The sequence below is a fragment of the Rathayibacter rubneri genome, assembly GCF_023743255.1.
In the GTDB taxonomy this organism is placed as follows: Bacteria; Actinomycetota; Actinomycetes; order Actinomycetales; family Microbacteriaceae; genus Rathayibacter; species Rathayibacter rubneri.
This window is the reverse complement of sequence record NZ_JAMRYM010000010.1, coordinates 1-56032: the sequence shown is the minus strand read 5'-3', so window position 1 is coordinate 56032 and position 56032 is coordinate 1. Positions and strand designations below refer to the sequence as shown.

Genomic DNA, 56032 nt, shown 5'->3' with positions numbered 1-56032 from the left:
GGTGTCACCCTCGGGCACGGGGGCTCCCTCCGGGGCTCACGCGCGCATCCGGAGACCGCGGGGGTTGGCGACGAAGCCGGCGGCGACGAGCGCATCGCCCAGCGGCGTGCCGAGCGAGAAGTCGCCGTCGATCTTCTCGACCGTCAGCTTCTCGACGCCGCGGGAGCGGACCAGCTGCGCGAACGCCCCGGCCGCGTCCGCGAGAGCGGTCTCATCCGACGTGAAGGTGAGCGCGGTCTTGCCGCCGCGCTCGAGGTAGACGGCCAGCTCCCCGTCGACGATCGCCACGAGCGCGCCCGCCTTGCGGCCCGGCCGGTGGCCCTCACCCTGCGGCCACGGCAGGGCCGCGCCGAACGGGTTGGCGGGGTCGGTGGCGGCCAGGGCGAGCACGGGGCGCGGACGATCGAGAGCGTCGTCCTGCGGGGCGAAGGTGCGCAGGCGGTCGACGCTGCCGGCGGTGCCGAACTGCGCGGCTCCGAGCTTCTCGATGAAGTAGCCGCGGCGGGCGCGGCCCTGCTGCTCGAAGCCGCTGAGGACCTTGTAGGCCAGCGCGAAGCCGCCGAGCACCCCCTCGGCCTGCACGGAGCCGCGGGTGACGATGCCGTAGCGCTCGAGGAGCACCTCGCCGAGGGCGTGCCCGCGGATGGTGGGGTCGGACTCGGCGAGCGGCACGATCGACCAGCGGCCGCCGGCGGTGGGAGGACCGACGCGCGTCTGCATCGTCGGTCGCGTCATCATGCGGCCGCGGGGTGCGCGGGCGCGGGCGGGCGCGCGCGGCTGCCGGTGGGCGCCTCCGCTCGTGCCGACGAGGGTGCGCAGCGGCGCGAGGGTGTCGTTGGTGAGCAGCCCCGCCCACACGAGCTCCCACAGGGCGTCGACGAGGGCGGAGTCGTCGGTGGAGCCGACGGCGTCGGAGAGCTGGCGGAAGAAGTAGCCGCCGCCCGAGCCGAGCACGCCCACGATCTCCTGCTGCAGCTCGCCCAGCGGCAGCGTCTCTCCCGGCACCGGCAGGGTGAGACCGGCCGTCTCGGCCAGGTGCAGGCTCACCCAGCCGTCGTTGCCGGGCAGCGTCCCCGCTCCGGCCCAGAGCACCTCGCCGGTGGCCGTGAGCTCGTCGAGCATCGCGGGGGAGTAGTCGCGGACCCGGGACGGGAGGATCAGCGTCTCCCACGCGGAGGCCGGGATGGGCGCTCCGGCGAGCTGGTCGATGACGGAGGCGACCCCGTCGATGCCACGCAGCGAGCCGCCGACGTGCTGCCAGGTGGGCAGGAAGCGGCCGTAGGCGGCCCCGTCGACCGGCTCGACCTCCTTGCGGAGCGCGGCGAGGGAGCGGCTCCGGAGCCGGCGCAGGACCTCGGCGTCACACCACTCGCTGCCCGTGCCGTTCGGGCGGAACTCGCCCTCGGTGACCCGCCGCTCGCCGGAGAGGCGGCGGAGCGTGTCGGTGACGACCGCGACGCCGAGCCCGAGCCGCGTGGCGACCGCCGCAGCCGTGAAGGGACCGTGGGTGCGGGCGTAGCGGGCGACGAGGTCGCCGAGCGGATCGCGCACCGGATCGATGAACGCCACGGGCACGCCGATGGGCAGCGGTGTGCCCAGGGCGTCGCGCAGTCGCGCCGCGTCCTCCATCGCCGCGTAGCGCTGCTCGCCGCCGAAGCCGACGGGCAAAACGCGCTTCGCCTTCACGAGCTGAGCCACGACCGCCTCGAGCGTCGCGCGCGCGATCGGGGGAGCGGCCGCGACGTCGGCCGAGGCGACCGACTCGTCGACGAGGCGCTCGCCCAGCTCGTCCATGGTCAGCGGGCCGAGCAGGCGGAGGAGGTCGGCTGCTCCCTCGAGTCCGCGCAGGCGGCGCTCGGGCTCGACGCGCTGCAGCTCGCGCTCGATCTGCGCGAGCACGACGGGGTCGAGCAGCTCGCGCAGCTCGGCGCGGCCGAGCAGCTCGCCCAGCAGGGCCGCGTCGACCGAGAGCGCCGCGGCCCTGCGCTCGGCGAGCGGGCTGTCGCCCTCGTACATGAACGCGGCGACGTAGCCGAACAGCATCGATCGCGCGAAGGGGCTCGCGGTCGGCGTCTCGACCTCGAGGATCCGCAGCTCGCGGCCGTCGAGCCTAGCGGCGAGCCGCAGGAGTGCGGGCAGGTCGTAGACGTCCTGCAGGCACTCGCGCACCGTCTCGAGGATGATCGGGAAGGTCGGGTATGTCCGCGCGACGTCGAGCAGCTGTGCCGCGCGCTGGCGCTGCTGCCAGAGCGGTGAGCGCTTGCCGGGGTTGTAGCGGGGCAGGAGCAGCGCCCGGGCCGCGCACTCGCGGAACCGGGCCGCGAAGAGCGCCGAGCCGCCCACCTCGCTGGTGACGAGCGACTCGAGCTCCTCGCGCTCGAAGAGGAAGAGCTCGGCGCCCGGGGGCTCGGACTCGGTGTCGGGGATGCGCACGACGATGCCGTCGTCGCCGGCCATCGCCGCGCCGTCGACGCCGTGCCGCTCGCGCACCCGGGCTCCGATGGCGAGCGCCCACGGCGAATGCACCTGCATGCCGTACGGCGAGTGCAGGACGAGCCGCCAGTCGCCCAGCTCGTCGCGGAAGCGCTCGAGCACGAGGGTGCGGTCGTCGGGGATCTGGCCGGTGGCGATGCGCTGCTCGTCGAGGAACGAGAGCAGGTTGTTCGTCGCGTACTCGTCGAGACCGGCCTCGGCGCAGCGCGCCCGGGCCGGATCGACGGCCGCTCCGCCGAGTTCTCGGGTGAACGCGCCGATCGCCTCGCCGAGCTCGGCGGGCCTGCCCTGCGAGTCGCCCTTCCAGAAGGGCAGGCGACCGGGTTCGCCGAACGCGGGCGTGACGATCACGCGGTCGTAGGTGATCTCCTGGATGCGCCAGCTCGTCGCGCCCAGCGCGAAGACGTCGCCGACCCGAGACTCGTAGACCATCTCCTCGTCGAGCTCGCCGACGCGGTTGCCGGTGGAGCCGGGCTCGCCGACCATGAAGACGCCGAAGAGACCGCGGTCGGGGATCGTGCCGCCGCTCGTGACGGCGAGGCGCTGCGCTCCGGGGCGGCCCGTGAGGGTGTTGGCGTCGCGGTCCCAGACGAGGCGGGGACGCAGCTCCGCGAACTGGTCGGAGGGATAGCGCCCGGACAGCAGATCGAGGGTCGCCTCGTAGGCCGACCGCGGGAGCGAGACGAACGGGGCGCTGCGCCGGACGGTGTCGAACCAGTCGTCGACGTCGAGGGACTCGAGCGCCGTGGCGGCGACGGTCTGCTGGGCGAGGATGTCGAGCGGATTCGCCGGGACCTGGATCGCCTCGATCAGTCCGGAGCGCATCCGCTCGGTCGTGACGGCCGAGTGCAGCAGGTCGGCCCGGTGCTTGGGGTAGAACGCGCCGCGCGAGACCTCGCCGACCTGGTGGCCCGCGCGGCCGACCCGCTGCAGGGCGCTGGCGACCGACGGCGGGGTCTCGACCTGCACGACGAGGTCGACGGCGCCCATGTCGATGCCGAGCTCGAGGCTCGAGGTGGCGACCACGCAGCGCAGCCTGCCGGACTTGAGGTCGTCCTCGATGATCGCGCGCTGCTCCTTGCTGACGGAGCCGTGGTGCGCCCGGGCCAGCAGGGGCTCGTCGTCGGGCGCCGACTGCCCGGTGCCGCTCGTGCCGCCGGCGCCGCCCATCAGCTCGGCCGGAGCGCGCCGGGAGGCGCCCGTGGCCATCGATCCGATCGCGTCGTCGACGAGCGCGCCGACCGCGACCGGCTCGGCGGTCGACCGGGCGCGCTCGAGGTCGGCCTCGCGGCGCTCCGAGTAGATCTCGTTGAGCCGGGCGGTCAGCCGCTCGGCGAGCCGGCGCGAGTTGGCGAAGACGATGGAGGAGGTGTGCGCGAGCACGCGGTCGACGATCGACTCCTCGACGTGGGGCCAGATCGATCCGCTCTGCGGACCGGTCGCGCCCATCGTCGAGCCCTCCTGGGGCGCGGCGGCGCCGAGCTCGGACATGTCCTCGACCGGGACGACGACGGTGAGGTCCCACTGCTTCTCGGAGACGGGAGCGACGATCGAGACGGGCGAGCGGCCGGCCAGGAACCGGGCCACCTCCTCGCGGGGCCGCACCGTCGCCGACAGGCCGATGCGCTGCACCGGTTCCGTCAGCAGGGCGTCGAGGCGCTCGAGCGAGACCGCGAGGTGCGCCCCGCGCTTGGTCGACGCGACCGCGTGGACCTCGTCGACGATGACGGTCTCGACTCCACGGAGCGACTCCCGCGCGGCCGAGGTGAGCATCAGGTAGAGCGACTCGGGCGTCGTGATGAGGATGTCGGGCGGGGTCTTCTGCAGCACGCGGCGCTCGGCCGCGGGAGTGTCTCCGGAGCGGACGCCGACGGTGACGGTCGACGGAGCCACTCCGACGCCCTCGGCGCTCAGGCGGAGCGCCGTCTGGGTCACGCCGACGAGCGGCGAGCGGAGGTTCCGCTCGACATCGACGCCCAGCGCCTTCAGCGGCGAGACGTAGAGCACGCGGGTGCGGTGCTGCGGATCCTCCGGCGGCGGACCCTGCACGAGGCGGTCGATGGCCCAGAGGAAGGCCGACAGCGTCTTGCCCGAGCCGGTGGGAGCCACCACGAGCGCGTGGGATCCGGAGGAGATCGCCGACCACGCGCCCTCCTGCGCCGCCGTGGGCGCCGGGAAGGCGCCCTGGAACCAGGCTCGGGTGGCGGGGGAGAAGCGCTCGAGAGCGCTGCCGCCGGGTTCGGTGGGCATGATTCCATCCTCCCTGCCACCACCGACACTGACGGTCGCGTCCGCCGCGGGCAAACCCTTGACGCGGCGGCGGCGGCGGTCGGCGGCCTCAGGCGAAGGCGCGGCGGATGAAGGAGCTCACGTCCGCGATCTCGGCCTGGCTCACTCCGTGGGCCACCCCCTCGTAGACGCGGGAGTCGAGGTCGGCGTGCGCCGGGAACCAGGCGTCGCCCTCCGCCACGGCGCTCGGCGGGATGACCGAGTCGAGCGTCCCGCGCCCGCGGAAGACGAGTGGACGCTCCCGCGCGAGCCGCTCGTCCGCCTCATCGCCCTCGGCCAGGGGCACGACGAAGCCCGAGAGGGCCACCGCGAACGCGAAGCGACCGGGAGCACGCCGCAGAAGCTGCACGGCCAGCGCCGCCCCCTGCGAGAAGCCGAGAAGCCCGACGGGACCGGGGTGCTGCAGGGCGTCGAGCCAGTCGAGCACGTCCTCCACGGCGCGCTCGACCGCTGCGGGATCGGTCGTCAGGCGCTCCGGATCCAGCGGCACGCGCAGCGGCCACCACGCGTTCGCCCGCGCGTCCAGGGCGATCGGGGCCCGGAGGGAGGCGAGCACCGGCTCCAGCGGCAGGTACACGCCGAGCGAGAACAGGTCCCCCTCGTGCGAGCCGTAGCCGTGCAGGAGCACCAGCAGCGGGCGGTCCGCCCGGTCCTTCTCGGAGGAGGACCACAGCACCGCGTTCGCGTCGATTCCCATGGCTCCATCATCGCCGCTGCCGCCGCCGCACCCCGGACGAAACCGGACCGACATGAAGGAGGGGTAAGAATGGCTCCATGAGCGTGCGTACCCCTGACCCCAACTCCGGGTGGCTGTCCGACGACGAACTCGCCGAGATCCGCCGTCGACTCCCGCTGCTGTACGTCGAGGCGGTGCCGGTGCGCGTCGACGGACTCGGCCAGGTCACGGAGGTGGGCGTGCTGCTGCGCGCCACGGCGTCGGGCCAGATCACCCGCACGATCGTCTCGGGCCGCGTGATGTACGGCGAGACGCTCCGGGACGCTCTCTTCCGCCACCTCGAGAAGGACCTCGGGCCGATGGCGTTCCCGCTGCTGCCCGCGAGCCCGCTGCCCTTCCACGTCGCCGAGTACTTCCCGATGCCGGGCATGGGACCCTTCACGGACGAGCGCCAGCACGCGGTGTCCCTCGCCTACGTCGTCCCCGTCACAGGAACGTGCGAGCCCCGCCAGGACGCTCTCGAGCTCACCTGGATGACCCCCGACGAGGCCTGCTCCGAGGCCGTCTCGGCCGAGATGGAGGGCGGCCGCGGCGCCCTCGTGCGCGCCGCGCTGGCCTCCGTGGGGCGGCTGAGCTGATGTGTGCGCCGCGGAGCGGCGCACCGCGGTCGGCTCTCCGGGGTGGCCGCGTACCGCAGAGCGTCCCGGGTTCCGCCTAGCGCGATCCGCTGGCACGCGGATCGCGCGTTCGGCTCCGCCGTCGTGTGCGCCGCGGGGCGGCGCACCGCGGTCGGCTTTCCGGGGTGGTCGCGTTATCCAGAGCGTCTTACGTTCCGCCTAGCGCGATCCGCTGGCACGCGGATCACGCGTTCGGCTGTGTCGTGTGCGCCGTGGGGCGGCGCACCGCGGTCGGCTCCCACGGGTGGGGGCGTTCCGCAGAGCGTGGTGCGTTCCGCCTAGCGCGATCCGCTGGCACGCGGATCACGCGTTCGGCTGCGCCGCGCGCTTCGGTGGTTCGCTCGGGAGACGGGCGTCGTCGTCATCCGCGGGAAGCAGAACCTCAGCGGAGAGCGCCCGTCAGCCGCGATGGTGGCTGAGCGGAGGTCCTGGCCGACGTTCTGCTCGTCGTGCCACATGCGGCACGGGCCGTCTCCGTCGGAGCCGCAGGTGACGGATCGGGCGCGAGCCGCGCCGTCTGCTGCGACCGGCTCTGCTCCCGCTGCGCGAGTCCGTTCGGAATCGAGGTCGACGACGTACTCGCGCACCGTCCGAGGCTCGAATCACGCTCCCGACCTCGGTTGCGAACACCGACTCGCCGCGGAGAGCCCGGCGTTCCGACCGCGGCGCGCCTGCCCTGGGCCACGAGCGGCTCTCCGTCATCCGCGGGGCTCCACCGGTCCGTACCGACTCCGTAGGCACCGTCGACGCGGCCGCGTCAGCGGCCCGCAGGAACGACGAAGGCCGGGGTGCCTCCCGCGTGGATCACTCCACGGGAGGCACTCCCGGCCTTCATCACTCGCCAGCTCGGACGCTCTCGACGTTCACCGCAAGCAGCACCCCACGAGGCGGACCGCCGATCCGCGTGCGAGCGGATCGGCGTAGCCGGTCGCACCCCGCTCTGCGGGACGCGACCAGTTACGCAAGCCAACCGCGGTGCGCCGCCTCGCGGCGCACGATCGAGCTCAGCCCTGCGCGCGACGACCGCCGCGGCGCTCGCCGCCGGCCGGAGCGGCCGAGGAGGCCCCGCCGGTCGCGGTGCTGTAGAACGAGCGCGAGCCGCCACCGGTCGAGGCGGCACCGGCGGTGCGGCCGCGGCCGCCGCGGGCTCCGCCGCGAGCGGCGCCCTCGGAGGAGGCGGTTCGGACCGTCCGCGTCCACCGCGGGGAGCGGAGCCGGTGCCGTCGGTGCGGGCCGCGCGCTTGCGCTGCGCGTTGGCGCCCTGCGAGCGTCCGCCCTGCGACTGTCCGCGGGCGGGCTCGACGACGGCCGAGGGGGTCACGTAGGCGGCGACGTTCCCGACGAGCTTCGCGACGGCGGCCGAGTCGGCCGTGACCTGCTGGGGCTGGACCTGGATGGCGGCCTTGCGCAGGAGGGTCTTCACGTCGCCGCGCTGCGTGGGCAGCACGACGGTGACGACGTCGCCCTCCGAGCCGGCGCGGGCGGTGCGGCCCGAGCGGTGCAGGTACGCCTTGTGCTCCATGGGCGGGTCGACGTGGATGACGAGCTCGACGTCGTCGACGTGGACGCCGCGGGCGGCGACGTCGGTCGCGACGAGCACCTTCACGTCGCCGGCGCCGAACGCGGCGAGGTTGCGGTCGCGGGCGACCTGCGAGAGGTTGCCGTGCAGGTCGACGGCGGGGATGCCCTGGCCGGTGAGCTGCTTGGCGAGCTTCTTCGCGTGGTGCTTGGTGCGCATGAAGAGGATGCGGCGGCCGGTGCCGGACGCGAGGGTCTTCACGAGCGCGTTCTTCGCGTCGAGGCCGTCGACCTCGAACACGTGGTGCGTCATCAGCGCGACGGGCGAGTTGGCCTCGTCGACCGAGTGGAGCACCTCGTTCTGCAGGTACTTCTTGACGAGCTTGTCCACGCCGTTGTCGAGCGTCGCCGAGAACAGCAGGCGCTGGCCTCCGCGGGGGGTCTTGTCGAGGATGCGCGTGACGACGGGCAGGAAGCCCAGGTCGGCCATGTGGTCGGCCTCGTCCAGCACGGTGATCTCGACGGCGTCGAGGTTGACGAAGCCCTGCTTCATCAGGTCCTCGAGGCGGCCGGGGCAGGCCACGACGATGTCGACGCCCTGCTTGAGGGCCGCGACCTGGCGCTGCTGCGAGACGCCGCCGAAGATCGTCGTGGTGACGATGCCGTAGGCGTCGGCGAGGGGCTGCATCGCCGCCGTGATCTGCGTGGCGAGCTCGCGGGTCGGCGCGAGGACCAGTCCGAGCGGACGGCCCGGGCGGCGGCGGCCGCCGGCGAGCGATCCGCCGAGGCGCGCGATCATCGGGATCGAGAAGGCGAGGGTCTTGCCCGAGCCGGTCTTGCCGCGTCCGAGGACGTCGCGGCCGTTCAAGGTGTCGGGGAGCGTGTCGACCTGGATCGGGAACGGCTCGGTGATGCCGTTCGCGGTCAGGGCCGAGACGAGGGGAGCGGGGACGCCGAGAGCGGCGAAGGTGGGGATGGACGACATGGATGGTGCCTTTCGGGGCATCATGCCGATCCGACAGCGCAGGCGTGTGGCCGGGCGCGGGTGATCGGCTTTCGGGCGAAGGTGACGGTGGTCACATCCGTTCGCCGTACGAAGCTGTGCGCGCGGCTGGAGGCCTCATGCACGGTGCGCCAGATGGTCGGGACGGTGTCCTCGACGTTCAGAGTCCTCAGGGGACAAGGGGCGTTCTACGACGCGGGGGAGCGCAGACTTCGCGCTCGCACCCTCCCACCCTAGCGGACGACCGGGCTCCGGCGCAGAACGGGCCCGCGTCAGCCCTTGTAGCGCTCACCCACCGGCACCTCGACTCCGAGCGTGTTCCCCGCCTGCGCGAGCGGGCACGCCCACGCCGGGTCGTACGCGCAGGACGGGTTGTAGGCGAAGTTGAAGTCGAGGACGAGGGTCGACGGCGTGGACCCCGGGCCGAGGTCGGCGCCCTTCACGGTGTCCAGGAGGTAGCGTCCGCCGCCGTAGGTCCCGCCGGGCCGACCGGCCAGTGCGTCCTTGACCGGCACGAAGAGCCCGCCCCCGTAGGAGGCCAGCCGCCAGACGTCGAGCGTCCCCGCCTGCGGCACCGCGACCGTGCCGACCAGCTCGAACGGCACGGTGCCGTCCGTCCCGGTCTCCACGTCCATCCTCCGGGGCTCCTCGGCGGGCCGCACCTCGAGCTCGAACCGCCACGACGCGTCGTAGGGCGCGATCGGGAGCGAGCGGAAGTGCGCCCGGTCGACCGGCAGCAGCGGAGTGGACGGGTGGTGCGCGAAGAGGGCGTTGCGTCCCCGGATCCACGAGGCGTGCGCGGCGAGCAGGTCGACGTTCGAGAGTCGGCGGACCTCGGCGTAGAGCGCTTGAACGTGGCGGCGCCAGTCGGCCACCTCGATCGACGAGGCGAGTCGACGGCGGGGCGAGATCTCGTCGGTCTCCTCGGCCTCCTCGCTCGCGGGCCACTGGAAGCGCAGGAGCTCGGCGCGCGAGAGCTCGACCGCCTCCTCGGCGGTGCCGTCGGGGCTCATTCCGCCGCCTCCCCGCGGGGGCGCGCATCGGCGCCCACGTCGTGACGCCAGGTCGGGGCGAGCGAGCGGATGCGGATGCCGCGCCACTGCCAGAACGCCCACATCGACGGCCACAGCGCGGGCGAGGCGAGCCCGGCGCTGAACTCGAGCCTGTCCCGGAAGAGGGTCCGCCCGTCCGGGAGCGGGGCGACCGCCATCCGGTGGTCCCACGCGGTGATCAGCCGGAGCGCACCCGTCAGCGGAGCGCCGTTGTCGCGGAGGATCCGGACGTCCGGCATCGACGGCACGCGTCGGTAGGAGAGGTCGATCTCCTGCGCCCCCATCGGCACGATGCCCAGGGCGTCCATCGCCACGTCGTGCGGGCCCAGGCCCCACGTCGGCCGGAACCCGCCCTCGTCCAGCGACGCGGCGGTCAGGAGGGGGGACATCACCTCGCGGAACACGGCCGGGCTCTGCAGAGCGCGCCAGGCGGAGTCCACGTCGGTGTCGAGCACGTGCTTCAGCATCACCTTCACGTCGCCCATCCTCCTCCGCGCGACCCGTCGGCGTCACCGGGTGCGCAGGAGCGCCCGGCCGTGTATGCGCCCGGTACCGTGTCAGGGTGAACGCCTCGTCCTCCGCCCACGACCAGTCGACCTACCAGATCCGCTTCGACTGGGGCCCGCGGGCCCTGCGGGTGCTCGCTCCGGCGCACATCACCGTCGTCGTCGACGCGCTGCCGGGCGGCGCGGTCCTCGACACCGGATCCGTCGGCGGCCACGTCGTGCGGGCGGGCCTGGCCGACCGCAGCGCCGTCGCCCGGTGGATCCTCGAGCGCCAGCACGAGAACGGCGGCCGCACCAGCGTCAACGTCGTCGCGGCGGGGGACGTCGACGAGAGCGGAGCGACGCGCTTCGCGCTCGAGGACCAGCTCGCGGCCGGCGCGCTGATCGACGCCCTGATCTCCCTCGGGATCGACCACACCTCGCCCGACGCGGCGGTCGCGTCGGCCTCCTTCGACGGACTGCGGCGGGCCTGCACCCACCTGCTCTCCGCCTCCCCGTCGGGCCGCGCGCTGAAGGAGGCGGGGCGCTCGGACGAGGTCGCCGCCGCCGCGCGCGTCGACACCGTCGACGTCGTGACGGTGCTGGGCGCTCCGAGCCCGGCGGCCCCCTCGACCACCGGGCCCGCGGCGGCGTAGCGTTCCGAGGGAGCGCCTCCGCTCCCACCGCGCACGCGACCCTCCCGAAAGCTGGCCCGCATGAAAGCCGTCCTCAACGACGTCGTCCTCGCCGACGCCCCCGACTCCGACCTCATCTCGATCGAGGGCAACTGGTACTTCCCGCCCTCGAGCGTCGCCACCGAGCTGCTCGAGCCGAGCGACACGCCCTACACCTGCCCGTGGAAGGGCGAGTGCCAGTACTTCTCGGTGAAGTCCGACGACGGCCTCCTGAAGGACCGCGCCTGGTCGTACCCGACGCCGTACCCCACGGCGTTCGATCGCGTCGGGAAGGACTTCTCCGGCTACGTGGCTTTCTGGAAAGAGGTCCGCGTCATCGACTAGCGGCCGTCCGCGCGCGCCGCGCTGCGGCTGCGGTGCGCGCGGACCTTCGCCCTGTTGCCGCAGCGCTGCATCGAGCACCAGCGGCGGGACCCCGCCCTCGAGGTGTCGAGGTAGAGCATCCCGCAGTCCTCTGCGGCGCAGCGCCGCAGCCGCCCCGCCCCGGATCCGCCGAGCAGCTCCACGCCCTCGCGCGCGATCGTCGACAGCGCCTGCCGTGCCGCGGCGTTCGTCCGCCCCGCCTGCCGCGTCCCTCCGGAGAGTGCAGGGGGGATGTCCGGCATCGCCGCGAAGAGATTGACCACGTCGACGTCGCCCGCCTCGCCCGCGCCGGGGCCGCCTCGCTCGGCCGCCTCCGCGAGGCGCGCGATCGCGTCCCGCAGCACGAGCGCGTCGGCCAGTCGCGCGTCGCGCGCCTCCTCGCCGACGGCGTCGAAGCGGGCGGCGAGCCAGGACGCCAGTGCGCCGTCGGAGTCGAGGCGCTCACCGGGAGCGCCGCGCATCGGACCCGTGTAGGCGAAGTCGAGCGCCGTGCTGCCGGAGTCGAACCACCAGCGGCGCCCGTCGGCCTCCTCGAGCCACTGCCCCGTGCTCGGGGCGCGGCCCCGGATCGCGCGGGGTCCGCCGGTCGTGCTCACGCCGACGGAACCGTGCGGCGGCGCCACTCGATGGCGTTCGCCGGCTCGAAGCGCCGTGCGCAGCGGCCGCAGGCGAGTGGTCGGCCCGGCCGGCGGTGGCGGTAGAAGACGTGGCCGCTCGGGCAGGCGCCGACCCAGGGCGCGAGCTCGTCGGCGGTCGGGTTGCTGTGCGTGCGCGCCCCCGTGTACCCCAGGTCCGCGGCGATCCTCCGCCACGCGGCTCCGTGACCGGCACGGGGTCCGGCGAGGGCGTGCGCGATCTCGTGCAGCAGCGTCTGCCGCACCTCCTCGTCGCTCCACCGGGGCGCGAGATGGCGCGAGAGCGTGATCCGACGATCGTTCCAGTGGCAGGCGCCGCCGCGGGTGCGCGCGTGGTCGAAGCCGAAGCTCCACGAGTCGTCGAGGTGCTCGGCGAAGAGCTCCTCGGCCCACCGCGAGACCTGCTCGAGCTCAGCCACGCGTCCGTGCTCCCCTTCGACGTGCCGTCAGGACCGGTCGGAGCCGTCGGTCGTGCCGGAGCCGGCGGTCGCGCCGGTGTCGTCGATCGTCGCGGCGTCGTGGGCCCCGTCGGCCCGGCGGCGTCCACGGACGGAGCCGTCGGTGCGGTCGCGCGCCGCGCCGCCCTGGAACTCGGTCGCGGCCGAGACGCCCAGGCGGGCGATCTCGAGCTCCTCCTCCGGCACGCCGACGCGCTCGCCGAGGGCGGTGGCGGCGTCGAAGTCGCGGGCCGCTCGACCGTACTCGCCGAGCTCGAAGAAGGTCAGGCCGCGGTGCTTGAGGGCGAACGAGTGCTCGAGGTGCCACTCGTGGGTCTTCGCCTCCTCGACGCAGAGCGCGAGCTCCGACAGCGCCTCGTCGGTGCGCCCGCGCAGCTGCATGAGCCGGGCCCGGCGCACGCGGGCGGTGAGGAGTTCGGCGCGGTCTCCCGAGAAGCGGGTGCGGCGGACGGCCTCGTTGGCCACGTCCCAGGCCTCGTCGATCCGCCCGAGCAGGCGCAGCAGCTCGGCCTTCTCGGTGAGGGCGGCGAGGGAGCGCAGCGCGCCGATCTCCTCGAGGCGCTCCTGGGCGGCGTCGACGTCGATCTCCTCGCGGAGCGTCGCGGGGTCATGGCGGATGATGATGCTCAGAGCAGTGCTTCCTCGTGGGTTGCGGATCCGGTGCGTCGCAGGTCGTGCGCGACGGGCGGGAGGCCGCTGCGGCCGGTCCAGTTTACGGGCACGCGCGCCGGCTCCCCGGGTGACGCGCGCAGGCCGCCGGGTCGTGGGAGCGGATCAGCCCCGGCGCACCTGGAAGATGCTCCGCGCGGGCAGCGGGGAGGGGGTGGCCGTGTCGTCGGTGACCACCGAGGCGCCCGCCACGAAGTTCTCGAGCTCCCGTCCCTGCACGAGCTTCGAGGGCGCGGGGTCGGAGGCGAGGCGCCGGGGCAGCCCGTCCAGGGGGAGCGGCGAGGAGGAGGCGAGCATCACCACGTTGCCGAACCGCTTCGCCTTCAGCATCTGCGTGTCGGTCACGATCCCGGTGTGCGCGAAGACGGAGGCGAGGGTCGCGGCCTGCGCGCGGGCGAACGCGAGCGCCCCTCCGTCGGCCACGTTCACCGCCACGACTCCCCGCGGTGCGAGCAGCGGAGCGATCGCCGCGTAGAACTCGGCGCTCGTCACGTGGGCGGGAGTGCGCGCGCCCGAGAAGATGTCGACCACGACGACGTCGATGCTGCCCAGCAGTCCGGGCGGCAGCTTGCCGAGCACCTCGCGGGCGTCGCCCTGCCGGATGCGGATCTGCGCGCCCCGGGGGAGCGGGAGCGCCTCCCGCACCAGCTCGACCAGCGCGCCCTCGATCTCGACGACCTGCTGCCGGGAGCCGGGCCGGGTCGCGGCGACGTAGCGGGGGAGCGTCAGAGCGCCCGCGCCCAGGTGCAGAGCCGTGACGGCCTCGCCCTCCGGGGCGAGGAGGTCGATCGCGTGCCCGATGCGGCGCACGTACTCGAACGAGAGGTGGGTCGGGTCGGCGAGGTCGACGTGCGACTGCGGAGTGCCGTCGACGACGAGGGTGGCGGCGTCCGTCGCGTGGCGGTCGGCCTCGATCGTCGCGAGGAAGCCGCTGGCCAGCACGGCTCGGGGGTGCTCGGCGTCGTCGCCGCGTCGGCGGCCGGTTCTCTCCTGCATGCCCTCAGTCTGAGGGACGGCGCCGGAGGAGGGGCGCGGCGCGGGCTCCGCGGCGGGCGTATACCGGACCCCGGGACACGGCGCAAGGATCAGCACTTGCGCGGCGTGGCGCGATGCATCTATATTTGTACTTTGCGCTCCCGAGTACCCACGCCCTCATATTGCGGTAGGCAGGTCACCGGAACCCGGCATCAGATGGTGGATGCCGATGCCACACTCTAGCCCCCACCCCGAAGACCGCGTCGAACCGGTCCCTGCGGCGTGTGGACAGGGGAGTGTCGGCCCGCCCGGCGGGAGCCCACTCCACACATCCCACAGATTGAGACCCGCGAGGGTCTACGGAGGTTCCTTCCTTGGCTGCTGCGCCCAACGCAACCACCACCTCACCCAAGAACGGACGCGGCGCCTCGCGTCTCTCGTTCGCCAAGATCAGCGACACCCTGACGGTTCCGGATCTGCTCGCACTGCAGACCGAGAGCTTCGACTGGCTCGTCGGCTCGGAGGCGTGGAAGACCCGCGTCGCCGAGGCGAAGGCCGCCGGCCGGGAGGACCTCCCCGCCAACTCCGGTCTGGACGAGATCTTCGAGGAGATCTCCCCGATCGAGGACCTCAGCGAGACGATGCAGCTGAGCTTCACGAACCCGTACCTCGAGCCCGAGAAGTACACGATCGAGGAGTGCAAGGAGCGCGGCAAGACCTACGCCGCGCCGCTGTACGTCGAGGCCGAGTTCATGAACCACCTCACGGGTGAGATCAAGACCCAGACGGTCTTCATGGGCGACTTCCCGCTCATGACCGAGAAGGGCACGTTCATCATCAACGGCACCGAGCGTGTCGTGGTGTCCCAGCTCGTCCGCTCGCCGGGCGTGTACTTCGAGCGCCAGCAGGAGAAGACGTCCGACAAGGACATCTACTCCGCCCGCGTGATCCCCAGCCGCGGTGCGTGGCTCGAGTTCGAGATCGACAAGCGCGACCAGGTCGGCGTCCGCATCGACCGCAAGCGCAAGCAGTCGGTCACCGTCTTCCTGAAGGCCCTCGGCCTCACCAGCGAGGAGATCCTCGAGCAGTTCGCCGGCTACGAGTCGATCGAGCTCACGCTCGAGAAGGACAACATCCTCACCAAGGAGGACGCTCTCCGCGACATCTACCGCAAGCTCCGCCCGGGCGAGCAGGTCGCCGCCGAGGCCGCGCGCGCGCTGCTCGACAACTTCTACTTCAACTCCAAGCGCTACGACCTCGCGAAGGTCGGCCGCTACAAGATCAACCGCAAGCTCGGCATCGACAAGGCGCTGTCCGACTCGGTCCTGACGGTCGAGGACATCATCGCGACCATCAAGTACCTGGTCGCGCTGCACGACGGCCGCACCACCCTGCCGGGTGTCCGCGAGGGCGCGCCGGTCGACCTGCGCCTGGACGTCGACGACATCGACCACTTCGGCAACCGCCGCATCCGCGCGGTCGGCGAGCTGATCCAGAACCAGGTCCGCACCGGCCTGTCCCGCATGGAGCGCGTCGTCCGCGAGCGCATGACCACGCAGGACATCGAGGCGATCACGCCGCAGACCCTGATCAACGTCCGCCCCGTGGTGGCCGCGATCAAGGAGTTCTTCGGAACGTCGCAGCTGTCGCAGTTCATGGACCAGAACAACCCGCTCGCGGGTCTGACCCACAAGCGCCGCCTGTCGGCGCTGGGCCCCGGCGGTCTCTCCCGTGAGCGCGCCGGCGTCGAGGTCCGCGACGTCCACCCGTCGCACTACGGCCGCATGTGCCCGATCGAGACCCCGGAAGGCCCGAACATCGGCCTGATCGGCTCGCTCGCGTCCTTCGCGCGCATCAACTCGTTCGGCTTCATCGAGACCCCGTACCGCAAGGTCGTCGCGGGTCGCGTCACCGAGCAGATCGACTACCTCACCGCGTCCGAGGAGGACGAGTACCTGGTCGCCCAGGCGAACGCCCCCCTCACCAAGGACTTCCACTTCGCCGAGGGCAAGGTCCTCGTCCGCCCCAAGGGCGGAGAGGTCGAGCTCGTCGACGCCGACCGCGTCGACTACATGGACGTCTCCCCGCGCCAGATGGTGTCGGTCGCGACCTCCCTCATCCCGTTCCTCGAGCACGACGACGCGAACCGCGCGCTCATGGGCGCCAACATGCAGCGTCAGGCCGTCCCGCTGCTGCGCAGCGAGTCGCCCGTGGTCGGCACCGGCATGGAGGGCTTCGCGGCCATCGACGCCGGCGACGTGATCACCGCCGACAAGCCCGGCGTGGTCCAGGAGGTCTCCGCCGACTCCGTCACCGTCCAGCTGGACGAGGGCGGCACGCAGACCTACTTCCTGCGCAAGTTCGACCGCTCCAACCAGGGCACGTCGTACAACAACCGCGTGGTCGTCTCGGCCGGCGAGCGCATCGAGGTCGGCGAGGTCGTCGCCGACGGTCCCGCCACCGAGAACGGCGAGCTCGCGCTGGGCAAGAACCTGCTCGTCGCGTTCATGCCGTGGGAGGGTCACAACTTCGAGGACGCGATCATCCTCAGCCAGAACCTGGTGAAGGACGACGTCCTCTCCTCGATCCACATCGAGGAGTACGAGGTCGACGCCCGCGACACCAAGCTCGGCAAGGAGGAGATCACCCGCGACCTCCCCAACGTCAGCCCGGAGCTCCTGGCCGACCTGGACGAGCGCGGCATCATCCGCATCGGCGCCGAGGTCCGCCCCGGCGACATCCTCGTGGGCAAGGTGACGCCGAAGGGCGAGACCGAGCTCTCGGCCGAGGAGCGCCTGCTCCGCGCGATCTTCAACGAGAAGAGCCGCGAGGTCCGCGACACCTCGCTGAAGGTGCCCCACGGCGAGCAGGGCACGATCATCGGCGTCAAGGTGTTCGACGCGCAGGACGGCGACGACGAGCTCGGCTCGGGCGTCAACCAGCGCGTGGTCGTCTACATCGCCCAGAAGCGCAAGATCACCGAGGGCGACAAGCTCGCCGGCCGCCACGGCAACAAGGGCGTCATCTCGAAGATCCTGCCGGTCGAGGACATGCCGTTCCTCGCCGACGGCACCCCGGTCGACATCGTCCTCAACCCGCTCGGCGTCCCCGGCCGCATGAACTTCGGCCAGGTCCTCGAGATCCACCTCGGGTGGATCGCGAAGCAGGGCTGGAAGGTCGACGGCGAGCCGGAGTGGGCCGCGCGCCTGCCCGAGCACGCCCGCGAGGCGGCGCCCGGCACCAAGGTCGCGACCCCCGTGTTCGACGGCGCGGCGGAGGAGGAGCTCGCAGGGCTCCTCGACTCCACCACCCCGACGCGCGACGGCGAGCGCCTGATCGGCTCGTCCGGCAAGACGCAGCTGTTCGACGGCCGCTCCGGGGAGCCCTTCCCGGACCCGGTCTCGGTCGGGTACATGTACATCCTGAAGCTGCACCACCTCGTCGACGACAAGATCCACGCGCGCTCGACGGGCCCGTACTCGATGATCACCCAGCAGCCGCTCGGTGGTAAGGCGCAGTTCGGTGGACAGCGCTTCGGCGAGATGGAGGTGTGGGCCCTCGAGGCCTACGGCGCCGCCTACGCGCTCCAGGAGCTCCTCACCATCAAGTCGGACGACATCCTCGGCCGCGTGAAGGTGTACGAGGCGATCGTCAAGGGCGAGAACATCCAGGAGCCGGGCATCCCCGAGTCCTTCAAGGTCCTCATCAAGGAGATGCAGTCCCTGTGCCTGAACGTCGAGGTCCTCTCGGCCGACGGCACCGCGGTCAGCCTGCGCGACACCGATGACGAGGTCTACCGCGCTGCGGAAGAGCTCGGCATCAACATCTCCTCCCGGTTCGAGTCGTCCTCCGTCGACGACATCTGATCCGGCGACCCGCTCCGACCTCCCGTCTCTGACGAGACACCCTGTTTTCCGACAAGGAGAAAACATTGCTCGACGTAACAACTTTTGACGAGCTGCGCATCGGCCTCGCGACGGCCGATGACATCCGTCGCTGGTCGCACGGTGAAGTGAAGAAACCCGAGACCATCAACTACCGCACCCTCAAGCCCGAGAAGGACGGCCTGTTCGGAGAGCAGATCTTCGGACCGTCCCGCGACTGGGAGTGCTCCTGCGGCAAGTACAAGCGGGTCCGCTTCAAGGGCATCGTCTGCGAGCGCTGCGGCGTCGAGGTCACCAAGTCCTCGGTCCGCCGCGAGCGGATGGGCCACATCGAGCTCGCCGCCCCCGTCACCCACATCTGGTACTTCAAGGGCGTCCCCTCGCGCCTCGGATACCTGCTGGACATGGCGCCGAAGGACCTCGAGAAGGTCATCTACTTCGCGGCGTACATGATCATCGACGTGGACGACGACGGCCGTCACGCCGATATGCCCGGCCTCGAGAACGAGCTCCGGCTCGAGATCAAGACCCTCTCCGACCAGCGCGACTCCCGCATCGCTGACCGCCTGGCCCGTCTCGAGACCGACCTCGCCGCCCTCGAGGCGGAAGGCGCGAAGAGCGACCAGAAGCGCCGCACCAAGGACGGCGCCGAGAAGGAGATGTCGCAGATCCGCAAGTCCTTCGACGAGGACATCGCGCGGCTCGAGAGCGTGTGGGAGCAGTTCCGCACCCTGAAGGTCGGCGACCTCAAGCCCGAGGACGCGGTCTTCAACGAGCTCGTCGACCGCTACGGCGTCTACTTCGAGGCCTACATGGGCGCCGAGGCGATCAAGAAGCGCCTCGAGCAGTTCGACCTCCAGGCCGAGGCCGAGACGCTGCACCTGCAGATCGCCGAGGGCAAGGGTCAGAAGAAGATCCGCGCCATCAAGCGCCTGCGCGTCGTCAACTCGTTCCTCGCCACCGGCAACTCGCCGGCCGCGATGGTCCTCGACGTCGTCCCGGTCATCCCGCCGGAGCTGCGCCCGATGGTGCAGCTCGACGGTGGCCGCTTCGCGACGAGCGACCTGAACGACCTGTACCGCCGCGTGATCAACCGCAACAACCGACTCCGCCGCCTGCTCGACCTCGGTGCCCCCGAGATCATCGTGAACAACGAGAAGCGCATGCTGCAGGAGGCCGTCGACGCCCTGTTCGACAACGGCCGCCGCGGTCGCCCCGTCACCGGCACCGGCAACCGCGCCCTGAAGTCCCTGAGCGACATGCTCAAGGGAAAGCAGGGTCGCTTCCGCCAGAACCTGCTCGGCAAGCGCGTCGACTACTCGGGCCGCTCGGTGATCATCGTCGGACCGCAGCTCAAGCTGCACCAGTGCGGTCTGCCCAAGCAGATGGCGCTGGAGCTCTTCAAGCCGTTCGTCATCAAGCGCCTGATCGACCTGTCGCACGCGCAGAACATCAAGGCCGCCAAGCGCATGGTGGAGCGCTCGCGCCCCCAGGTGTGGGACGTGCTCGAGGAGATCATCCGCGAGCGCCCCGTCCTGCTCAACCGCGCGCCCACGCTGCACCGACTCGGCATCCAGGCCTTCGAGCCCCAGCTGGTCGAGGGCAAGGCGATCCAGCTGCACCCGCTCGTCTGCGCCGCGTTCAACGCGGACTTCGACGGCGACCAGATGGCCGTCCACCTGCCGCTGTCCGTCGAGGCCCAGGCCGAGGCGCGCATCCTGATGCTCGCGTCGAACAACATCCTCAAGCCCTCGGACGGCCGTCCGGTCACCCTGCCCACGCAGGACATGATCATCGGCCTCCACCACCTGACGACCATCCGCGAGGGTGCCGCCGGTGAGGGACGTGCGTTCTCCTCGGTCTCCGAGGCGATCCTCGCCAAGGACCAGGGCTCGCTGCACCTGAACTCGAAGGTCCGCATCCGCATGTCGGACGTCTACTTCGCGCAGGGCACCGCACCCGAGGGCGTCGAGCTCGACGAGACCGGCAAGGTCACCGCGCCGGTCCTGCTCGACACGACGCTCGGCCGCGCGCTCTTCAACGAGGCGCTGCCGGTCGACTACCCCTACTTCGAGCAGGTCGCCGACAAGACGACGATCTCCGGGATCGTCAACGACCTCGCGGAGCGCTACCCGAAGGTGGAGGTCGCCGCCTCGCTCGACCGCATCAAGGACGCCGGCTTCTACTGGGCCACCCGGTCCGGTGTGACCGTCGCCCTGTCGGACATCCTCACGCCCCCCTCCAAGCCCGAGATCATCGCGGGCTACGAGAAGAAGGCCGCGAAGGTCGAGACCGAGTACGACAAGGGTCTGACCACCCAGGCGGAGCGTCGCCAGGAGCTCGTGAAGATCTGGACCGAGGCGACCGACGAGGTCGCCAAGGCCATGCGCGCGAACTTCCCGACCGACAACACCATCAACCGGATGGTCACCTCCGGTGCGCGTGGAAACTGGCTGCAGGTCCGCAACATCGCGGGCATGCGCGGCCTGGTGAACAACCCGAAGGGCGAGATCATCGCCCGACCGATCATCTCCTCGTACCGCGAGGGCCTGTCGGTCGCCGAGTACTTCATCGCCACGCACGGTGCCCGCAAGGGTCTGGCCGACACCGCGCTCCGCACCGCGGACTCCGGATACCTGACGCGTCGACTCGTCGACGTCTCGCAGGACGTCATCATCCGCGAGGACGACTGCGGCACGACCAAGGGCCTCGAGCTGCCGATCATGCTCCAGGACGCCACCGGCGCCTGGATCCAGGACTCCAACGTCGAGAACTCCGTCTACGCCCGCTCGCTCGCCACCCCGGCGACGAACGAGGCCGGCGAGGTCATCGCGGAGGCCGGGGAGGACGTCGGAGACGTCCTCATCGAGAAGCTCGTCGGTGCCGAGGTGCGTCACATCAAGGTCCGCTCGGTCCTGACCTGCGAGTCGGCCGTCGGCGTCTGCGCGGCCTGCTACGGCCGCTCGCTCGCCACCGGCAAGCTCGTCGACATCGGAGAGGCCGTCGGCATCATCGCGGCCCAGTCGATCGGCGAGCCCGGCACGCAGCTCACCATGCGCACCTTCCACACCGGTGGATCGGCCTCGGCCGATGACATCACGCAGGGTCTTCCCCGCGTGCAGGAGCTCTTCGAGGCCCGCACCCCCAAGGGCGCGTCGCCGATCGCGGAGGCCGCCGGCCGCATCACGATCGAGGACACCGACCGGGCCCGACGACTCATCCTCCAGCCGGACAACGGCGACGAGGCGGTCATCTACCCGGTGCTCAAGCGCTCGCAGCTCCTCGTCGAGGACGGCCAGTCGGTCGTGCTCGGTCAGCAGCTGCACGTGGGAACGGTCGACCCCAAGGAGGTCCTGCGCGTGCTGGGCGTCCGCGAGGTGCAGAAGCACCTCGTCGGGGGCGTCCAGGGCGTCTACCGCTCGCAGGGCGTGCCGATCCACGACAAGCACATCGAGGTCATCGTCCGACAGATGCTCCGCAAGGTCACCGTGGTCGACCACGGCGACACGGATCTGCTGCCGGGCGAGCTCGTCGACCGCTCGCGCTACAGCGAGGTCAACCGTGCGGCTCTGACCGAGGGCAAGCGGACCGCGTCCGCCCGCCAGGAGGTCATGGGAATCACCAAGGCCTCGCTCGCGACCGAGTCGTGGCTGTCGGCCGCGTCCTTCCAGGAGACCACCCGCGTCCTGACGCAGGCGGCCATGGAGGGCAAGCGCGACCCGCTGCTGGGCCTGAAGGAGAACGTGATCATCGGAAAGCTGATCCCGGCCGGTACCGGTCTCCCGAAGTACCGCAACGTGTCCGTCGAGGCGACCGAGGAGGCGAAGGCCGAGCGGTACCCCAACCGCATCTTCGCCGACGACGCCGCGTTCAGCGACGCCGACCTCTCGTTCGTCGACTTCGACTCGTTCTCGAGCGACGGCTACGAGCCCGGCAACTACAGCTGAGCACGGAGTGAGTGAGCGAAGGCCCCGCCGGGACACCGGCGGGGCCTTCGTCGTTCCACGGTCACCCGCACGGGGGGTCGACCGATCCGGGCAAGTCCCTCCGCTCCCCGCGCACGGATGGTTGACTCGACACACGTTCGAGGGGTGCCCGCCCCGTGCCCGTCCAGTCGGGATCGCAGCGGTGAGGAAACGCGCGGATGAGACTCGTGGTCGTCGTGCTGGCCGCCCTTCTCGCGGTGGCCGGTGCTGTCGTGCTGCCCGCGGACCGGGCCGCTGCGGCCGAGGCGGCTCCGTCCTCCTGCGGGGCGGCCCAGCTCGCGCCCGTCCTCCCCGAGGACGAGGTGCGCGCGGCCGACGCCCCCGTGCGCGTGCCGATCGTCGTCCTGCACGGCTGGCTCGGCACCGCGACGCACGACGAGACGCGCACCGGCGCCTTCTCGCACCTGGTGGACCTCGTGGCCGTGAACGGCGTCGACGAGCCCGAGACGGTCTCGGAGCGCTCCGTCATCGGGCGGCTGCAGAACATCGAGGGATCCGCGGTCTACACCTTCGACTACCGGGACCTGTCCGCCCGCTGGGTGACCGATCCCGGCATCAGCGATGCGCTCGCCTCCTCCCTCTCGTGCCTGGTGCAGGCGACGGGGAACCGCGCGATCGTGGTGGCGCACTCGATGGGCGGGCTTGCCGCGCGGCAGGCGCTGAGCCAGGAGGTGGACGGCGTCCCGGTCGAGTCGCTGGTCTCGGACGTGATCACCTTCGGCACTCCGAACACCGGCTCGGACGTCGCCAAGCGGCTGGGCGAGATCATCGACTCGACAGGAGGGGTGAGCCCCGCGATGGTGGCCGGCCTCGAGCCGCAGAGCCGCCTGGGCATCGCGGCGCTGATGGCCTCCTGCGGCGAGGCGGCCTCGGAGGACGCGACGAACGCGGGCGAGTGCACGGGCATGCCGATGATCGACGCGCTCTCGAGCCGGGCGGGGATCGCCATGCGGACGGGGTCGTCCGAGCTGGGGGAGCTCCCGCCCTGGCCGCCGAGCGTGCACGTGGTCGCGCTCGCGGGCGACATCCGGGTGACGGTCGCTTCGTTGCTGGGCACCGGTGTCGGCGACGTCGACCTGGGCGACATCATGGTCGGGGCGAGCTCCGCCGAGGCGGGCGTCGACGAGTACGCCGTGTCGACCTGCCGCTACACCCTGATGACGCTCCCCGACGTGCCGTCGGTCGTCGCCGAGCTCAACCCGCTGGCCCGGCTGGGCGACGCCGTGCGCCTGGCGGCGCTGGTCGTGCGGGTCGACGCGAGTCCGTGCCATCACGCGAAGCTGATGCGCAACGCGGCGCTGGCGGAGCGGGCGGGCGAGGAGGCGGCCGAGGCCGTCGCGGGCGTCCTCGCCGAGCCGCGCAGCGGCGAGGACCGCTCGCCGGCGGTGCTGCGCGAGCTCCCGCCCTCGGAGGAGCTGCGCCGCCGCCCTGTGCGCTGAGGGCACGGTCGGCTCGCCGACCACGGGATTCCACTCACCGCTTCGCGACACGATGTCCCACTCTTTTGACGACCCCGGAGGGCTGCGCCTACCGTGAAGGAGGCCGAAGGGGCGGCCACCTGGGGGACAGGCAGCGCGGTCCGCCCGGCTTCCGAGCAGGAGGCGGGCCGCGCCCGTCTCCGACGAGCGCCGGCCACGCGCTACGCTCCCTGCATCGGGGGACGACGAGGGAGCCTCCGCATCCCGCCGGAGTGCGCATGACCCAGAATCCCGACCCGTCGGAGTCCCCGCGGGCTCCGCGCCTCAGCCGGGAGCAGGTGCGGACCAGGCTCCTCGACGCCGGTCTCGAGGCCGTCCGCACCGGCGGCCTCCGGGTCGGCGTGTCCCATCTCCCGCTCGAGGACCTCATCCGGTCGGCCGGCGTCCCGCGGAGCACGGCGTACCGCATCTGGCCGAGCAGGCAGGACTACTTCGACGAGCTCCTGACCCGGATCCCCGACCGCCTGCTCTCGAACCGGCTCGACGAACCGGCGCTGCAGGTCGGCGCCTCCTTCCTGCACCAGAACACCGACGAGCAGGCGGGGCCCGAGCAGCGGAGAGCGACCCTCGTCGCCTCGGTCGCCGTCGCGATCGAGGCCAACTACGAGAACACCTTCGCCTCACGGCACTGGCGGAACTTCATCGCTCTCGCCGGCACGGTGGAGTCGCACGAGGACCCCGCGCGCACCGTCCTCCACGACGCGCTGCGCAAGCGGCAGCAGCACTTCGTCGAGAACATGGCCAAGTACTACCGGCACACGCTCACGCAGGCGGGGCTGAGGGTCCGGCCTGCCTACGGCGACGCCTACACGGCGCTCGCCTCGGCGATCTCCGCGTACATCGAGGGGCTCTGCGTCGCGAGGATCGCCGACCCGGCGCTGGTGACCGGGCCCCTCGACCCCGCCCGCCCGCAGACTCCCAGCCTGGTGGTGGCCGGCGTGATGATGCTCATCGACGGCTTCTGCGAGCCGGTCCCGGCGGACTAGACGAGCGGGGCACGCGAGATCGCGTTCGGCGCGGCCTCGTCGTCGGCCGGGGGCTCGAGCATCCCCTCGACGATGGAGCGGATGGTCCACGAGGCCAGGTGCCACTCGACCGGTTCGCCGGTGAGCCCGGGCGCCGTGATCACCTCGTCCAGGTCCCCGTCGATCAGACGGCTGCGGTGGGCGAGGCCGTCGATGACGATCGCGGTGAGGTGAGCGAGCTGCAGGGTCGTGAATCCGGGACGCAGGCTCCCCTGGAAGACGTCGAGCATCTCCTGGTAGAAGACCTGCATGCGGTGCGTGAGCATCGTCTCGATCCGCTTCGCGGTGGCGCGCACGGCCTCGCGGGCCGGTCCCTCCTCCATCGAGAACGTGCAGGCGAGCAGCGCGTTGTACGAGGACCAGTCCACCGAGCGGCGCAGGTTCGCCAGGTTGGCGTTCGCGCCGATCCGGATCATCTCCCAGGCCACCGCCCGCCGGCCGGTCGCGGTGCCCAGCCGGTCGGAGTGGCGGTCGTAGACCTCCCGCATGAGCTCCTGCGCCTCGGGATCGTCCCCGCCGGCGTAGCGGTCGTGCACGAACACCTCGCCGATCAGATCCGCGACGAACTCCTCGCGAGTGCTCCAGAGGCGGTAGACGGAGCTGCGGGGCACGTCGGCGAGCCGGATGTACTCCTCCATCGGCAGGTGCGCGAAGCCGACGGTGAGCCCGTTCTGCGAGATCACGCCGCGCGCGGCGGAGAGCATGCGCTCCCGCACCACGTCGGCGGGGAGCCGCCGGGCGCGCGCGGGGCGGGGGTCGACGTCGTCCATCGAGAGCAGAGACTAGCCCGAGAGCCGCGACGGCGCGCGGAGCCTTTCCCGACCGGCATCCCGCAACAGTTCGAGACGGCATGTCCCGATGGGTGGATCAGCGCGGCCCCTGGCGCTACGGTGCCCCCGGGGGCGGCTCCCGACCGCGCCCACGAGGAGTCCCCGTGCCCGAGACCGAGCGCCTCGCCCTGACCGTCGTCGACGGTCTCGCGATCGAGCGCGCAGCCCTGCTCGCCCTCCTGCGCGGCGCCCTGCCGCAGTTCGACGTGCAGGACGGCGCCGGCAGCACCCCCGCCGAGACCGTCGTCGTCGTCGATCTCGACAGCGTCGCCCCCGGCGAGCTCGTCCGCACTCTGGCGCTGATGGGCGGGCGCTACCGCGGTCTCGTCGCCCTGTCGACCTCGGTCGCGCTCGAGACCGTGCGCGCCGTCCTGCGCTTCGAGCGATCGGCCTTCGTCTGGAAGGGCGACGAGCCGGGCGACCTCGCGGCGGCCGTGGTGTCGGTCGCCTCGGGCCGCACCTGGATCTCGGAGGCGGCTCGCGTGCGCTTCCTCCGCACGAGCGAGGAGCGGCGGCCGGTGCTCAGTCCGCAGGAGAGCCGGGTGATGCGCTCCTACGGCGGGGGCACGGCGGTCAAGGCCGTCGCCCTCGAGATGCGGATCGCCGAGCACACCGTGCGCACCTACATCAAGCGCATCAAGATCAAGTACCTCGACGCCGGCGTCGCCCTGGAGTCACGGGTCGACTTCTACCGGCACCTCGACGGGCACGACGTCGCGCTGCGCAGCGGCGGCGACCGGATGCGGTCCCGCACGCAGCAGGGCGATCGCGACGTCGGCGGCGACGGATCCGCGTGACGCCAGCAGGATCGCGTTGCCGCCCGAGCGGTGCTCGACGAACGACGCCGCTCCGACCGCCGAGGTGACGGGCAGCAGCCGTCCCAGCTCGCCGCGCAGCCGGTCCAGGCGCCGGTGGTCGGCGTCGTCCGCGACGTTGACGGCGAGCAGCCCGTCGCCGACGCGCTCGGCGATGCCCGCCAGCACGTCGGCGCGGTAGAACGCGGCCGGGATCTCGTCGCCGTCGTAGGCGTCGAGGACGACGAGGTCGACGGACCCGGCGGGGAGCGCCGCCGACGCGTCCCCGGTGATCACGCGCAGGCGCGCCCCGGTCGGCAACGGGGCGTGGGCGAGGACGAACTCGACGAGTCCCTCCTCGAGCTCGACGACGGTCTGCTCGGACCCCGGTCGCGTCCAGGCCGTGTAGCGGGCGAGCGACAGCGCTCCGGCGCCCAGGTGCAGCACGCGCACCGGCTGCGCGGCCGGCGCGAGGGCGTCCACGACCGCCCCGAGCCGGGCGGTGTACTCCAGATCCAGCGCCCCCGGATCCGCGGGATCGATCAGCGACTGCTCCGACCCGTCGATCCTCAGCACCAGCGAGCCCGGGCGGAGGGCGTCCGGCTCGAGCGAGACGGTCCGACCGCCGGGCAGACGAGCGGAGGGAGGCATCCCGCCACGCTAGCGCGCGTCTCGCGCGCCCGGGTCGGCGCGGCTACGGTGGCAGCCATGGCCGCCCTCATCCTCCTGGACGTCGACGGCGTCCTGAATCCGTCCGTCGTCAGCGATCGAGCGGCGGGCGGGCACCGGCTCGTCCTCGACGAGGATCGCGCCGTCCTCGTCGCCCGTCTCGCCGCGATCGGCACGATCGTCTGGGCGACGACCTGGCCGCCCGAGCTCACCTCGGTCCTCGCCCGCGATCTGCGACTGCCCGAGGGCACCGAGGCGCTCGTCTTCCGCGGCGGGCTGCCGCGCGATGCGCGCTTCCCCGGGCAGACGGGCAAGCTCCAGCCCGTCGCCGCGTGGCTCGAGCAGGCCCGCGATCGGCGGGTGATCGACGCGGTCGTCTGGATCGACGACAACCTGCGGGAGGACGCCTACGCCTGGGCGAGGGAGCAGGACACCCCGTTCCACCTCGTCCGCCCCGAGGCGGCTGAGGGCCTCACCTCCGACGAGGTCGCCGGCGCCGAGGAGTTCCTCGCCGCCCTCGCGCCGTCATCCGGGGTCATCGGGGAATAGGCCGCCCCCTCCCGGTGGTTATGGTCACTCCGGGCGGCAGTGGACCCGGTCCGCGCCGTCCGCTCCGCGGAGCCCCCGCTCCGCCCGGCACCCGCGCCGAGAACCGGCGCGACGACAACGTGAAGCATCGAAGGACACCCACCGTGACGCACCTCCCCGCCCGCACCTCCCTGCGCGTCCTGCTCGGCACCGCCGCAGCCGCCACCGCCCTCGTCCTCGCCGGATGCGCTCCGGCCTCCACGGACGACGCGGTCTCCGGATCGACCGACGAGGGCACGACGGCCGCGAACTCGGGCCTGACCCTCGCCGAGGTGCAGGACGCCGGTGTGCTGACGATCGGCACCGAGGGCACCTACCAGCCCTTCTCCTTCCACGCCGACGGCGGGACCGGGGAGCTCACCGGCTACGACGTCGAGATCATCACCGCCGTCGCCGAGAAGCTGGGCGTCGAGCCCGAGTTCGAGGAGACCCAGTGGGACGCCATGTTCGCGGGTCTGGACGGCGGGCGCTTCGACGTCATCGCGAACCAGGTCTCGATCAATGACGAGCGCAGCGCCCGCTACGACTTCTCCGAGCCCTACGCCGTGAGCCCCGGAGTGGTGGTCGTCCCGACCTCCGACACCGAGATCACCTCGCTCGACTCCCTCGAGGGGAAGACCACCGCCCAGTCGCTCTCGAGCAACTGGTACGAGCTGGCCCAGGACGCGGGCGCGCAGGTCGAGGGCGTCGAGGGCTGGGCTCAGGCCGTGGCCCTCGTCGAGCAGGGCCGCGTCGACGCGACCATCAACGACCGCCTCACGTGGCTCGACTGGTCGACGAACTTCCCCGACCAGGCCGCCGGCCTCAAGGTCGCGGTGACCACGGACGACAGCTCCGAGAGCGCCTTCACCTTCCCGAAGGGCTCCGACGACCTCGTGGCCGCGGTCGACGACGCGCTGGGCGAGCTCCGCGCCGACGGCACCCTCGCCGAGATCTCCGAGCGCTACTTCGGGGCCGACGTCTCCGAGTAGCCGGAGCGGAGGGAGTCGGCGCGGCCGGCTCCCTCCTCCCGTTCCCGGGCCTCCCACGCCCGGGCCCGCCGTGGCAACCTCGCGCGCCGACGCCTCGGGCGTGACAGCATTCCGGGGGAGCGGCGCCGCGCTCCGCCACCCCGTCGAGAGGAGACGACATGGACATCGACCTGGTGCTCCGGTCGTTCTGGCCGATCCTGTCGGGCGGTCTCGTCGGCACCATCCCGCTGGCGCTCGCGAGCTTCGTGCTGGGTCTCGTCCTGGCCCTCGGCGTCGCGCTCATGCGGCTCTCCAAGGTCCGCATCCTCGCCTGGATCGCCCGCGTCTACATCTCCGTCATCCGGGGCACGCCGCTCCTGGTCCAGCTCTTCGTGATCTTCTACGGGCTGCCGAGCCTGGGGATCAGGATCGATCCGTGGCCCAGCGCCATCATCGCCTTCGCCCTCAACGTCGGCGGCTACGCGGCCGAGGTCATCCGCGCCGCGATCCTGAGTGTGCCGAAGGGGCAGTGGGAGGCGGCGCACACGATCGGGATGGGTCGCGGGCTCGCTCTGCGGCGCATCATCCTGCCGCAGGCCGCCCGGGTCTCCGTCCCGCCGCTGTCGAACACCTTCATCTCGCTGGTGAAGGACACGTCGCTCGCGTCGCTGATCCTCGTCACCGAGCTCTTCCGCCAGGCGCAGAAGATCGCCACCGCCTCGAGCGAGTTCATGCTCCTCTACCTCGAGGCCGCGCTGATCTACTGGCTCATCTGCCTCGTCCTGTCGAGCGGGCAGAGCCTCCTCGAGAAGCGATTGGACCGCTATGTCGCCCGCTGACGCCGCCCAGGACGCCCGGACCGTGCTCTCCGTCCGGGGCCTGCGCAAGTCGTTCGGGTCCGTCGAGGTGCTCCGCGGGATCGATCTCGAGATCCGCCGGGGCGAGGTGATCGCGCTGATCGGCCCCTCCGGCTCCGGCAAGACCACCGTGCTGCGCTCGCTCAACAGCCTCGAGGTCCCGGGTGCGGGGGTCGTCGTCCTCTCCGACGGCACCTCGCTCGATTTCGCCGCGGGCGTGGGCAAGCGCCCGCTGACGGCGCTGCGCGACCGCTCCGCGATGGTGTTCCAGCACTTCAACCTCTTCCCCCACCTGACGGTGCTCGAGAACGTGACGGAGGGGCCGCTGCGCGTGCAGCGCCGCCCCGCGTCCGAGGTGGTGCCGGAGGCGGAGGCGCTGCTCGAGCGCGTCGGCCTGGGCGGCCGGGGCGGCGCCTATCCCTTCGAGCTCTCCGGCGGCCAGCAGCAGCGGGTGGGCATCGTGCGCGCGCTCGCGCTGCGCCCCGAGCTGCTGCTGTTCGACGAGCCGACCTCCGCGCTGGATCCGGAGCTGGTGGGCGACGTGCTCTCGCTGATGCGCGAGCTGGCGGCCGAGGGCTGGACCATGCTGGTCGTGACCCACGAGCTCGAGTTCGCCCGCCGCGTCGCGTCCGAGGTCGTCTTCATGGCCGACGGCGTCGTCGTCGAGCGGGGCGTGCCGGCCGAGCTGCTGCGCGATCCGCGCGAGCCGCGCACGCGGCAGTTCCTGCACCGCCTCCTGAACCCGCTGGAGTGACGCGACCGTGGTCGTGCACCGCGGGAGACCACTCCGAGTGACACCCTTCTGCGGGTGACCGCGCGCCTGCCCGACGGCGGAGTCGTCCGTGCCTATCCTGACCGGGTGACTGGGAGAAGCGACGCCGAGACCGAGCGGATGCCGTCCGCGACCGAGGGGTCCGGCGCTGCGACCGGCCCCCAGCCGACGCGCGAGTACGTGTGGCCCGAGCCGCCGACGGGAGCGAGCGCCGCTGTCCCCGCCGCGGCCGCGGAGCCGTCGCCGCTGGGCTCGGTCGAGCCCGACCCCGCGCCGGCCGTCCGCAAGGGGAACCGCCTCGCCGGGCTCGCGATCGCGCTGCTGACGACGGCCGTCTACGCCGCCCTGCTGCTCGCGGCGACGACAGCGATCCGGATCGTCGTCGACTCCGTGCCCGGTGATCCGCTCGCCGTCGCGCTCGCGCAGGGGCCCACCCCGGCCTTCCTCGCCCCCGTCGCGGTCTTCTTCGCGGGCCTCGCCCTGATCGTCCTCGCTGTGAACCGCGCGGGGTGGTGGGCGTACGTCCTCGGCGGCTTCTTCGTCGCCGTCCTCGCCGGAGCGGCCGCCCTCGCCGGCGCCTGGTACAGCGTGGGGGGCGCGGCCCTCCCCTCCGACCGCGTCGTGCTCGTCGAGTTCCTCCGCGATCCGGTGGTCCTCGCGGGCGTCCTGGCCGCCGCGGTGCTCGCCCGCGAGGTGAGCGTCTGGGGCGGTGCGCTGATCGCCGGGCGCGCCCGAGGAGTGAAGCGCCGCAACGCGGAGCGGGAAGCCGCCGCGCGCCCGTGAGCGCGCCGGGGGAGGAGGGCCGGGGAGCGGGCCCGGGCTACGGGATCGCACTCGCCGCGTTCGCCGCCTTCCTCTACCTCGCCCTCGTGGTCTGCGCGTTCGGCGTGCTGAGCCTCCTGCTCGATCAGGACGTCGTGCCCGAGCGCGACGCCGGACCGCTGCTCGGACCGGTGTCGGTGGCCGCCTGCGTGCTGGCGGTCCTGCTCTCGATGATCACCCTGGCGGCGCGCCCGTCCGTCACCCGGATCGTCGGGCCGTCGCTGCTCGCCGGGGTCGTCGCGTACCTCCTCTTCCTGCTCGTGGGCGGCGCTCTGTACGGTCTCGGCCGGCAGGAGCCGGGGGAGATCCTCGGCTACGCCCTCGAGCACGCGGGCACCGCGTTCGCGATCGCGGCCGGAGCCCTCGCCGCGGCGGTGCACGTGGTGTTCCTGCTCCTGCTGCTGCGCCGCGACGCGGGAGGGCAGCGGCCGCACTGGGGCTGGGAGGGCGACGAGCGGGAGTGAGGCTCGCGCGGTCCCTCCGACCGGCTCCGCTCACCTGGTGCGCTCGCTGGGAGCGGACGCCGTCCGGTTGACCGGCCTCGTCACTCCCCGTAATATTCTTCGGGTGTGCGCTGTGGCGTGCGCTCCTGTCGTGCCTCCGGGCCCGCCGGGCGCCGCGCTTCGCTCCACCGGGTCCGCAAGGGTCCGCGGGTTCGTCCGATCGGGCGGCCCCCACGGCATACCCGTCCTCCTCCCCGCTGCCCCGCTCGCCGGTGCGCCGGGGTGCGTCGGGTCCAGATGAACTCGGCCGCGTCCGGCGACGGACAGGCCGAATGTCGACCATCGATCCGCTGTCACCGTGCAGCATTCAAGGAGCAGATCAGTGCCAACGATTCAGCAGTTGGTCCGGAAGGGACGCACGCCGAAGGTCACCAAGACCAAGGCGCCCGCCCTGAAGGCCAACCCCCAGCAGCGCGGCGTGTGCACCCGCGTGTACACGACCACGCCCAAGAAGCCGAACTCGGCCCTCCGCAAGGTGGCCCGCGTGAAGCTCTCCAACGGCACCGAGGTCACCGCCTACATCCCCGGTGAGGGCCACAACCTGCAGGAGCACTCGATGGTGCTCGTGCGCGGCGGTCGTGTGAAGGACCTCCCCGGTGTCCGCTACAAGATCGTTCGCGGCGCCCTGGACACCCAGGCCGTCAAGAACCGCAAGCAGGCTCGCAGCCGGTACGGCGCGAAGATGGAGAAGAAGTAATGCCTCGTAAGGGCCCCGCTCCCAAGCGCCCCGTCGTCGCAGACCCCGTCTACGGCGCACCGGTCGTCAGCCAGCTCGTGAACAAGATCCTCCTGGACGGCAAGAAGGGTCTCGCCGAGCGCATCGTCTACGGCGCGCTCGAGGGCGTGTCCACCAAGAACGGCCAGGACGCCGTCGTCACGCTCAAGAAGGCGCTCGACAACGTCCGACCGACCCTCGAGGTCCGCAGCCGCCGCGTCGGCGGCTCGACCTACCAGGTCCCGGTCGAGGTCAAGCCGCACCGCGCCAACACCCTCGCCCTCCGCTGGCTCACCAGCTACGCGAAGGCCCGTCGCGAGAAGACGATGACCGAGCGTCTCATGAACGAGATCCTCGACGCGTCGAACGGACTCGGCGCCGCTGTGAAGCGTCGCGAGGACACCCACAAGATGGCCGAGTCGAACAAGGCCTTCGCGCACTACCGCTGGTAGCGCGTCCCGCGGCCGCTCCCGAGCGACCGCGACCCCCGGGCCCGCAGCGTCAGTGCTGCGGGCCCGGCCCGGCGGCCGATCCCCGATCCCCGCGGTCGGGCGACAGTCCCACCAGAACCCCAGCCGATCGGCCATGAGCCCGTTGCGCTGGCTCCATCACCAATCGGAGGAACTCCGTGGCACAAGATGTGCTCACCGACCTGAACAAGGTCCGCAACATCGGCATCATGGCCCACATCGATGCCGGCAAGACCACCACGACCGAGCGCATCCTGTTCTACACGGGTATCACGCACAAGATCGGTGAGGTGCACGACGGCGCCGCCACGATGGACTGGATGGCGCAGGAGCAGGAGCGCGGCATCACGATCACGTCGGCCGCGACGACGTGCTTCTGGAACAAGAACCAGATCAACATCATCGACACCCCCGGTCACGTCGACTTCACCGTCGAGGTGGAGCGTTCGCTCCGCGTCCTCGACGGCGCCGTCGCGGTGTTCGACGGCAAGGAGGGCGTCGAGCCCCAGTCCGAGACCGTCTGGCGCCAGGCCGACAAGTACGACGTCCCGCGCATCTGCTTCGTCAACAAGATGGACAAGCTGGGCGCCGACTTCTACTACACGGTCGACACGATCATCAACCGCCTCGGCGCGAAGCCGCTGGTCATCCAGCTGCCGATCGGCGCGGAGTCCTCGTTCGAGGGCGTCATCGACCTGGTCGAGATGCGCGCGCTCACGTGGCGCGGCGACTCCAAGGGAGACGTCCAGCTCGGTGCGAAGTACGAGATCGAGGAGATCCCTGCGGACCTCGCCGACAAGGCCGCCGAGTACCGCCAGAAGCTGCTCGAGACCGTCGCCGAGACCTCGGACGAGCTGCTCGAGAAGTACTTCGGCGGCGAGGAGCTGACCGTGGCCGAGATCAAGGCCGCGATCCGCAAGCTGACCGTCAACTCCGAGATCTACCCCGTGCTCTGCGGCTCCGCGTTCAAGAACCGCGGCGTCCAGCCGATGCTCGACGCGGTCGTCGACTACCTCCCCTCCCCGCTCGACGTCCCGGCCATCGAGGCCCACGACGTCCGCGACGAGGAGAAGGTCATCATGCGCCACGCCGACTCGACCGAGCCCTTCTCGGCGCTCGCGTTCAAGGTCGCGGTGCACCCGTTCTTCGGTCGCCTGACCTACGTCCGCGTGTACTCGGGCAAGCTCGACTCCGGCGCCCAGGTCATCAACTCGACCAAGGGCAAGAAGGAGCGCATCGGCAAGATCTTCCAGATGCACTCCAACAAGGAGAACCCGGTCGACTCGGTCACCGCCGGCCACATCTACGCGGTCATCGGCCTCAAGGACACCACCACCGGTGACACCCTGAGCGACCCGCAGGCCCAGGTCGTCCTCGAGTCGATGACCTTCCCGGAGCCCGTCATCGAGGTCGCCATCGAGCCCAAGACGAAGGCCGACCAGGAGAAGCTCGGCACCGCGATCCAGAAGCTCGCGGAGGAGGACCCCACCTTCCGCACCGAGCAGAACCAGGAGACCGGTCAGACGGTCATCAAGGGAATGGGCGAGCTGCACCTCGACATCCTGGTGGACCGCATGAAGCGCGAGTTCAACGTCGAGGCCAACGTCGGCAAGCCGCAGGTGGCCTACCGCGAGACGATCCGCCGCACCGTCGAGAAGTACGACTACACCCACAAGAAGCAGACGGGTGGATCGGGTCAGTTCGCGAAGGTCCAGATCACCATCGAGCCGATGGAGGTCGAGGCCGACAAGACCTACGAGTTCGTCAACGGCGTCTCCGGTGGACGCGTCCCCCGCGAGTACATCCCCTCGGTCGACGCGGGCATCCGCGACGCCATGCAGGTCGGCGTCCTCGCCGGCTACCCGATGGTCGGCGTGAAGGCGACCCTGGTCGACGGAGCGGCGCACGACGTCGACTCCTCCGAGATGGCGTTCAAGATCGCCGGCTCGATCGCGTTCAAGGAGGCCTCGCGCAAGGCGCAGCCCGTCCTCCTCGAGCCGCTGATGGCCGTCGAGGTCCGCACTCCCGAGGAGTACATGGGCGACGTCATCGGCGACCTGAACTCCCGTCGCGGCATGATCCAGTCGATGGAGGACGCCACCGGCATCAAGGTCATCCGCGCGAACGTGCCGCTGTCCGAGATGTTCGGCTACATCGGCGACCTGCGCTCGAAGACCTCGGGCCGTGCCGTCTACTCGATGACGTTCGAGACCTACAGCGAGGTCCCCAAGGCCGTCGCCGAGGAGATCGTCCAGAAGAACAAGGGCGAGTAGCACCGCCCCGGTCCCCCGCCGCTCGACCGGACGGCGGGGGACTGGTAGTGTCGTGCGGGTTTGCTGCCGCTTACGCGCGTGGAAACCCGCACGACCTCTGCCGGTAACATAAGTACACAAAACCCCCGCAAGCCCTCATGTCCTCGTGCCGCCCCGTGCGGCGTCGGATGCGGATGCTTGCACCTAAGTCCTGAGGAGGACCCACAGTGGCTAAGGCCAAGTTCGAGCGGACCAAGCCGCACGTCAACATCGGAACCATCGGTCACGTCGACCACGGAAAGACCACGCTGACCGCGGCGATCTCCAAGGTTCTCGCTGACAAGTTCCCGTCCGCGACCAACGTTCAGCGCGACTTCGCGTCGATCGACTCCGCTCCCGAGGAGCGCCAGCGCGGCATCACGATCAACATCTCGCACGTCGAGTACGAGACGCCGAAGCGCCACTACGCGCACGTCGACGCCCCGGGTCACGCCGACTACATCAAGAACATGATCACCGGCGCGGCGCAGATGGACGGCGCGATCCTCGTGGTCGCCGCCACCGACGGCCCCATGGCTCAGACCCGCGAGCACGTCCTCCTCGCCAAGCAGGTCGGCGTCCCCTACCTCCTGGTCGCCCTGAACAAGGCCGACATGGTGGACGACGAGGAGATCCTGGAGCTCGTCGAGCTCGAGGTCCGCGAGCTGCTCTCGTCGCAGGGCTTCCCCGGCGACGACGCTCCGGTCGTCCGCGTCTCCGGTCTCAAGGCCCTCGAGGGCGACGAGGCCTGGACCCAGTCGATCATCGACCTGATGGACGCCGTCGACGAGTCCATCCCGGACCCGATCCGCGACAAGGACAAGCCGTTCCTCATGCCGATCGAGGACGTCTTCACGATCACCGGTCGTGGAACCGTCGTCACCGGCCGTGCGGAGCGTGGAACCCTCGCTCTGAACTCCGAGGTCGAGATCGTCGGCATCCGCCCGACGCAGAAGACCACGGTCACCGGAATCGAGATGTTCCACAAGCAGCTCGACGAGGCCTGGGCCGGCGAGAACTGCGGTCTGCTCCTCCGCGGCACCAAGCGCGAGGACGTCGAGCGCGGCCAGGTCGTCGTCAAGCCGGGTTCGGTCACGCCGCACACCGACTTCGAGGGCACCGCGTACATCCTGTCCAAGGATGAGGGTGGGCGTCACAACCCGTTCTACGCGAACTACCGCCCGCAGTTCTACTTCCGCACCACCGACGTCACCGGCGTCATCACGCTGCCCGAGGGCACCGAGATGGTCATGCCCGGCGACACCACCGACATGACGGTCGCGCTGATCCAGCCGATCGCCATGGAGGAGGGCCTCGGCTTCGCCATCCGCGAGGGTGGACGCACCGTGGGTGCCGGAACGGTCACCAAGATCGTCAAGTAGGTTCTTCCTGCTGATCTCTCGAGAGGGGTCGTCCGCGTCGTGCGGACGGCCCCTCTCGCGTTCCCCGCGGTCGATCCTCCGCAGCGCGGGTCGGCTCGCCCGTTAGCGTGGAGCGCATGGCCTTCGTCAAGAGCGATCCGTCCGCAGCGCCGCGGTTCTTCGAGTGGGAGGCCGCCGGACTGCGGTGGCTGAGCGAGGCGGAGGCGCGCGGCGGCGCACGATGCGTCGAGGTCCTCTCGGTGTCGTCCGGTCGGATCGAGCTCGCGACCGTCGACCCGGTGCGTCCGGACGCCGCCGCTGCCGCCGAGTTCGGCCGTGCGCTCGCAGCGACGCACGCTCTCGGAGCCGCCGCCTTCGGCGCCGCACCCGAGGGCTGGGACGGCCCCGCCTGGATCGGCCGCCGGCCGATGCCCTGCGCCTCCGAGGAGTCCTGGGGCCTCTTCTACGCGGAGCAGAGGGTCCGCCCGTTCCTCGCGACCGCGGTGGAGGCCGGGAACCTCCGCGGAGCGGACGCGGCGACGGTGGAGCGCGCACTCGAGCGCATCGCCGCGGGGGAGTTCGACGACGACGAGCCGCCGGCACGACTGCACGGCGACCTGTGGACGGGCAACGTCCTGTGGTCCGCCTCGGGGGCCGTCCTGATCGATCCCGCCGCCCACGGAGGGCACCGCGAGACCGACCTCGCCATGCTCGCGCTCTTCGGTGCGCCCCACCTCGACGCGATCCTCGCCGGCTACGACGACGCGCATCCGCTCGCCGACGGCTGGGAGGCGAGGGTCCCGCTGCACCAGCTGCACCCGCTGGCCGTGCACGCCGCGGGCCACGGACCCTCGTACGGGCGCGCGCTCGCCGACGCGGCGGCCCGGGTCCTCGCGCTGCAGCGCCCCACCGTTCGTCCAGGACGGGACGCCACACTGGGCGCGCGCGGAACACCGCGCGTCGATCAAGGAGAAGTCATGGTGGATCTCGGGAAGCTCGGACGTCAGGCAGCGGAGCTGCTGCAGAGCCAGAAGGCCCAGGAGGCGCTCCGCAGCGAGAAGGCCGAGCGCGTCTCGGACCAGGTGCTCGAGAAGACGAGCGACATCGCGAGCCGCCTCACCAAGGGCAAGTACGACGACCGCATCGAGGACCTCAAGCGCCAGGCCGACAAGCGCCTCGGCAACGAGTAGGCCGTCCCTGGCCCGCTCGGCATCCTCCCGTCAAGCGGGTGCCGAGCGAGGTGCCCCCGTCCTAGGGTCGTGCCGATGGCTGAGACGCGCGCGCAGAGACTCCGCAGGACCGACTCGAGCAGTCGCGGATACACCCGGGTCCGTGCCGGCTCCGGCTTCAGCTACCGCGACCCCAAGGGCGTCACGGTCACCGACCCCGAACTGCGGGCGCGGTTCGACGCCCTCGGCATCCCGCCGGCCTGGAAGGACGTCTGGATCGCCCCGTATCCCAACGGGCACATCCAGGCGATGGGCGTGGACGCGGCCGGACGCCGGCAGTACATCTACCACCCGACCTGGCGCGAGCAGAAGGACCGGATCAAGTTCGACCGGGCCCTCCGCCTCGCGGAGTCCCTCCCGAGTGCGCGCCGGGCCGTGACGCTGGACCTGCGCCGCGAGGGGTACAGCCGGGAGCGCGCCCTCGCGACGGCGTTCCGGATGCTCGACACCGGCTCTCTCCGCGTCGGCAGCGAGCGCTACGCGAAGGAGCACGGGAGCATCGGCCTCTCGACGCTCCTCTGCTCCCACGCCACCACGCACGGCGACCGCGTCGCTCTCGCGTTCCCGGGCAAGAGCCACCAGGCCTGGACGAGCGAGATCCTGGACAGGGACCTCTCGAGCGTCGTCCGCTCCCTCAAGCGCCGCGGTCCGAACGCCCGGCTGCTCGCCTGGAAGGACGGCCGCGAGTGGCGTCCGCTCTCGGCGCCGGAGATCAACGACTACGTGCGCGAGAAGGCGGGCGACGACTTCACGGCGAAGGACTTCCGCACTCTGCACGGGACGGTGGCGGCCGCGCTGAGCCTGGCGCGGACCGGACCGCAGCCGACGCAGCGGGCGCGCACCGCGGCGATCGCGCAGGCCATGCGCGACGCCTCCGAGGTCCTCGGCAACACCCCCACGGTGGCGCGGGCGAGCTACGTCGATCCGCGGGTGCTGGACCACTACCGCGCCGGCGAGACCATCGATCCCAGCCGTCCGAACTCGGCCGAGACGACCCTCCGAGCCCTCCTCTACGAGTGACCGGCCGCCCCGGAATCCCGGGGGAGCGGAGGGCCCCGATGCGCGACACGCCCGGGTTGCACGGGTGGCTCATCTGTGGGAGACTCTTCTAGTTCAAAATTTTCGCCGACGCAGCGTGCTGCGGCCGGTGGAACACTGCCAGGCAGTGCCGAGACGGCATCGCTGAGGCTCGACCCGAGAGGGCGGCCCAGCCGGTGCGACATCGAGGCGGCGGGTAGCAGAACGACAACAACCGACATCTCACCGGGCTCTCCGTGCGTCGTGCGTTCTGCACGCCGATCGGAGCGCCCACGAGTGCGGCGCTTTTGACAGAAGAACATCGGTGCACTCCCGGTTCGCCGGAGTTCCTTCGCGAGCGCGTCCAATGCGAGGCGAGGCCCACAGGCCCGTCGCGTACGACGCAATAACAAGAGAGTGAGAGATCACACATGGCGGGACAGAAGATCCGCATCCGACTGAAGTCGTACGACCACGAGGTCATCGACACGTCGGCGCGCAAGATCGTCGACACGGTCACCCGTGCCGGAGCCACGGTCGTCGGCCCGGTGCCGCTTCCGACCGAGAAGAACGTGGTCTGCGTGATCCGTTCTCCCCACAAGTACAAGGACAGCCGCGAGCACTTCGAGATGCGCACCCACAAGCGCCTCATCGACATCATCGACCCGACGCCCAAGGCCGTCGACTCGCTGATGCGCCTCGACCTCCCGGCCGACGTCAACATCGAGATCAAGCTCTAAGGGGAGGGGTAACACATGTCTGTCGCCACCAAGACCTCCAAGGGCCTCCTCGGCACGAAGCTCGGCATGACCCAGGTGTGGGACGCCGACAACAAGCTCGTCCCGGTCACCGTCATCGAGATCAGCCCCAACGTCGTGACCCAGATCCGCACCGAGGCGAAGGACGGCTACTCGGCCGTCCAGATCGCCGCCGGCGCGATCGACCCGCGCAAGGTGAGCAAGCCCGCCGCCGGTCACTTCGACGCCGCGGGAGTCACCCCCCGCCGCCACCTCACCGAGGTCCGCACCGCCGACGCCGCCGAGTACTCGGCCGGCCAGGAGCTGACCGTCGACGCCGTCTTCGAGGCCGGCACCAAGGTCGACGTCGTCGGCACCAGCAAGGGCAAGGGCTTCGCCGGTGTCATGAAGCGTCACAACTTCAAGGGCGTCTCGGCTTCGCACGGTTCGCACCGCAACCACCGCAAGCCCGGCTCCATCGGAGCCTCCTCGACCCCCAGCCGTGTCTTCAAGGGCATGCGCATGGCCGGTCGCATGGGTGGCGAGCGCGTCACCGTGCTCAACCTCAAGGTGCACTCCGTCGACGCCGAGAAGGGCCTGCTGCTCGTCAAGGGCGCCGTCCCCGGTGCGCGCGGTCGCCTCGTGTTCGTTCGCAACGCCGTGAAGGGAGCGTAGTTCCATGGCTACCTCTATCGACATCGTCGACGTCAAGGGCCAGAAGGCGAGCTCGTTCGAGCTCCCCGCCGAGCTGTTCGACGTCCAGACCAACATCCCCCTCATCCACCAGGTCGTCGTGGCCCAGCTCGCCGCGGCGCGCCAGGGAACCCACAAGACGAAGAACCGTGGCGAGGTCTCCGGAGCCGGCCGCAAGCCGTTCAAGCAGAAGGGAACCGGTCGCGCTCGTCAGGGCTCGATCCGCGCCCCGCACATGACCGGTGGTGGCGTCGTCCACGGACCGACCCCCCGCAGCTACGCGCAGCGCACCCCCAAGAAGATGATCGCCGCTGCTCTGCTCGGCGCTCTCTCCGACCGCGCCCGCGGCGGCCGCATCCACGCGGTCGAGACCCTCGCCCTGGGCGAGACCCCGAAGACCAAGGACGTCCTCGTCCTCCTCGACGCCCTCTCGGTGTCGCGGAACGTCCTCGTGGTCCTCGAGCGCGACGACTTCATCGCCGAGCTCTCCCTCCGCAACGTGCCGTTCGTGCACATCCTGCCGTTCGACCAGCTCAACGCGTACGACGTGCTCGTCTCGGACGACATCGTCTTCTCGCAGGCTGCTCTCGAGGGCTTCGTCGCCCTCAAGACCGGCGTCGAGTCCAAGAAGGAAGAGGTGAACGCATGAGCCAGTCCGCCGCGTTCAACAAGGACCCCCGCGACGTGATCATCTCCCCGGTGGTCTCGGAGAAGTCCTACGGCCTGATCGACCAGGGCAAGTACACCTTCGTGGTGGACCCCCGCTCGAACAAGACCGAGATCAAGCTCGCCATCGAGAAGATCTTCGGAGTCGAGGTCGCGTCGATCAACACGCTGAACCGCCAGGGCAAGACCCGTCGGACCAAGTTCGGCACCGGCAAGCGCAAGGACACCAAGCGCGCGATCGTGACGCTGAAGTCCGGCTCCATCGACATCTTCACGAACGTCGGCTGAGCCGAAGAAGCGTAGAGGAAACAGACAATGGCTATTCGTAAGTACAAGCCCACGACCCCTGGTCGCCGCGGCTCCAGCGTTGCCGACTTCGCCGAGATCACCCGCTCGACGCCCGAGAAGTCGCTCCTTCGCCCGCTGTCCAAGACCGGTGGCCGCAACAACTCCGGCCGCATCACGACGCGTCACATCGGTGGTGGCCACAAGCGCCAGTACCGTCTGATCGACTTCCGTCGCAACGACAAGGACGGCGTCAACGCCAAGGTCGCTCACATCGAGTACGACCCCAACCGCACGGCGCGCATCGCGCTGCTCCACTTCGTGGACGGCACCAAGCGCTACATCCTGGCCCCGAACAAGCTCTCGCAGGGCGACATCGTGGAGTCCGGCGCCGGCGCCGACATCAAGCCCGGCAACAACCTGCCGCTGCGCAACATCCCGACCGGTACGGTCATCCACGCCATCGAGATCAAGCCCGGTGGGGGAGCGAAGCTCGCCCGCTCGGCCGGCACCTCGGTCCGCCTCGTCGCCAAGGACGGCCCCTACGCGCAGCTCCGCCTGCCGTCGGGCGAGATCCGCAACGTCGATGCGCGCTGCCGCGCCACGATCGGCGAGGTCGGCAACGCCGAGCAGTCGAACATCAACTGGGGCAAGGCCGGCCGCATGCGCTGGAAGGGCGTCCGCCCGACCGTCCGCGGTGTCGCGATGAACCCGGTCGACCACCCGCACGGTGGTGGAGAGGGCAAGACCTCCGGTGGACGCCACCCGGTCAGCCCCTGGGGACAGTCCGAGGGACGCACCCGTCGCCCCAACAAGGAGAGCGACAAGCTCATCGTCCGCCGCCGCACCGCCGGTAAGAAGCGCAAGTAGGAGTTGTAGAAGATGCCTCGCAGTCTCAAGAAGGGCCCCTTCGTTGACGACCACCTGCTCCGCAAGGTGTTCACGGCCAACGAAGCCGGCAACAAGAACGTCATCAAGACCTGGTCGCGCCGTTCGATGATCATCCCGGCGATGCTGGGTCACACCATCGCGGTCCACGACGGTCGCAAGCACATCCCCGTGTTCGTGACCGAGACCATGGTCGGCCACAAGCTCGGCGAGTTCGCCCCCACTCGGACCTTCCGCGGTCACGAGAAGGACGACAAGAAGGGCCGTCGCCGCTAAGCGGCGACGAGAAGGAGGAGAGAAATGGTGGAGTCGATCGCACGCGTGCGACACATCCGCGTCACCCCCCAGAAGGCTCGCCGTGTCGTGAACCTGATCCGCGGGAAGCAGGCTCAGGAGGCACTGGCCATCCTGAAGTTCGCGCCCCAGGGCGCGTCCGAGCCCGTGTACAAGCTCGTCGCCTCGGCGATGGCCAACGCTCGTGTCAAGGCCGATGCCTCGAACGAGTACCTCGACGACCAGGACCTGTTCGTGTCCCGCGCCTTCGTCGATGAGGGAACCACCCTCAAGCGATTCCAGCCCCGTGCTCAGGGTCGTGCCTTCCGCATCAACAAGCGCACCAGCCACATCACCGTCGTGCTGGCCACTCCTGAGGAGGGGACCAAGTAATGGGTCAGAAAGTAAACCCCTACGGTTTCCGTCTGGGAATCACCACCGACCACGTGTCGCGCTGGTTCTCCGACAGCACCAAGAAGGGCCAGCGGTACAGCGACTACCTCGCCGAGGACGTCAAGATCCGTCGCCTGCTCGCCACGCAGCTCGACCGTGCGGGCGTCGCTCGCATCGAGATCGAGCGCACCCGTGACCGCGTCCGCGTCGACATCCACACCGCCCGCCCGGGCATCGTGATCGGTCGTCGCGGCGCCGAGGCCGAGCGCATCCGCGCCGACCTCGAGAAGCTCACCGGCAAGCAGATCCAGCTCAACATCCTCGAGGTCAAGAACCCCGAGGCCGAGGCCCAGCTCGTCGCGCAGGGCATCGCCGAGCAGCTCTCCGCCCGCGTGGCCTTCCGCCGCGCGATGCGCAAGGGTCTGCAGGGCGCGCAGCGCGCCGGCGCCAAGGGCGTCCGCATCCAGGTCTCCGGCCGCCTCGGCGGCGCCGAGATGAGCCGCTCGGAGTTCTACCGCGAAGGCCGTGTGCCGCTGCACACCCTCCGCGCGAACATCGACTACGGCTTCTACGAGGCCAAGACCACCTTCGGCCGCATCGGCGTGAAGGTCTGGATCTACAAGGGCGACATCACGAACAAGGAGCTCGCGCGGGAGCAGGCGAACAGCAAGTCGTCGCGCCCCGAGCGCAGCGACCGTCCGCGTCGCGCCCCCCGCCAGCAGGGCGAGGCGCCCGTCGCAGCAGGAGTTGAGGCATAACCATGTTGATTCCCCGTCGAGTCAAGCACCGCAAGCAGCACCACCCCGGCCGTTCGGGCCAGGCCACCGGTGGCACCAAGGTGTCGTTCGGTGACTTCGGTATCCAGGCGCTCACGCCGGCCTACGTGACCAACCGTCAGATCGAGTCCGCTCGTATCGCCATGACGCGTCACATCAAGCGCGGTGGAAAGGTGTGGATCAACATCTACCCCGACCGCCCGCTGACCAAGAAGCCCGCCGAGACCCGCATGGGCTCCGGCAAGGGCTCGCCCGAGTGGTGGGTCGCCAACGTCAAGCCGGGTCGGGTCCTCTTCGAGGTCGCCGGCGTCGAGGAGAAGCTCGCTCGCGAAGCTATGACTCGTGCCATCCACAAGCTGCCCCTGAAGGCACGCATCATCAAGCGCGAGGAGGGAGACGCGTAATGGCGATCGGATCCAAGGAGCTCGCCCCCGCCGAGCTCGACACCTTCGAGGACGAGCGTCTCGTCACCGAGCTGAAGAAGGCCAAGGAGGAGCTGTTCAACCTCCGCTTCCAGTCGGCCACCGGACAGCTCGACACCAACGGCCGCCTGCGTGCGGTCAAGCGCGACATCGCCCGCATCTACACGGTCATCCGTGAGCGCGAGCTGGGCATCCGCGCGACCCCCGCACCCGTCGAGGCCCCGGCCAAGGCGGAGAAGAAGCCGAAGACCACCAAGAAGGCCGCCAAGGCCGAGGTCGCGGCGACCGAGTCGAATGAGGAGGCCAAGTAATGGCAACGGCCAATGAGACCGCCGGCCACGAGTCGGCCGCCCACGACGTCAAGGAGGCGGGCACTCGCGGATACCGCAAGACCCGCCGCGGATACGTCACCAGCGACAAGATGGACAAGACCATCGTCGTCGAGGTCGAGGACCGCGTGAAGCACCCGCTCTACGGCAAGGTCATCCGCCGCACGTCCAAGGTGAAGGTTCACGACGAGCTGAACTCCGCGGGCATCGGCGACCTCGTCGTCATCAGCGAGACCCGTCCCCTCAGCGCCACGAAGCGCTGGCGCCTGGTCGAGATCCTCGAGAAGGCCAAGTAGGCCGCGGCCTACTTGAGTTAGCAGGAGAGAGACATGCTTCAGCAAGAATCCCGAGTGAAGGTCGCCGACAACACCGGCGCCAAGGAACTCCTCACCATCCGCGTGCTCGGCGGCTCCGGCCGCCGGTACGCCGGACTCGGTGACATCATCGTCGCCACCGTCAAGGACGCGATCCCCGGTGGCAACGTCAAGAAGGGCGACGTCGTCAAGGCGGTCATCGTCCGCACCGTCAAGCAGACCCGTCGTCCCGACGGCTCGTACATCAAGTTCGACGAGAACGCCGCCGTCATCCTCAAGAACGACGGGGACCCCCGCGGCACCCGCATCTTCGGACCGGTCGGTCGCGAGCTCCGCGACAAGAAGTTCATGAAGATCGTCTCGCTGGCACCGGAGGTTATCTAGTCATGGCCAAGATCAAGAAGGGTGACCTCGTCCAGGTCATCTCGGGCGCTACCCAGGCCCGCGGCGGAGACCGCGGCAAGCAGGGCAAGGTTCTCGAGGTCCTGGTCGAGAAGAACCGTGTCGTCGTCGAGGGCGTGAACTTCGTCAAGAAGCACACCCGCGTCGGCCAGTCGCAGCGCGGCTCGAAGGAGGGTGGAATCGAGACCGTCGAGGCCTCGATCCACATCTCGAACATCGCGCTCGTCGACCCGAAGACCAAGAAGCCGACCCGGGTGGGGCACCGCAACGTGTCCGTCACCAAGGACGGCGTGACGAAGACCGTTCGCGTTCGCTACGCGAAGGCGTCGGGTGAGGAACTCTGATGACTGACACCACCGCACAGGCTGCGAAGGTTCAGCCGCGGCTCAAGGCCAAGTACCAGGCCGACATCGTCCCGGCGCTCAAGGAGCAGTTCGGGTTCGGCAACATCCACCAGGTCCCCGGCCTGGTCAAGGTGGTCGTGAACACCGGCGTCGGCGAGGCTGCTCGCGACGGCAAGATCATCGACGGCGCGATCAAGGACCTCACGGCCATCACCGGCCAGAAGCCCCAGGTCACCAAGGCCCGCAAGTCCATCGCGCAGTTCAAGCTGCGCGAGGGCCAGGCCATCGGCGCTCACGTCACCCTCCGGGGCGACCGCGCCTGGGAGTTCCTGGACCGCCTCGTCACGGTGGCGCTGCCGCGCATCCGCGACTTCCGCGGTCTGTCGGACCGCCAGTTCGACGGCCACGGCAACTACACCTTCGGCATCACGGAGCAGTCGATCTTCCACGAGATCGACCAGGACCGCATCGACCGCGTCCGCGGCTTCGATGTGACCGTCGTGACCACCGCGAAGACCGACGACGAGGGTCGCGCGCTGCTCAAGCAGCTCGGGTTCCCGTTCAAGTCGGCGGACAACGCGTAGCGAGAACCTCCGAGGTCGGGGGGTGGTGAGAACCGCCCCCCGACCTCGTTGCACGTCCGCGTGCAAGGACGGAGCCGCACTCCTCCGGGAGTCGCGGTGAGAACCGGCCCTCGACCGCCGGCCCTCGGCCATGTACCATGGCTCGTTGGCCTGCGCTCGCGCGGCCGCATGGGCGTCGACGTCGTCGACGCCGTCCCACACCACAGGTCGTCACTCTTGTAAAGGGTGCCGAAACCAGGCGAGAAAGGCACCATCAGCCATGACCATGACTGATCCGGTCGCAGATCTGCTGACCAGAATCCGTAACGCGAACTCCGCGCACCACGACTCCATCACCCTTCCGGGCTCGAAGCTCAAGGCGAACATCGCCGAGATCCTCCAGCGCGAGGGCTACATCGCCGACTGGAAGGTCGAGGAGGCGCGCGTCGGCACGACGCTCTCCATCTCCCTCAAGTACGGCCCGAACCGCGAGCGCTCGATCGCCGGCATCAAGCGGGTCTCGAAGCCGGGACTGCGCGTCTACGCGAAGTCCTCCGAGATCCCCACCGTGCTCGGCGGCCTCGGCGTCGCAATCCTGTCCACCTCGAGCGGTCTGCTGACCGACCGCCAGGCCGAGAAGAAGGGCGTGGGTGGGGAAGTCCTCGCCTACGTGTGGTAACCCCTCATGTCGCGTATTGGAAGACTCCCCATCGAGATCCCGGCGGGCGTCGACGTCTCCGTCGCCGGATCCGTCGTGACCGTCAAGGGCCCCAAGGGCGAGCTGACCGTCCCGGTCGCCAGCCCCATCCAGGTCTCCGTCGAGAACAGCCAGGTGCTGGTCTCGCGTCCCGATGACGAGCGCGAGTCGCGCTCGCTCCACGGCCTCACCCGGACGCTCATCGCGAACGACATCATCGGTGTCACGCAGGGCTACTCCAAGGGCCTCGAGGTCGTCGGCACCGGATACCGCGTCGTCGCCAAGGGCTCGGACATCGAGTTCGCGCTCGGCTTCTCGCACCCCGTCGTCGTCACCCCGCCTGCGGGCATCTCGTTCACGGTCGAGGGCAACAACAAGCTCACCGTGCACGGCATCTCGAAGCAGGCCGTCGGTGAGGTGGCCGCCAACATTCGTAAGATCCGCAAGCCCGAGCCCTACAAGGGCAAGGGCGTGCGCTACGCCGGCGAGGTCGTTCGCCGCAAGGCCGGAAAGAGCGGTAAGTAATCATGGGTCTCGGAACCAGAGGAAAGAGCAAGTCCGCCGCTCGCGGTCGTCGTCACGACCGCCTGCGCAAGAAGGTCGTCGGATCCGCCGAGCGCCCCCGCCTCGTCGTCAACCGCTCGGCCCGCCACGTCTTCGTGCAGATCGTCGACGACGCCCAGGGTCGTACCCTCGCGTCGGCGTCCACGCTCGAGGCCGATCTGCGCGTGTTCGAGGGTGACAAGACCGCCAAGGCCCGCAAGGTCGGCGCGCTCGTCGCCGAGCGCGCGAAGAACGCCGGTGTCGAGGCGGTCGTCTTCGACCGCGGAGGCAACAAGTACGCCGGTCGCGTCGCCGCGATCGCCGATGGAGCACGAGAGGCAGGGCTCAACCTGTGAGCGCCGCAGAGAACAAGGAACCCGAGGTCGCCGCTGTGTCGGAGGCCCCCGTCGAGACCGCTGCGTCCACGCAGCCGCAGCAGGAGGCTCGCGAGCCCCGCCGCGGCGGCCGTGACCGCAACCAGGGTGGCCGCGACCGCGGTGGCCGTGACGCCGAGAAGAGCCAGTTCCTCGAGCGCGTCGTGACCATCAACCGCGTGTCGAAGGTCGTCAAGGGCGGTCGTCGCTTCAGCTTCACCGCGCTCGTCGTCGTCGGCGACGGCAACGGACTGGTGGGCGTCGGCTACGGCAAGGCCCGCGAGGTCCCGACCGCCATCTCCAAGGGCGTCGAGGAGGCGAAGAAGAACTTCTTCCGCGTCCCGCGCGTCGGCTCGACCATCCCGCACCCCGTCCAGGGTGAGGCAGCGGCCGGTGTGGTGCTCCTGCGCCCCGCCGCCGCCGGTACCGGTGTCATCGCCGGTGGTCCCGTCCGCGCCGTGCTCGAGTGCGCCGGCATCCACGACGTCCTGAGCAAGTCGCTCGGCTCGTCGAACACCATCAACATCGTCCACGCGACCGTCGAGGCTCTTCAGCAGCTCGAGGAGCCGCGCGCCGTTGCCGCCCGTCGTGGTCTCGACTTCGACCAGGTCGCTCCGGCCCGTCTCGTCCGTGCCGAGGCCGATGCCCTCGCCGCCGCGTCCAGCGCGAAGGCAGGCAAGTGATGGCCCAGCTCAAGGTGACCCAGATCAAGTCGAAGATCAGCGAGAAGCAGTACCAGCGCGACACGCTGCGCTCGCTCGGTCTCAGGAAGATCGGTCAGAGCGTCGTCCGCGAGGACAACTCTCAGAACCGCGGATACGTGAAGACCGTCGCCCACCTGGTGAAGGTCGAGGAGATTGACTAATGGCTGACAAGAACCAGGCCGTCGCGCCGGAGTCGACGACTCCCGCGAAGACGTCCACGAAGGGCGCGGCCTCGGCCGACGCTCCGGCGACCAAGGAGCACGTGCTCAAGGTCCACCACCTCCGCCCGGCCACGGGTGCCAAGAAGGCCAAGACCCGCGTCGGTCGCGGTGAGGGCTCGAAGGGCAAGACCGCAGGTCGCGGCACCAAGGGCACCAAGGCCCGCTACACGGTGCGCATCGGCTTCGAGGGTGGGCAGATGCCTCTGCACATGCGCACCCCGAAGCTGCGCGGGTTCAAGAACCCGTTCCGCGTCGAGTACCAGGTCGTCAACCTCTCGGCTCTCGCCGACCTCTACCCTCAGGGCGGTGACGTCACCATCAGCGACCTCGTCGCGAAGGGTGCCGTTCGCAAGAACGAGAAGGTCAAGGTTCTCGGTGACGGGGACATTGCGGTTAAGCTGAACGTCGCGGTCGACAAGGTCTCCAGCTCTGCTGAGCAGAAGATCGTCGCCGCGGGCGGATCCATCAAGTAGCACCAGCAGCTTGTCGGTCGAGCTTGTCACGCCGACTCCCTCCGGGGAGCGCGTGGCAAGCTCGACCTGTATCCCGCACCAAGAACTGAGCAGGAGACCTTAGGTAGTGTTTGGCGCCGTTGCGCGGATCTTCCGCACCCCCGACCTCCGCCGCAAGATCGGCTTCACTCTCGCGATCGTGGCGATCTTCCGGCTGGGATCCTTCATCCCTGCTCCGTTCGTCGACTTCAGCGCCGTGCAGGCCTGCCTCGCCGGCAACCAGGGGACCTCAGGTCTCTACGAGCTCGTCAACCTCTTCAGCGGTGGAGCCCTGCTCCAGCTGTCGATCTTCGCGCTCGGCATCATGCCGTACATCACGGCCTCGATCATCGTGCAGCTGCTGCGCGTGGTCATCCCTCACTTCGAGACCCTCTACAAGGAGGGTCAGTCCGGTCAGGGCAAGCTGACGCAGTACACGCGCTATCTCACGATCGCGCTGGGCGTCCTGCAGTCCACCACCCTGATCACGGTCGCGCGCTCCGGCGCCCTCTTCGGATCCTCGGGCGTGCCCGAGTGCTCGCAGCTGATCACGACCGACGCCTGGTACTCGATCCTGCTCATGGTCATCACCATGACGGCCGGCACCGGCATCATCATGTGGATGGGCGAGCTCATCACCGAGCGCGGCATCGGCAACGGCATGTCGCTCCTGATCTTCACCTCGATCGCGGCGCAGTTCCCCACCTCCCTCTGGTCGATCGCCCAGTCGCGCGGCTTCGAGACGTTCCTCCTCGTCCTGGGCGTGGGCCTCCTGCTCGTCGTCGCCGTGGTCTTCGTCGAGCAGTCGCAGCGCCGCGTCCCCGTGCAGTACGCCAAGCGGATGGTGGGTCGCCGCACGTACGGCGGCAACAACACCTACATCCCGATCAAGGTGAACATGGCCGGCGTCGTGCCCGTCATCTTCGCGTCGTCGCTGCTGTACCTGCCCGCTCTGATCGCGCAGTTCAACCAGCCCGCGGCCGGCCAGGAGGCGCCCGCCTGGGTGACCTGGATCACCAACTACCTCACGCAGGGCGACCACCCGCTCTACATGGCGCTCTACTTCCTGCTGATCGTCGGCTTCACGTACTTCTACGTGGCCATCACGTTCAACCCGGACGAGGTCGCCGACAACATGAAGCGCTACGGCGGCTTCATCCCCGGCATCCGCGCGGGCCGCCCCACCGCCGAGTACCTCAACTACGTGCTCACCCGCGTCACGCTCCCCGGATCGATCTACCTCGGCCTGATCGCCCTGGTGCCCCTGGTCGCCCTCGCGCTGGTCGGCGCCAACCAGAACTTCCCGTTCGGCGGCACGTCCATCCTGATCATCGTCGGAGTCGGACTGGAGACCGTGAAGCAGATCGACTCGCAGCTGCAGCAGCGCCACTACGAAGGGCTCCTCCGATGACCGCGACCCCGGTGGTGGGCTTCCGTCTCCTGCTGATCGGCCCTCCCGGCGCCGGCAAGGGCACGCAGGCCTCGCGTCTCTCCGAGATCCTGAGCGTCCCGGCCGTCTCGACCGGCGACATCTTCCGGATGAACGTGGCGAACGAGACCGAGCTGGGCCTGCAGGCCAAGGCGTTCCTCGACGCCGGCCGCTACGTGCCGGACGAGCTCACCAACGCGATCGTGCACGACCGCCTCCAGGAGGCGGACGTCAAGACGGGCTTCCTCCTCGACGGCTACCCGCGCACGACGGAGCAGGTCGACGAGCTCGATCGCATCCTCGCGGCGGACGGCAACAGCCTCGACGCCGTCGTGCAGCTGACCGCCGACACCGACGAGGTCGTCACGCGACTGCTGAAGCGCTCGCACGAGCAGGGCCGCAGCGACGACACCGAGGACGTCATCCGCCGTCGGCTCGCGCTGTACGAGGAGCAGACCGCTCCGCTCATCGACGTCTACGCCCGCCGCGGCCTCGTCGTCGTCGTCGACGGCCTCGGGCCCGTCGAGGAGGTCACGGATCGGATCGTCGTGGCCCTCGAGGGCCACCGGGTCGGCCGGCTGGTCGACGACCCGTCGGCCGCCTGACGCCGTGGGCTTCCGCTCCTCCCTGTACAAGACGCCCGCGCAGCTGCGGTCGATGCTGGCCCCGGGGCTCGCGACGGCCGCATCGCTCGACGCCGTGCGCGCCGCGATCCGTCCGGGCGTGACCACGCTCGAGCTGGACGCGATCGCCGAGGCCGCGATCATCGAGCGCGGCGGGCACTCGAACTTCAAGCTGGTGCCCGGCTACCGGCACACGGTGTGCGCGTCGGTGAACGACGAGGTCGTGCACGGCATCCCCGGTGGGCGCGTCCTCGCCGCCGGCGACATCGTCTCGATCGACAGCGGCGCCGAGATCGACGGCTGGAACGGCGACTCCGCGATGACCCTCGTGCTGCCGGACGACTCGCGCCCCGAGGAGGTCGCGGCGCGCGCCGAGCTGTCGCGCGTGACCGAGGGCTCGCTCTGGCGCGGCATCGCCGCCCTCGCCTCCGCCCGGCACCTCAACGAGGTCGGCGCGGCGATCGAGGAGTACATCGAGGACGAGGCCGAGAAGTCGGGCCGCGTCTACGGGATCCTGACCGACTACATCGGCCACGGCATCGGCCGCTCGATGCACGAGGCTCCGCCCGTCTTCAACTACCGGGTCCGCCAGCGCGGACCCGAGGTGAAGCCCGGGCTCGTCGTCGCGATCGAGCCGATGGTGACGGCCGGCAGTGCCGAGACCGTCGTGCGCGAGGACGAGTGGACGGTCGCGACCGTCGACGGAAGCATGTCCGCGCACTGGGAGCACTCGGTCGCGGTGCACCGCGACGGGATCTGGGTGACGACGCTGGCCGACGGCGGGGCGGCGGGGCTCGCACCGTACGGGATCGTGCCTGCGCCGATCGCGTGAGGGCGGTGCGAGCAGGGCACCACCCGGTGGTCGAGTAGCCGCGCAGCGGCGTATCGAGACCGCCCGACGATCCGCTGCACCCGACCGCCGGGAGCGGTGGATCTCGATACGCGCTCTGCGAGCGCTACTCGATCAGCAGGCGCGCTCGGCGAGCGCTACTCGATCAGCAGGGGGAGACGCGTCCCGGTATCGACGAGGCTCAGCACTCAGCTGTCGAAGACCCGTACGAGTTCTTCGATGAAGGCGCCGAAGTCGGTGGAGCGGCGGATCAGCCGCTGGACCTCCGCGCGCTCCGAGAAGACCTCGACGAACTGGTCGAAGACCGACTGGAAGGTGCTGCGGCCGGCCGACGCGAACGCGATCATCGCGATGACGTTCACCCGCTGCTCGCCCCACTCCATCGGCACGTCGTTCACCACGATCGCGATCGAGGTGCGCCGCGCGCTCATCGCCATCGCGTGCGGCACAGCGAGGTTGTCGGTGAAGGCCGTGGAGCTCATCCGCTCACGCTCGATCGCACCGGCGACGTAGTCGTCGTCGATGATGCCCTGCGCGATCATCCGCTCGCCCAGGAGGCGGATCATGGCGGACTCGTCCCGCGCGTGCAGATTGCGGAAGAAGAGCGACTCGTCGAAGAACTGGAGCAGCTCGTCCTTGATCTGCGCGCGGCGCCGGTGCCGACGGACCCGGGCGATCGCTCGCCGCACCGAGTCGACGTCGTGATCGGTGAGGAACGGCTGCACGACGACCACGTCGTCGGCGTACGGCCGCTCGTCGATCGTGGTGATCACCAGATCGGCGGTCAGGCGGTCCCAGTCGACGTCGCTCCGGGTGATCAGCGAGCGGACCTCGACCTCGGTGCCCAGCGAGCGCTCGACCCGGAGCCTCAGCATGTGCGCGAGGTCGTAGTAGTTGGGGCAGACGATGACGCAGGACAGCCGCTCCTCGCGGCGCGAGACCCGCTCGAGGAACGAGCCCACGTGCAGGGCGATGTACGCGATCTCGTCCTCGTTCACGAGGATGCCGCGGCGGCGCTGCAGTCCGGAGGCGAGGAAGACCGCGATCTCGTACGTCATCGGGAAGCTGGTCTTGATGGAGCGGGTGAGCGGATTGCGGGAGTAGCCGCCCTCGGTCGCCCGGGCGATGAGGTTCCGGACGTGCAGGGCGAGGCGCACGATGAAACCCTCGTCGTCGAGGTCCACCAGGTACTCGCGGTTCACCTCGGCGACCAGGGCCCGCACGACGGCGAGGTCCTCGGGATCGACGTAGTTCTCGACGACGGCGGCGACCGGCTCGTTCTGCCCCGGAGTCGCGACGCGGGTGGTCATCAGGATCGCGAGCTGGGCGAGCTCGGCGTCCGTGAGCCGCGTCGCGTAGTGGCGCTCGACCAGCTCGGCCAGCAGTGCGGCGAGCTCGCCGTGCAGGGCGGGGGAGGGGTGCTGCGTCGACGAGTCCCCGATGCCGCGCGAGACGCGGTCGACGGCGATGGCGATGTGCAGCAGGACGCTGTTCACCCCGTAGTCGTTGATGTAGTAGCCGCGCTCCTCGAGCGCGCCCAGCAGCTCGGTCTTGAACGCGCCCAGGCCGGGGGAGGCGAACTCCCGCTGCACGTCGTCGAGGGTGAAGACGCCCTGGGCGCTCTCGTCCCGGAACATGCGCGAGATCAGACGGCGGCGCGCCTCCTCGCTGCCCTCGAGCCGCACGGTCGCGCCGCGGCGGGCGAGGGAGAGGCCCGCTTCGTCGGCGAGGGACTTCACCCGCCGCAGGTCCGCCTCCACCGTCGACTCGCTCACGGCGAGGTCCTCGGCGAGGGCGACGACGTCGAGTCCGTCGTCGGAGTCGACCAGCCGGCGGACGAGGCCGTACAGCCGGTCGCGGGGGGTGTCCGGTTCGACGTCGCGGCTGCGCTGGGCATCGAGGAACGCGGCGTAGGCGTCGCGCGCCAGCCGGTAGCCGTTGGCGGAGGACTCGACGGGTTCGAGCGGTGCGGCCTGCGTCTTGATCGCGGTGACGTAGCTGCGCACGCTCCGAGTGGTCACTCCGAGTCGATCGGCGAGCTCGTGCGCGGTCACCCACCCGTCCGCGCGGGAGAGGTACTCCAGCAGGCGTTCGCGGTTGTCAGGCATCCAGGGGGCTCCAGGCGCGAAGGGGGATCCCGCGGGGAGCGTGCGCCCCGCCGCGGGCCCGCTCGTCGCGAGGTCGGCGAGTCGTCGGTCCCCGCAGTCAACCATCTCGGAGTCGGGCCGGGAAATCCCCGCGCCGTCGGCGTGGAAGCGCTCTTCCGGCCCCGCGGAAGATTGCCTGCGGCAGCCCCGCCCGCGCGGGAGGGATGCTTCACTGAAGGACGACACGGGCGCGAGGAGGCGATCGTATGCGGAAGATCCTGATCGTCTGCGGTGCAGGGGCGTCGAGCACGTTCCTGGCGCACCGCCTGCGGGCGGGTGCGAAGGAGCGGGGCGTGGACGCCTCGTTCCGCTCCGAGACCCTCTCCGGTCTGGCGGACTCCCTCCCGGAGGCCGACGTCCTCCTGGTCGGGCCGCATCTCGAGTCGCAGTTCGACGGACTCCGCCACCAGGCGGAGGCGGTCGGAGTCGCGGCCGCCCTCCTCCCGCACGACGTCTTCGGAGTGCACGGTGCCGACACCGTGCTCGACACCCTGCCCGTCCTCTTCGCCGCTCGCGCGGTCGTCGCAGGAGCGGACGGGGATCCCTCCGGACGACCCGCACCGGGCACCGAGCCCGGAGCAGGCCACCACTGACGCAGCCCCGGCTGCAGATCCAAGGAGAAACGTTCATGGTCGAGCGCACTGTTCAGGTCGCATCGTCGAAGGGCCTCCACGCCCGCCCCGCCTCGCTCTTCAGCCAGGCCGCGGCGAAGTCGGGCCAGAAGGTCCTCGTCAAGAAGGGCGACGCCACCGCGGTCAACGCCGCGTCGATCCTCGGCATCATCTCGCTCGGCATCGAGCACGGCGACGACCTCACCCTCACCGTCGAGGGCGACAACGAGCAGGCCGTCCTCGACGAGCTCGCGACGTTCCTCTCGACGGATCACGACGCCTAGGTCCGCAGACCGCGACGGCGCCCGCGACGCATCGCGTCGCGCAAGGCGGCAGCCCCGGCGCACACGGCGCCGGTAGCCGCGGACGACCGCGGGACGCGACGGCGGCCCTCACTGGGCCGCATCAGCCCTCTCCGGACTCGGGTCTCCGACGCTTCTCCTCCAAGCGGGCGATTCCCGCCGGCCCCCCACTCGATCACCCCCCGCTCTCTCACCGACGAGAGCACGACAGGAACCGAGCACTCATGACGCTGTCCACTCCTTCGACCGCCTACGCCTCCGCGAAGCTCCAGGGCACCGGAGTCGGCCGCGGGCTCGCCCTCGGCCCCGTGCTGCGCATGCCCGAGCCGCTCCCCGAGCCCGAGGACGTGGCGAGCACGCGCACACCCGTGCAGGAGGAGGAGCGCGCAGTGTCGTCGCTGTCGGCGACCGCCGCGACGATCCGCCATCGCGGGGAGCGCGCCGGGGGCTCCGCGAAGGACGTCCTGGACGCGCAGGCGCTGATGGCCGAGGACCCGTCGCTCGCCGACGACGTCAAGGCGCGCATCGCGAACGGCAAGACGGCCGAGCGGGCCGTGCACGAGGCCTTCGCCGGGTTCCGCGACCTCCTGGTCGCGATGGGCGGGTACATGGCCGAGCGCGCGACGGACCTCGACGACGTCTCGCAGCGCGTCGTGGCGCACCTGCGCGGCGTCGCGGCGCCGGGCGTGCCCGAGTCGGACGAGCCGTTCGTGCTGGTCGCCCGCGACCTCGCGCCGGCCGACACGGCGCTGCTGGACCTCGACAAGGTCCTCGGCCTCGTCACCAGCGACGGCGGTCCGACCTCGCACACCGCGATCCTCGCCCGCGAGAAGTCGATCACCGCGATCGTCGGCACCACCGGTGCCCTCGACCTGCGCGACGGCCAGCTCGTGATCCTCGACGCCACCACCGGCGTCGTGACCGTGAACCCCTCGGACGTCGAGATCACGGAGGCGAAGGCCGCGATCACCGAGCGTGCCGAGCGCCTCGCCGCTCCCGTCGTCCCCGGCGCCCTGGCCGACGGCCACGCCGTGCCGCTGCTCGCGAACCTCGGCTCGGCCGACGGCGCGCAGGGCGCGGTCGAGCTGGGAGCGGAGGGCGTGGGCCTGTTCCGCACCGAGTTCCTCTTCCTCGACGCGAAGACCGCGCCGACCGTCGCCGAGCAGGCGGAGCAGTACACGCGACTGCTCGCCGCGTTCCCGGGGAAGAAGGTCGTCGTCCGGGCCCTCGACGCCGGCGCCGACAAGCCGCTGAGCTTCCTCAACGACGACCACGAGGAGAACCCGGCCCTGGGGCTCCGCGGGCTCCGCGCTCTGCGCGCCAGCGAGCAGATCCTCCGCGACCAGCTCACCGCCCTCGCGCAGGCCGACGCCGCGACCGACGCCGACCTCTGGGTCATGGCGCCGATGGTCGCGACGGTCGACGAGACCCGCTACTTCACCACGATGGCCCGCGAGCTCGGCATCCGCACCGCGGGCGTCATGGTCGAGGTGCCCTCCTCGGCCCTGCTCGCGGACCGGATCCTCGGAGTCGCGGACTTCGCGTCCATCGGCACCAACGACCTGACCCAGTACACCCTGGCGGCGGACCGGATGCTCGGCACCGTCTCCGCGTACCAGGACCCGTGGCACCCCGCCGTCCTCCGCCTCGTCGGCGAGGTCGGTCGTGCGGGCGCGGCGCTGTCCGTCGAGAGCGCGAGCTCGGCGAACCGCTTCGCGTCCTCGAG

57 protein-coding genes and 2 pseudogenes (1 of these 59 cut by a window edge) are annotated in these 56032 nt (G+C 70.6%); 47 read left to right on the top strand and 12 right to left on the bottom strand.

Translation table 11 applies throughout. From position 1 onward, the window contains the following. From NB037_RS04800 to NB037_RS04790, 3 genes are all read right to left on the bottom strand, one after another. Positions 1-18 carry the beginning of a DNA-formamidopyrimidine glycosylase family protein gene (locus NB037_RS04800; protein ID WP_251944158.1) on the bottom strand. The gene continues 771 nt to the left of window position 1, outside the view, so 18 of the gene's 789 nt are visible here — the first part of the coding sequence; it begins with the start codon at positions 16-18; its stop codon lies off the left edge, out of view. Positions 19-36: 18 nt separating this feature from the next. After that, positions 37-4743, bottom strand: a complete 4707-nt coding sequence (locus NB037_RS04795; protein WP_251944157.1) for an ATP-dependent helicase — start codon at positions 4741-4743, stop codon at positions 37-39. A gap of 88 nt (positions 4744-4831) precedes the next feature. After that, positions 4832-5479: an alpha/beta hydrolase gene (locus NB037_RS04790; protein ID WP_251944156.1), complete on the bottom strand. Its 648-nt coding sequence runs from the start codon at positions 5477-5479 to the stop codon at positions 4832-4834. A 77-nt stretch (positions 5480-5556) separates the two neighbouring features. Between NB037_RS04790 and NB037_RS04785 the strand changes: the two genes are divergently transcribed. Then, positions 5557-6096, top strand: a complete 540-nt coding sequence (locus tag NB037_RS04785; protein WP_251944155.1) for an NUDIX hydrolase family protein — start codon at positions 5557-5559, stop codon at positions 6094-6096. A 1043-nt stretch (positions 6097-7139) separates the two neighbouring features. Here NB037_RS04785 and NB037_RS04780 read toward each other — a convergent pair. The 3 genes and pseudogenes from NB037_RS04780 to NB037_RS04770 form a co-directional block, all read right to left on the bottom strand. Then, positions 7140-8638, bottom strand: a pseudogene (locus tag NB037_RS04780) (DEAD/DEAH box helicase). 290 nt (positions 8639-8928) lie between these two features. Next, complete coding sequence (locus NB037_RS04775; RefSeq protein WP_251944153.1) at positions 8929-9669, bottom strand: DUF1684 domain-containing protein; 741 nt, start codon at positions 9667-9669, stop codon at positions 8929-8931. Beyond that, on the bottom strand, positions 9666-10175 hold the full coding sequence (locus NB037_RS04770; RefSeq protein ID WP_251944165.1) for a hypothetical protein: 510 nt from the start codon (positions 10173-10175) through the stop codon (positions 9666-9668). The genes NB037_RS04775 and NB037_RS04770 overlap by 4 nt, the downstream gene beginning before the upstream one ends. A gap of 95 nt (positions 10176-10270) precedes the next feature. Here NB037_RS04770 and NB037_RS04765 point away from each other — a divergent pair, with 95 nt between their 5' ends. Both NB037_RS04765 and NB037_RS04760 read left to right on the top strand, forming a co-directional pair. Then, positions 10271-10849 carry a 2-phosphosulfolactate phosphatase gene (locus NB037_RS04765; RefSeq protein ID WP_251944152.1) on the top strand — a complete coding sequence of 193 codons (579 nt, stop codon included), beginning with the start codon at positions 10271-10273 and terminating at the stop codon, positions 10847-10849. A gap of 60 nt (positions 10850-10909) precedes the next feature. Then, entirely contained in the window at positions 10910-11212 is a 303-nt protein-coding gene (locus tag NB037_RS04760) for a DUF427 domain-containing protein (RefSeq protein WP_207403199.1), read from the top strand. Here the strand turns inward: NB037_RS04760 and NB037_RS04755 are convergent. From NB037_RS04755 to NB037_RS04740, 4 genes are all read right to left on the bottom strand, one after another. Then, the gene (locus NB037_RS04755; protein ID WP_251944151.1) at positions 11209-11847 is read right to left on the bottom strand and encodes a CGNR zinc finger domain-containing protein; all 639 of its coding nucleotides are present in this window, start codon (positions 11845-11847) and stop codon (positions 11209-11211) included. The two genes, NB037_RS04760 and NB037_RS04755, sit on opposite strands and share 4 nt — an antisense overlap. Next, the gene (locus NB037_RS04750; RefSeq protein WP_251944150.1) at positions 11844-12305 is read right to left on the bottom strand and encodes a SprT-like domain-containing protein; all 462 of its coding nucleotides are present in this window, start codon (positions 12303-12305) and stop codon (positions 11844-11846) included. Before NB037_RS04750 ends, NB037_RS04755 begins: the two co-directional genes overlap by 4 nt. Positions 12306-12332: 27 nt before the next feature. Then, on the bottom strand, positions 12333-12809 hold the full coding sequence (locus NB037_RS04745; protein WP_251944149.1) for a hypothetical protein: 477 nt from the start codon (positions 12807-12809) through the stop codon (positions 12333-12335). A gap of 309 nt (positions 12810-13118) precedes the next feature. Continuing rightward, a complete protein-coding gene (locus NB037_RS04740; RefSeq protein WP_251944148.1) occupies positions 13119-14009 on the bottom strand; it encodes a spermidine synthase in 891 nt (296 codons plus the stop codon). Positions 14010-14362: 353 nt separating this feature from the next. Between NB037_RS04740 and rpoB the strand changes: the two genes are divergently transcribed. The 4 genes from rpoB to NB037_RS04720 all read left to right on the top strand — a co-directional run bounded on the left by rpoB (position 14363) and on the right by NB037_RS04720 (position 24322). Next, on the top strand, positions 14363-17854 hold the full coding sequence (gene rpoB / locus NB037_RS04735; protein ID WP_251944147.1) for a DNA-directed RNA polymerase subunit beta: 3492 nt from the start codon (positions 14363-14365) through the stop codon (positions 17852-17854). A gap of 65 nt (positions 17855-17919) precedes the next feature. Then, on the top strand, positions 17920-21819 hold the full coding sequence (locus tag NB037_RS04730; protein WP_251944146.1) for a DNA-directed RNA polymerase subunit beta': 3900 nt from the start codon (positions 17920-17922) through the stop codon (positions 21817-21819). Positions 21820-22016: 197 nt separating this feature from the next. Beyond that, positions 22017-23297, top strand: a complete 1281-nt coding sequence (locus NB037_RS04725; RefSeq protein ID WP_251944145.1) for an esterase/lipase family protein — start codon at positions 22017-22019, stop codon at positions 23295-23297. Between the two features lie 257 nt (positions 23298-23554). Next, positions 23555-24322, top strand: coding sequence for a TetR/AcrR family transcriptional regulator (locus tag NB037_RS04720; protein WP_251944144.1), 768 nt, complete (start codon positions 23555-23557; stop codon positions 24320-24322). On the opposite strand, the gene NB037_RS04715 is transcribed toward NB037_RS04720, so the two are convergent. Beyond that, positions 24319-25131 (bottom strand): hypothetical protein, encoded by an 813-nt coding sequence (locus NB037_RS04715; RefSeq protein ID WP_251944143.1) that lies wholly within the window; start codon positions 25129-25131, stop codon positions 24319-24321. The two genes, NB037_RS04720 and NB037_RS04715, sit on opposite strands and share 4 nt — an antisense overlap. Positions 25132-25295: 164 nt before the next feature. Between NB037_RS04715 and NB037_RS19800 the strand changes: the two genes are divergently transcribed. The 37 genes and pseudogenes from NB037_RS19800 to map all read left to right on the top strand — a co-directional run bounded on the left by NB037_RS19800 (position 25296) and on the right by map (position 51228). Beyond that, on the top strand, positions 25296-25988 hold the full coding sequence (locus tag NB037_RS19800) for a LuxR C-terminal-related transcriptional regulator (RefSeq protein WP_251944142.1): 693 nt from the start codon (positions 25296-25298) through the stop codon (positions 25986-25988). Between the two features lie 705 nt (positions 25989-26693). Further along, positions 26694-27203 carry an HAD domain-containing protein gene (locus NB037_RS04705; protein ID WP_251944141.1) on the top strand — a complete coding sequence of 170 codons (510 nt, stop codon included), beginning with the start codon at positions 26694-26696 and terminating at the stop codon, positions 27201-27203. Between the two features lie 143 nt (positions 27204-27346). Beyond that, complete coding sequence (locus NB037_RS04700) at positions 27347-28213, top strand: amino acid ABC transporter substrate-binding protein (RefSeq protein WP_251944140.1); 867 nt, start codon at positions 27347-27349, stop codon at positions 28211-28213. A 158-nt stretch (positions 28214-28371) separates the two neighbouring features. After that, positions 28372-29031, top strand: a complete 660-nt coding sequence (locus NB037_RS04695; RefSeq protein WP_251944139.1) for an amino acid ABC transporter permease — start codon at positions 28372-28374, stop codon at positions 29029-29031. Next, positions 29018-29803: an amino acid ABC transporter ATP-binding protein gene (locus tag NB037_RS04690; protein WP_279308594.1), complete on the top strand. Its 786-nt coding sequence runs from the start codon at positions 29018-29020 to the stop codon at positions 29801-29803. The genes NB037_RS04695 and NB037_RS04690 overlap by 14 nt, the downstream gene beginning before the upstream one ends. Before the next feature lie 105 nt (positions 29804-29908). Then, positions 29909-30604, top strand: a complete 696-nt coding sequence (locus NB037_RS04685; RefSeq protein ID WP_251944138.1) for a hypothetical protein — start codon at positions 29909-29911, stop codon at positions 30602-30604. After that, the gene (locus NB037_RS04680) at positions 30601-31107 is read left to right on the top strand and encodes a DUF6121 family protein (RefSeq protein WP_251944137.1); all 507 of its coding nucleotides are present in this window, start codon (positions 30601-30603) and stop codon (positions 31105-31107) included. Before NB037_RS04685 ends, NB037_RS04680 begins: the two co-directional genes overlap by 4 nt. A 361-nt stretch (positions 31108-31468) precedes the next feature. Further along, on the top strand, positions 31469-31843 hold the full coding sequence (gene rpsL / locus NB037_RS04675; RefSeq protein WP_011186743.1) for a 30S ribosomal protein S12: 375 nt from the start codon (positions 31469-31471) through the stop codon (positions 31841-31843). Then, positions 31843-32313 (top strand): 30S ribosomal protein S7, encoded by a 471-nt coding sequence (gene rpsG, locus NB037_RS04670; RefSeq protein ID WP_056037355.1) that lies wholly within the window; start codon positions 31843-31845, stop codon positions 32311-32313. Before rpsL ends, rpsG begins: the two co-directional genes overlap by 1 nt. Before the next feature lie 176 nt (positions 32314-32489). Beyond that, on the top strand, positions 32490-34604 hold the full coding sequence (gene fusA / locus NB037_RS04665) for an elongation factor G (RefSeq protein ID WP_308202047.1): 2115 nt from the start codon (positions 32490-32492) through the stop codon (positions 34602-34604). A 206-nt stretch (positions 34605-34810) separates the two neighbouring features. Beyond that, positions 34811-36004: an elongation factor Tu gene (gene tuf, locus NB037_RS04660; protein WP_055787051.1), complete on the top strand. Its 1194-nt coding sequence runs from the start codon at positions 34811-34813 to the stop codon at positions 36002-36004. Between the two features lie 116 nt (positions 36005-36120). Then, positions 36121-36882, top strand: a pseudogene (locus NB037_RS04655) (fructosamine kinase family protein); the annotation flags it as partial. A gap of 78 nt (positions 36883-36960) precedes the next feature. Beyond that, positions 36961-37173 carry an Rv0909 family putative TA system antitoxin gene (locus NB037_RS20000; protein ID WP_372490700.1) on the top strand — a complete coding sequence of 71 codons (213 nt, stop codon included), beginning with the start codon at positions 36961-36963 and terminating at the stop codon, positions 37171-37173. 75 nt (positions 37174-37248) lie between these two features. After that, positions 37249-38232, top strand: a complete 984-nt coding sequence (locus NB037_RS04650) for a DNA topoisomerase IB (protein ID WP_251944135.1) — start codon at positions 37249-37251, stop codon at positions 38230-38232. Between the two features lie 428 nt (positions 38233-38660). After that, positions 38661-38969 (top strand): 30S ribosomal protein S10, encoded by a 309-nt coding sequence (gene rpsJ, locus NB037_RS04645; RefSeq protein WP_005050520.1) that lies wholly within the window; start codon positions 38661-38663, stop codon positions 38967-38969. A gap of 15 nt (positions 38970-38984) precedes the next feature. After that, positions 38985-39641: a 50S ribosomal protein L3 gene (gene rplC / locus NB037_RS04640; protein WP_207403180.1), complete on the top strand. Its 657-nt coding sequence runs from the start codon at positions 38985-38987 to the stop codon at positions 39639-39641. A 4-nt stretch (positions 39642-39645) separates the two neighbouring features. Then, on the top strand, positions 39646-40308 hold the full coding sequence (gene rplD, locus NB037_RS04635) for a 50S ribosomal protein L4 (RefSeq protein WP_251944134.1): 663 nt from the start codon (positions 39646-39648) through the stop codon (positions 40306-40308). Continuing rightward, entirely contained in the window at positions 40305-40613 is a 309-nt protein-coding gene (rplW, locus tag NB037_RS04630; RefSeq protein WP_055787071.1) for a 50S ribosomal protein L23, read from the top strand. The genes rplD and rplW overlap by 4 nt, the downstream gene beginning before the upstream one ends. A gap of 27 nt (positions 40614-40640) precedes the next feature. Beyond that, entirely contained in the window at positions 40641-41480 is an 840-nt protein-coding gene (rplB, locus tag NB037_RS04625) for a 50S ribosomal protein L2 (RefSeq protein ID WP_055787074.1), read from the top strand. A 12-nt stretch (positions 41481-41492) separates the two neighbouring features. After that, positions 41493-41774, top strand: a complete 282-nt coding sequence (gene rpsS, locus NB037_RS04620; protein WP_055787078.1) for a 30S ribosomal protein S19 — start codon at positions 41493-41495, stop codon at positions 41772-41774. A 24-nt stretch (positions 41775-41798) separates the two neighbouring features. Further along, the gene (rplV, locus tag NB037_RS04615) at positions 41799-42164 is read left to right on the top strand and encodes a 50S ribosomal protein L22 (RefSeq protein WP_082480979.1); all 366 of its coding nucleotides are present in this window, start codon (positions 41799-41801) and stop codon (positions 42162-42164) included. Then, positions 42164-42922, top strand: coding sequence for a 30S ribosomal protein S3 (gene rpsC, locus NB037_RS04610; protein WP_055787081.1), 759 nt, complete (start codon positions 42164-42166; stop codon positions 42920-42922). Before rplV ends, rpsC begins: the two co-directional genes overlap by 1 nt. 2 nt (positions 42923-42924) lie before the next feature. After that, positions 42925-43344 carry a 50S ribosomal protein L16 gene (gene rplP, locus NB037_RS04605; RefSeq protein ID WP_055787085.1) on the top strand — a complete coding sequence of 140 codons (420 nt, stop codon included), beginning with the start codon at positions 42925-42927 and terminating at the stop codon, positions 43342-43344. After that, positions 43344-43673, top strand: a complete 330-nt coding sequence (gene rpmC / locus NB037_RS04600; protein WP_055787089.1) for a 50S ribosomal protein L29 — start codon at positions 43344-43346, stop codon at positions 43671-43673. Before rplP ends, rpmC begins: the two co-directional genes overlap by 1 nt. After that, positions 43673-43987, top strand: coding sequence for a 30S ribosomal protein S17 (rpsQ, locus tag NB037_RS04595; protein WP_207403178.1), 315 nt, complete (start codon positions 43673-43675; stop codon positions 43985-43987). The genes rpmC and rpsQ overlap by 1 nt, the downstream gene beginning before the upstream one ends. A 33-nt stretch (positions 43988-44020) precedes the next feature. Then, positions 44021-44389, top strand: coding sequence for a 50S ribosomal protein L14 (gene rplN, locus NB037_RS04590; protein ID WP_055787095.1), 369 nt, complete (start codon positions 44021-44023; stop codon positions 44387-44389). 2 nt (positions 44390-44391) lie between these two features. Next, positions 44392-44751 (top strand): 50S ribosomal protein L24, encoded by a 360-nt coding sequence (gene rplX, locus NB037_RS04585; protein WP_207403177.1) that lies wholly within the window; start codon positions 44392-44394, stop codon positions 44749-44751. Beyond that, on the top strand, positions 44751-45335 hold the full coding sequence (rplE, locus tag NB037_RS04580) for a 50S ribosomal protein L5 (protein WP_207403176.1): 585 nt from the start codon (positions 44751-44753) through the stop codon (positions 45333-45335). The genes rplX and rplE overlap by 1 nt, the downstream gene beginning before the upstream one ends. 259 nt (positions 45336-45594) lie before the next feature. Further along, complete coding sequence (gene rpsH / locus NB037_RS04575; protein ID WP_207403175.1) at positions 45595-45993, top strand: 30S ribosomal protein S8; 399 nt, start codon at positions 45595-45597, stop codon at positions 45991-45993. Positions 45994-45999: 6 nt separating this feature from the next. Further along, the gene (rplF, locus tag NB037_RS04570) at positions 46000-46536 is read left to right on the top strand and encodes a 50S ribosomal protein L6 (protein ID WP_055787111.1); all 537 of its coding nucleotides are present in this window, start codon (positions 46000-46002) and stop codon (positions 46534-46536) included. A gap of 2 nt (positions 46537-46538) precedes the next feature. After that, a complete protein-coding gene (rplR, locus tag NB037_RS04565; RefSeq protein WP_207403174.1) occupies positions 46539-46910 on the top strand; it encodes a 50S ribosomal protein L18 in 372 nt (123 codons plus the stop codon). Next, positions 46907-47611 (top strand): 30S ribosomal protein S5, encoded by a 705-nt coding sequence (rpsE, locus tag NB037_RS04560; protein ID WP_055787117.1) that lies wholly within the window; start codon positions 46907-46909, stop codon positions 47609-47611. The genes rplR and rpsE overlap by 4 nt, the downstream gene beginning before the upstream one ends. Beyond that, on the top strand, positions 47611-47793 hold the full coding sequence (gene rpmD / locus NB037_RS04555) for a 50S ribosomal protein L30 (protein ID WP_077221985.1): 183 nt from the start codon (positions 47611-47613) through the stop codon (positions 47791-47793). The genes rpsE and rpmD overlap by 1 nt, the downstream gene beginning before the upstream one ends. Continuing rightward, on the top strand, positions 47793-48326 hold the full coding sequence (rplO, locus tag NB037_RS04550; protein WP_251944133.1) for a 50S ribosomal protein L15: 534 nt from the start codon (positions 47793-47795) through the stop codon (positions 48324-48326). The genes rpmD and rplO overlap by 1 nt, the downstream gene beginning before the upstream one ends. 106 nt (positions 48327-48432) lie before the next feature. Further along, complete coding sequence (gene secY / locus NB037_RS04545; RefSeq protein WP_207403172.1) at positions 48433-49755, top strand: preprotein translocase subunit SecY; 1323 nt, start codon at positions 48433-48435, stop codon at positions 49753-49755. Then, the gene (locus NB037_RS04540; protein ID WP_251944132.1) at positions 49752-50378 is read left to right on the top strand and encodes an adenylate kinase; all 627 of its coding nucleotides are present in this window, start codon (positions 49752-49754) and stop codon (positions 50376-50378) included. The genes secY and NB037_RS04540 overlap by 4 nt, the downstream gene beginning before the upstream one ends. 4 nt (positions 50379-50382) lie before the next feature. Beyond that, positions 50383-51228, top strand: coding sequence for a type I methionyl aminopeptidase (gene map, locus NB037_RS04535; protein ID WP_251944131.1), 846 nt, complete (start codon positions 50383-50385; stop codon positions 51226-51228). 206 nt (positions 51229-51434) lie between these two features. Here the strand turns inward: map and NB037_RS04530 are convergent, their stop codons facing one another. Beyond that, complete coding sequence (locus tag NB037_RS04530) at positions 51435-53354, bottom strand: BglG family transcription antiterminator (protein WP_251944130.1); 1920 nt, start codon at positions 53352-53354, stop codon at positions 51435-51437. A 245-nt stretch (positions 53355-53599) separates the two neighbouring features. Here NB037_RS04530 and NB037_RS04525 point away from each other — a divergent pair, with 245 nt between their 5' ends. The 3 genes from NB037_RS04525 to ptsP form a co-directional block, all read left to right on the top strand. Next, positions 53600-53986 (top strand): PTS sugar transporter subunit IIB, encoded by a 387-nt coding sequence (locus NB037_RS04525; protein WP_251944129.1) that lies wholly within the window; start codon positions 53600-53602, stop codon positions 53984-53986. 35 nt (positions 53987-54021) lie between these two features. Beyond that, positions 54022-54288 (top strand): HPr family phosphocarrier protein, encoded by a 267-nt coding sequence (locus NB037_RS04520; RefSeq protein WP_251944128.1) that lies wholly within the window; start codon positions 54022-54024, stop codon positions 54286-54288. Between the two features lie 242 nt (positions 54289-54530). Continuing rightward, positions 54531-56032, top strand: a 1502-nt coding sequence (gene ptsP / locus NB037_RS04515; RefSeq protein ID WP_251944127.1) for a phosphoenolpyruvate--protein phosphotransferase, incomplete at its 3' end; no start/stop codon positions are given.

Excerpts from the sequence above, each read along its gene's own strand:
- NB037_RS04795 (WP_251944157.1), bottom strand. The coding sequence starts at position 4,743 with ATGCCCACCGAACCCGGCGGCAGCGCTCTCGAGCGCTTCTCCCCCGCC.
- NB037_RS04790 (WP_251944156.1), bottom strand. The coding sequence starts at position 5,479 with ATGGGAATCGACGCGAACGCGGTGCTGTGGTCCTCCTCCGAGAAGGAC.
- NB037_RS04785 (WP_251944155.1), top strand. The coding sequence starts at position 5,557 with ATGAGCGTGCGTACCCCTGACCCCAACTCCGGGTGGCTGTCCGACGAC.
- NB037_RS04775 (WP_251944153.1), bottom strand. The coding sequence starts at position 9,669 with ATGAGCCCCGACGGCACCGCCGAGGAGGCGGTCGAGCTCTCGCGCGCC.
- NB037_RS04770 (WP_251944165.1), bottom strand. The coding sequence starts at position 10,175 with ATGCTGAAGCACGTGCTCGACACCGACGTGGACTCCGCCTGGCGCGCT.
- NB037_RS04760 (WP_207403199.1), top strand. The coding sequence starts at position 10,910 with ATGAAAGCCGTCCTCAACGACGTCGTCCTCGCCGACGCCCCCGACTCC.
- NB037_RS04740 (WP_251944148.1), bottom strand. The coding sequence starts at position 14,009 with ATGCAGGAGAGAACCGGCCGCCGACGCGGCGACGACGCCGAGCACCCC.
- NB037_RS04725 (WP_251944145.1), top strand. The coding sequence starts at position 22,017 with ATGAGACTCGTGGTCGTCGTGCTGGCCGCCCTTCTCGCGGTGGCCGGT.
- NB037_RS04720 (WP_251944144.1), top strand. The coding sequence starts at position 23,555 with ATGACCCAGAATCCCGACCCGTCGGAGTCCCCGCGGGCTCCGCGCCTC.
- NB037_RS04715 (WP_251944143.1), bottom strand. The coding sequence starts at position 25,131 with ATGGACGACGTCGACCCCCGCCCCGCGCGCGCCCGGCGGCTCCCCGCC.
- NB037_RS04705 (WP_251944141.1), top strand. The coding sequence starts at position 26,694 with ATGGCCGCCCTCATCCTCCTGGACGTCGACGGCGTCCTGAATCCGTCC.
- NB037_RS04695 (WP_251944139.1), top strand. The coding sequence starts at position 28,372 with ATGGACATCGACCTGGTGCTCCGGTCGTTCTGGCCGATCCTGTCGGGC.
- NB037_RS04690 (WP_279308594.1), top strand. The coding sequence starts at position 29,018 with ATGTCGCCCGCTGACGCCGCCCAGGACGCCCGGACCGTGCTCTCCGTC.
- rpsG (WP_056037355.1), top strand. The coding sequence starts at position 31,843 with ATGCCTCGTAAGGGCCCCGCTCCCAAGCGCCCCGTCGTCGCAGACCCC.
- NB037_RS20000 (WP_372490700.1), top strand. The coding sequence starts at position 36,961 with ATGGTGGATCTCGGGAAGCTCGGACGTCAGGCAGCGGAGCTGCTGCAG.
- NB037_RS04650 (WP_251944135.1), top strand. The coding sequence starts at position 37,249 with ATGGCTGAGACGCGCGCGCAGAGACTCCGCAGGACCGACTCGAGCAGT.
- rpsJ (WP_005050520.1), top strand. The coding sequence starts at position 38,661 with ATGGCGGGACAGAAGATCCGCATCCGACTGAAGTCGTACGACCACGAG.
- rplC (WP_207403180.1), top strand. The coding sequence starts at position 38,985 with ATGTCTGTCGCCACCAAGACCTCCAAGGGCCTCCTCGGCACGAAGCTC.
- rplD (WP_251944134.1), top strand. The coding sequence starts at position 39,646 with ATGGCTACCTCTATCGACATCGTCGACGTCAAGGGCCAGAAGGCGAGC.
- rplW (WP_055787071.1), top strand. The coding sequence starts at position 40,305 with ATGAGCCAGTCCGCCGCGTTCAACAAGGACCCCCGCGACGTGATCATC.
- rplB (WP_055787074.1), top strand. The coding sequence starts at position 40,641 with ATGGCTATTCGTAAGTACAAGCCCACGACCCCTGGTCGCCGCGGCTCC.
- rpsS (WP_055787078.1), top strand. The coding sequence starts at position 41,493 with ATGCCTCGCAGTCTCAAGAAGGGCCCCTTCGTTGACGACCACCTGCTC.
- rplV (WP_082480979.1), top strand. The coding sequence starts at position 41,799 with ATGGTGGAGTCGATCGCACGCGTGCGACACATCCGCGTCACCCCCCAG.
- rpsC (WP_055787081.1), top strand. The coding sequence starts at position 42,164 with ATGGGTCAGAAAGTAAACCCCTACGGTTTCCGTCTGGGAATCACCACC.
- rplP (WP_055787085.1), top strand. The coding sequence starts at position 42,925 with ATGTTGATTCCCCGTCGAGTCAAGCACCGCAAGCAGCACCACCCCGGC.
- rpmC (WP_055787089.1), top strand. The coding sequence starts at position 43,344 with ATGGCGATCGGATCCAAGGAGCTCGCCCCCGCCGAGCTCGACACCTTC.
- rpsQ (WP_207403178.1), top strand. The coding sequence starts at position 43,673 with ATGGCAACGGCCAATGAGACCGCCGGCCACGAGTCGGCCGCCCACGAC.
- rplN (WP_055787095.1), top strand. The coding sequence starts at position 44,021 with ATGCTTCAGCAAGAATCCCGAGTGAAGGTCGCCGACAACACCGGCGCC.
- rplX (WP_207403177.1), top strand. The coding sequence starts at position 44,392 with ATGGCCAAGATCAAGAAGGGTGACCTCGTCCAGGTCATCTCGGGCGCT.
- rplE (WP_207403176.1), top strand. The coding sequence starts at position 44,751 with ATGACTGACACCACCGCACAGGCTGCGAAGGTTCAGCCGCGGCTCAAG.
- rpsH (WP_207403175.1), top strand. The coding sequence starts at position 45,595 with ATGACCATGACTGATCCGGTCGCAGATCTGCTGACCAGAATCCGTAAC.
- rplF (WP_055787111.1), top strand. The coding sequence starts at position 46,000 with ATGTCGCGTATTGGAAGACTCCCCATCGAGATCCCGGCGGGCGTCGAC.
- rplR (WP_207403174.1), top strand. The coding sequence starts at position 46,539 with ATGGGTCTCGGAACCAGAGGAAAGAGCAAGTCCGCCGCTCGCGGTCGT.
- rpmD (WP_077221985.1), top strand. The coding sequence starts at position 47,611 with ATGGCCCAGCTCAAGGTGACCCAGATCAAGTCGAAGATCAGCGAGAAG.
- rplO (WP_251944133.1), top strand. The coding sequence starts at position 47,793 with ATGGCTGACAAGAACCAGGCCGTCGCGCCGGAGTCGACGACTCCCGCG.
- NB037_RS04540 (WP_251944132.1), top strand. The coding sequence starts at position 49,752 with ATGACCGCGACCCCGGTGGTGGGCTTCCGTCTCCTGCTGATCGGCCCT.
- NB037_RS04530 (WP_251944130.1), bottom strand. The coding sequence starts at position 53,354 with ATGCCTGACAACCGCGAACGCCTGCTGGAGTACCTCTCCCGCGCGGAC.
- NB037_RS04525 (WP_251944129.1), top strand. The coding sequence starts at position 53,600 with ATGCGGAAGATCCTGATCGTCTGCGGTGCAGGGGCGTCGAGCACGTTC.
- NB037_RS04520 (WP_251944128.1), top strand. The coding sequence starts at position 54,022 with ATGGTCGAGCGCACTGTTCAGGTCGCATCGTCGAAGGGCCTCCACGCC.